We start from the raw sequence: 44022 nt of genomic DNA, 5'->3' as shown, positions 1-44022 counted from the left end.
CCCCAACTGGCGAATCGTGGCTCTGACACGCAAGCCAAGCTTGATGTAAAGCTCAACTGCACGAATCCTGTCTGCGTATGAGTACATGAACTACCTCCTGGTAGTCCAAGTTTTTGTCCGCACCCCCGGCGGGTCAGTTATGCGTGGAAATTAACAAGATGAAAAAGCGCCTGAGCTGCGTCAGTCGTCAAAAAGACCCATGTAGCTCAGTCCGTTGTAGAGCTTGTCTGGATCGGTGATCGTCTCGCAGGGGTCGGCATAGACAAACATGGCGTTGGCCGTGTGAATGTCTTGGGTCTCGCAGGCCTGCACGATGAGCGCGAGTGATGCGTCGGAGTCCAGTGTGCTTTGCCCCACTATGGTGGCGACAGGGACCGGCTCGGGCAGCCAGATCACCAGCAGCAGGTCTTCGTCGAACAGAAATTTTCTGCCCAGGTCCTGGTAGAAAGCGCAACCCGTGACATCTTCGCTGCTGCCCTCGATGTCTTCGACTTCCAGATCCCAGTAACTGTCTGCATGTTCAAAGTAGCGGGCAAATTCCGGCTCGCCCAGCGGCGTATTGCCTATCCAGAAATGCAGTGCAGAAAAAGGCGCAGGCGGCGGTGTCGGGCCCAGCTCATCGACCCAGTCGAACAGGGTGCCGGGCTTGAGGTGGTGGCGCTTTTCCAGCTCCGGAAACCCGCCGCCTGGTGTGCGATTCAGCGCTTCGTCCACCAGGGCTTTGCGAAATGCCAGCGAATAGGTCTTGCTGGATTTGTTTTCAGACTTCATTGGACGGGTCCGTAGTGCATGACCACCAGCTTGTTCAAAGGCTCCGGGTAGTCCCAGAAGGCTTCTTCCAGTTCCTGCAACTGCTCATGCTCGGCGTCCGTCAGCAGTGCAGGCAGATCGGAGAAGTCCACATTTTCTGACGTCTCCTCGAAGCGCTTGAGTACCGCAAACATGTCTTGCAGACATTGATGCGTGAGGGGAGCGCCTATGGCCTGCAGAGCCTGCAGGGGGAGCTGATGGTTCTCCACTCCCCAGTTGCCCAGAAACTGAAGAAAGCCGCCGTTGTTGATATCGGCTTCCATGCGCCACAGAGCCACCAGTTCACGCTGGACCGGAGATATCCGGGTGATGTCCCATTGGGCGGCGAGCAGCGCGCCCATAGCCTGGTTGTAGAGACTGTCCTGATCCAGGTCCCAGACGCTGACCATGCCTTCGGGAGATGGCTGCCACAGCGCCGGCCAGTTCAGACCGTGATCCTCGTCGCTCAGCACCCATGCCAGGCGTTGCTCGGGTGTGGCTTTTTCGAGGCGGATATGTCGTTTGATGGGCTCGGCCAGTTCACGTCCATCTGCTAGTGCCAGCCAGATGGTCTGCTCGTCGATGCGAACGCCTGTGATGCGGTTGCTCTGTGGGTCCATGGTTCAGCTTTGTGCGGCGGTCTGATCCATCACCGTCTCGGCGGCCCGGTGCATCTTGGCTAGCTCGCGCGCGGGAATGGGGTGCTCGCCGTTGGCCATGCGTGTCAGCAGCGAGTGCAGCATCTCGGTGGACAGGCCGTGCAGCACCAGGCGGTAGGCCGCATACAGGGTGGACAGCGGCACCATGGGATGCTTGTTGTTGAGCAGCACCAGATGCTCTGGCGAGGCCAGGATCTTGGCGCAGTAAATGGCAACGGTTTCGTCGAGCTGCAGCGAGTTGCTGGCGCGCCAGAAGTCGTTGTCGGTCAGCAGCAGCTGGTAGATGGGCGTGTACAGCTCGATGGCGCTTTGCAGGTCGATGACGTTGAAGCGCCCGCGCGGCATGTCTTCGAGCCTGAGATCGGGCTCGCGGATCATGGAAAAATCGGGCTCGGCCACGGGTACCAGTTCCTGCCCGTTCTCACGCAGTGCCTTGTTCAGGCGAATCACGAAGTTGAAGAGGTTGAGGTCGTGCTTGAGAAACAGCTCGTCCTTCACATCGTCGATTTCCATGGGCATCAAGGGCGCGGTGCTGACCTTGGTCGGGGCATTGGCGGCGACGAAGGCCAGTACCTGGGAGCCCAGATGAAAGTGGCGCATGATGAGCCAGTTGGCCTCTGGCGAGAGAAACTTCTTCATGCCGAAGGCCAGCAGGCGGTGCAGCAGCATGGAGTGCGACCAGCGCTTGGGCAGAAAGATCTTCAGCGCCTGAATGACGATCATGGACAGCCGCGCCAGCGGCCGCATGGCCGGCAGAAAGAACTGGCGCGAGCTGCTGCTGCAGTCGCGCAGCCAGGCAGCTTTGACGTCATCGGGCAAAGGTGTGCTCTGGTCGAGGTAGAGCGCCAGCCAGGGGCTGGGGTCGCGCTCGTCCCAGACATGGTCGTTGAACTCGTTCTTCATGAATCCTCCCGGTGCTTTTTGCTGCTTCTAGTTATCGCTCGGCCAGCACATGTTGGAACTGCATCAGGTACATGGCGGCCGTGTTGCGTGCGGTCTGCAGTATGGCCTGCTGGGCCGTGCCTTCACTGTCCAGCTCCAGCGCCATCTGCACGGCCAGCAGCCAGCGCTCCAGGTGGTTCTCGTCGTTGGCACCGTGGTATTCGAGAAAGCGGAAGGCATCGGGCGGCAGCGGCAGGCTCTGGCGTAGCAGGGGCAGCAGGCTGGGAACGATGCGCTGGCCCGTGCCTTCGATGATGTAGATGGCGCCCAGCAGGCCGATCGGGTTGGGCGTGGCAGCCAGGCTGTGCAGATAGGCATTGAGCGCTTCGCCGCCGGGGTTGCGGCGCAGGCGGTTGATGTCGGTCTCGGTGCCGCCGGCCTTCAGATAGTCGCTGTGCAGAATCTTGAAGTCGTTCTGCTCCTCACCTGCATGCAGGTCGATCAGCGAGGCCAGCGTGGCGTAGTCACCGGTCAGCGAGGCCGCGCCTTCGCGCATCCACAGACTGCCTTCGCGCACCTGGGGAATCCAGTGGCTCATCCAGCGCAGATAGTCGGTGATCTGCAACTGGCGTGTGCGCATGCGATGGAGCAGGGGCGTGCGCCAGACATTGCTGCGGTAGTCCTGCCAGATGCTGGCGAGCTCGGTTAGCAGTGGCGCCAGCTGCGATGGCGCAGCGGCCGGGTCATGGGGGGCGGCGATGGTGGATACATCGGGAAGAGCATCATCCGGCAGCGCCGCTGACTGTGCAGATTTCCACGGGAAACTGGCCTCTGGAGCTTGCTCGGTAATCGCATCCAGCTCTACTTCCCATAGCATGTAGCCTGCGGTGAAGCGGCCCGACTCGGGGATGAAGCAGAGTACGGTGTCGCCTGCTTTCAGACTCTGGCCCTGCTTTTGCAGAAACTCCGACAGCATGATGAAGATGGAGGCTGCACCCGTGTTGCCGCGCCAGGCCAGATTGCTCCACCAGCGCTCGCGTGGAATGCTGAGCTGGGCCTTGCCCAGCAGCTCGTCGACCACGGGAATGAAGCGCTCCGACGAATAGTGGCAGAGAAAGTGGTCTATGCCGCGCTCGGGCACCCAGCCCTGGTGGGCCAGGGCTGCATATTCGTGAATGCAGACATCGAACAGATGTGGCAGCAGGCGAATGTCCTGGCGCAGTGCCAGAGCGCCTGCGGCCTCGGCATCGCTCCAGGCAGGGAAGTCCAGATGGCTTTTGCCGCGATCGGCCGTCATGCCAAGCTGCATGCACACGGGGTAGTCGCCGGCAAAGCTGCGCTGGTGCGTCCACTTGAGCTTGAGGCGCAGTCCGTTGGCCTGGGGCAGGGCCTTGGGGCCGCCCAGCAACACGGCGCCCGCGCCGTCGGACAGCATCCAGCGCAGAAAGTGGGCGTCGAAATCGGTGTCATAGCCCTGGGCTGCAAAGCGCGAGCGCTTGAAAAGGCGCGAGGGCATTTCGCTGGCCACCGACAGGGCCAGTGCATGGGCGCCGCTCTCCACAGCCATGGCTGCGGCTTGCATGGCCCCCACACTGGCGGCGCAGACCCCATGCACAGAAAGCGTTTCCATGGGCGGGGCGGCCATTTCGCCCTGAATCATGCTGGCAAAGCCGGGCATCAGCGCATCGCCCCCCGAGGAGCCACTGGACAGAAAGCCGACATCGCCGAGCTTTTTGCCGGCCAGGGCCAGGGTCTCCTCGATGGCGCCGGCAGCCATGCGGGCGTTGCTGAACACCGTCTGGCCTTCGCCATCAATGGCGTAGTGGCGGGTCTGGATGCCGTTTTCGGCCAGGATGCGGCGCTTGATGCGCTCGGAGATGCGGTTCAGCGGTGCTACAAACGCATCCATGCCAGCGTTGTCCACCGGGGCACCAGGCAGAAACATGCCGGCAGATTGCAGATAGACCTTGGAATAGGCAACAGGCATAGATCCTCAACAGGTTTTTACTTCACAGCGTCGGGCGGCATCTGCGGCTGGGTTCTTGCCGCGGGCCAGACCAGACCCAATACAAACACGCGTCCCATATAAGGCAGCAGGCCACCTTCGTTCAATGCAGGTGTGACCCGTTGGCGGTAAATGTGCTCATGCAGCCCGCTCAGTTCGGACCAGTGGGCATGCGGGCATTCATGGTGCGCGGTGTGCAGGCCAATATTAAAAAGCAGGGGGTTGACCAGGCCTTCAAAGTTGCGCGCGTAGTTCAGCTCGATACCTGGAGTATTGCGCTGCGCTCTGGTCATCGGCCTTCCATCGGCGTGGGCATGCTGCAGATAGTTGGTAGCCAGCAGCCAGTGCAGGCCGTGCAACTGGGGAAGAATGATGAAGATCAACGCCTTTTGCCAGTCCAGCCAGAGAAAGAAGCTCCAGCTTCCCAGCCACAGCGTGTATTGCCCCATGCAGTAGCGAAAGGCGCCAGGCCAGTGACGGTGCAGATTGTTCAGCCAGCGAAAGAACAGCGGATACAGCACGAAAGCCGCCTGCACCGGGTGCATCAGATAGCCCCACAGATGATTGGTATCGCCGCCCCATTCTGGCCGGTAGGTGCGTGCCAGATCGCGCGGTCCATGGCGAAATCGATGGTGATTGGCCACATGGGCGGGCCAGAACACAAAGGTGGGGTGGCCTTGAAGCAGGGTCAGCCAGTAATCGGTGAAGCGGTTGGTCCAGCGCCCCCACCACATGCGCACATGGGTGTGGTTGTGATGAATCACGCCTACTCCCAATGTCAGAAACAGCTCGATGCTGTAGAGAATGAAGCTGAAGCCATGCCTCCACTGCCACCACACGAGCAGCGGCAGCAGAATCATGTAGAAGACGGATTGCCAGTCCCGCCAGTGGCGCAGGACTGGATACCGGCGCTGGCCTGGGTGCCTGCTCATTCAGTGACTGGAGCTTTTGGGGGTGTTGTCTGCGACCCGCGTGCGCATGATCTGGTCCATGAAGGCCAGCGCAAAGCCATAGTTGCCTGCCGGGCGCGCGTGGTGCAGATGGTGACGGCGGCTGGCGGCCAGTGGATGGGTATCTGAGACTGAGGGGAAAAAATCGTAGTTGGAGTGGCCGATCAGATTCAGGATCAGACTCAGCACCGGCACCGAGGCCAGCGACCAGAAGTAGAAGTCATGCACCAGCATGGGCAGCAAGATGATGTTGCCCAGCATCAGCGCCTCGATGGGGTGAAAGCTGTAGGTGGACCAGGGCGTGGTCACCACGGAGCGATGATGGTCGCCGTGATAGCGCACTAGGCGGCGCGTGTGCAGCAGGCGGTGGTTGATCCAGAAGTGCACATCGTTCCAGATCAGCAGCGCAAAGATCTCCACAACGATGCGTCCAGCACTGGCTGTGGGCGAGAGCTGGGCCCAGCCCAGTTGCAGAAAGCCCCAGGGGACGATCATGCCTATGCCGAAGATCAGTATGGAATGAAAGGACTGGCGCCATTCACGTTGCAACTGGTCGGGCTTGAGCGGACGTATATCCAGTGGCCTACCAATACCGGCACGGGCAAGAGATGCCGTCAGAGCGCCCATGAGCAGGCCGCCCAGAAGATAAATAAGCCCGAAAAAAACCAGGCCCAATGCCATGACTTGCCAGGCATTGAGCTGCGTGAACCAGGTACCAGCGTCCATGAAGGCTCCAAAAGCGGTGGCGCTGCCCCAGATACAACAATGCGCCCGACGGCATAGCGTAAACCCATGCCTGTCGGGCGCATGATAAAGGACGCCGCAGTAGCTCTCGTTGATACCCGGAGTGGCTTCAGCGTGTGGGATGGAGGAAAACTGGCGCACGTCATCTGCGTGACAGCGAGCAAGCGCCGCCGCGCAGCGAGGCTGTCGTCCCCCCTCGGGGGAAGCCGCAAAGCGGCTCAGGGGGCGTGTTTACTGCGCCGTGATGCCCTGCTCGCGAATGATGGTGCCCAGCGCCTTCACATCCTGCTGGATGCGGTTGCTCAGGCCTTCGGGCGAGCTGCCCACGGCTTGCCAGCCTTGCATGGACAGCTTCTGGCGCATCTCGGGCGTACGCACGATCTCGCTGACGGCAGCCGCCAGTTTGTCCACATGGGCCTTGGGCATGGACCTGGGCGCAGCCACGGCGTTCCAGATTTCCAGATCAAAGTTGTTGACGCCGAGCTCTTTGAGGCTGGGAAGGCCGGGAGCCAGCGGGCTGCGTGCTGCAGAGGTTACGCCAATGCCGTGCAGCTTGCCGGCCTGAATCTGTGCCATGGCCAGTGCCGGAGGGAGCATGGACAGCTTCAAATCGCCGCCCTGAATGCCGTTGAACACTTGAGGATAGCCGGTATAGGGCACGTGCACGGCCTTGATGGCCGAGCGGCTCTTGAGCAGTTCCATGCCCAGATGGCCCACGGTACCGACACCGGGCGAGCCATAGCTCCATTTGTCGCCAGCCTTGGCGGCCGCTTCCATAAAGGCCTTGCCTTGTGGGGCCGACGCAGGGGCCACCAGTACCAGCGGAGCCACGCCGATCAGGCTCACGGGCTGCAGGTCCTTGATGGGGTCATAGCGCACGGCAGGGTTGAGCATCTTGGCAATGGTCATATTGCCGTTGATCATCACGCTGAAGGTGTAGCCATCAGCCTTGGCGACATATTCGCCGGCGATATTGCCGCCGGCTCCCACGCGGTTTTCCACGATGATGGTCTGACCCAGCTTCTTCTCCAATGGCTCGGCCAATGCACGGGCTGTCAGGTCGGGCGAGGAGCCTGCGGGGAAGCCCACGATCAGATGAAGGGGCTTGTCGGGCCAGTTGTCGGCTGCCAGGACGGCCGGAGCCATTGCTGTCGCCACCATGGCGACTCCTGCCGCAACCAGGCTGCGGCGGGACAGGTTCTTCAAGATGTGCGAAGTGCGAATAGGCATGGCAGGTCTCTTTTGAATTCTTGATAGGCGATCGGTGTGCATGAGAACATGCATCAATGCCGAAAAATAAAAAACCCGGAAATTATCCGGGTTTGAGGTTCAGCATTTCAGCCTTTTAAAGGCTTGGAGCGCAAGTTGGCGTTTACGCAAACTCGGCCAGCGCTTTTTTCATCTTTTTCATGGCAGCTACCTCAATTTGGCGAATGCGCTCGGCGCTCACACCGTATTCGGCAGCCAGCTCATGCAGCGTCATGCCGCCAGAGCCGTCGTCATTGACCTTGAGCCAGCGCTCTTCAACGATGCGGCGGCTGCGGTCATCCAGTCCCTCCAGGGCCATGACCAGACCATCGGTCGCCAGATGATCGCGCTGACGTGATTCAAGCATGGCGGTAGGCTCGTGGCTGGCATCAGCCAGGTAGGCGATGGGGCCGAAGGCCTGCTCTCCGTCGTCGCTGGGAGAAGGATCCAGCAGCACATCGCCACCGGCCAGACGGGTTTCCATCTCGATGACTTCCTCGCGCTTGACGTTGAGCTTGGCAGCAACCGCGTCAATTTCGTTCGAGGTCAGCGTCTCGCGCAGGGCCAGCTCTTCGTCCGCCATGGCGGCATCGGACTTCAGGTCATGCTTCATCGAGCGCAGATTGAAGAACAGCTTGCGTTGGGCCTTGGTCGTGGCGACCTTGACCATGCGCCAGTTCTTCAGAATGTACTCGTGGATTTCCGCCTTGATCCAGTGCATGGCGTAGCTGACCAGACGCACGCCCTGATCGGGGTCGAATCGTTTGACAGCCTTCATCAGGCCCACATTGCCTTCCTGAATCAGGTCGCCGTGAGGCAGACCATAGCCCAGGTACTGGCGCGAGATGGAGACGACCAGACGCAGGTGGGACATCACCAGACGCCCGGCGGCGTCCAGATCATTGTGTTCTTTGAGCTTGCGAGCGTAGTCCTGCTCTTCCTCAAGGGTGAGCATTGGCATACGATTGACCGCCGAGATATAGGCATCCAGGTTGCCCAGCGGAGGTACCAGCGCCCAGGGGTTCGCGGGCGCCAAGGCAGTAGCAATGGAGCCGGAGGCAGTTTTCATTGCAGGTTTCCTTTCTTCCATGATCTTCATATTAGCACTCCGTTAGAGAGAGTGCTAAAGACAAAGTTCCCACAGCTTTTGTTGGTTTTTGACGGTTCAGGCGGCTCGTGTCGATTCGTGGAGAATTTTTTACATTCCCTTCGACCTCTCTCTTTTGCGGAATCTGCAGCAGTGCTCTAGCTTGAATGAAAGGCCAGGTTGTGCAGGCTCGCTCTGATTAACGCCTCCAATGCCTTGGCCGCCGAGCTTCGAGGTGCGTGGCGGCGCATCACCATGCCCAAGGGGCGTTGAATTCCAGGGGGCGACAAAGGAATCTGCACAAGGCGGCCAGCTTGCAACAGCGATACGGCTGTTTCAGGCAGTGCGCTGATGCCCAGACCAGCACTGACCAGGGCTCCGATGGTTGCAATATGGTCAACTTCAAAGACAGGAGCGAAATAAAGCCCTTTTGAGTGCAGATCCGCATCAATGTACTGCCGGACGCTGGCAGAACTGGGCATGGAGACATGCGGGTAGTCCAAGGTGTTCTCGATCGCGACGGGACCTGCCTGCTTGGATAGAGGGTGGTCATCGGGACAGATGAGAAAGAACTGGTCCTCCATCAATTGCTCATAGGCGAGGTCTTCTTGCTTGGGATCTGCTGCAGTGAGTGCAAAGTCGACCTTGCCATCACGAACGAGATCAAACGCAGGGCCAGATAAGGTATCAAGCAAGGACAAGCGTACCCCGGGATGAATCCGCGTGAATTCGGCAAAGACCTTTGGCAGCAGCGAGGCGGCCAAAGAGGGGAGTGCGGCAACCGTCACCGATCCCGTTCTGAGCTGGACGGTGTCCGTCACGGCCTGTAGAGCTCGCTGCGTATCTCGCAAGATCTCCTGGGCATGGGCAATAAAAACATGCCCCGCATCGGTCAGCTCGACAGCGCGAGTGGTGCGCTCAAACAGTCTTGCTCCGATCTGGGCTTCTACACGCGCAATCAGGGCCGACAGCGCAGATTGGGAGAGGTGAACCAGGAGGGCGGCTTGACCAAAGCTCTTGGTCTGGCTCAGGGCTACTACCGCTCTCAGGTCTTTGGTTGATAGGTTGGCTTCCACCACCAGAGTATAGGTAGCGGAGCTGCAGCGTCCTGGAGCTCCGTTATCTTCGCTTATTCAGCCTTGATGTCGCTGTCTTTGATCAATCGGGCCCACTTGGCGTATTCAGCGTTGATGATCTTGGCCGACTCGTCCGGCGTGCTGTAGGTAGCAATAGTGCCCTGGGCGAGCATGGAGTCCTTGACATCCTGCTTGGACAGAATCACTTTCAGCGCTGAATTGATCTTCTGAATGACTGCACCTGGAGTTCCTGCAGGAGCCGAAAGTGCAAACATGGAGCTGACCTGCATGTCTGGAAATCCAGCTTCCACGACAGTAGCGATGTCTGGAATCGAGGCAACGCGTTCTTTGGTCGTGGTGGCCAGGGCCCGGAGCTTGCCTGCCTTGATCTGGCTTTGTGCGGCAGGAACGGTGTCAATCATGGCATTGACCTGACCGCCGAGCAGATCGGAAAGAGCGGGTCCGCTGCCTTTGTAGGGCACATGAACGACTTCAACCTGTGTCTGACGCTTGAACATCTCGATCGAGAGATGCTGAGGCGAGCCATTGCCTGCGGATGCAAACGTGACGCTGCCGGGGCTGGCCTTGGCAAGCGCTACCAGTTCCTTGACGGACTTCGCCTGAACATTGGGGTTGACCACAAATACCAGTGGAACGGTACCTACGACCGAGATGTGAGAGAAGCTCTTATGGATGTCAAAAGGAGCCGCAGCAGGCGTCAGCGCTGCATTGATGGTGTGGCTTGTGAATGCACCCATCAGCAAGGTGTAGCCATCGGCAGGTGATTTGGCGACTTGACCTGCACCAAGGCTACCGCCAGCTCCGGCGCGATTGTCGACGACGAACTGCTGCCCGAGTGCGTCTGAAAGCTGCTTGGCAAGAACGCGGCCAATGACATCGGTCGCTCCACCCGGCGCATAGGGAACTACCAGCCTCACGGGTTTGGTGGGGTAGTCAGTTTGCGCACAGGCTGCTCCCGATGCACCAGATGCGACGAGGGCGGTTGCAACCAGGTTAATGAGCTTGCGGCGGCGCATGCCCGGATTAACGAGTTCTGTGGGTTTCATGAAGTCTCCTTTAGGGTTTTCAGGTATGCGCTTTCTTGTTTGAGCGCTCGATTTTTCTTTTAATCAATAATATTATTAATAATCAGTGCATCAACAATGGTTAACCCTCCCATGACGAACAAGCCAGGCCAGCAAGCCACGATTCATCCGGAAGCCGCTTCGAGCGGCATTTCCAAAGGACTCACCAACTACGGTGATCGCGGTTTCTCTCTCTTTTTGCGCAAGGCCTTTATCAAGGGAGCGGGCTATACCGACATGGCGCTGGACAGGCCTGTGATCGGTATCTCGAACACAGGCAGCTCCTACAACCCTTGCCACGGAAACATGCCGCAATTGATTGAGGCAGTGAAGCGCGGCATCCTGATGGCCGGTGGTCTGCCCATGGACTTCCCGACCATCTCGCTGCACGAGAGCTTTTCCCAGCCGACCAGCATGTATCTGCGCAACCTCATGTCCATGGACACGGAGGAGATGCTGCGAGCGCAACCCATGGATGCGGTCGTGTTGATCGGGGGGTGTGACAAGACGGTGCCGGCTCAGCTGATGGGAGCTGCTTCGGTCGGACTGCCGGCAGTGCAACTGGTTACTGGCTCCATGCTCACGGGATCGCATCGAAGCGAAAGAGTGGGTGCGTGCACCGATTGCCGGCGCTACTGGGGAAAATTTCGTGCCGAAGAAATTGATGCTGAGGAAATTTCCGACGTCAACAATCAGCTCGTCGCCAGCGTGGGTACCTGCTCGGTGGCGGGCACTGCCAGCACGATGGCCTGCATTGCAGAGGCTCTGGGGATTGGCATTCCTGGCAGTGCAACTCCTCCAGCGGTTACTGCCGACCGCATTCGAATTGCGGAGCGATCCGGTGAGGTGGCCGTGTACATGGCGCGTGCTGGACTGAGCATTGACAAGATTCTCACGCCTGCTGCCTTCGAAAATGCCATGCGGGTGTTGTTGGCCATGGGCGGCTCGACCAATGCCATCGTGCATCTGGCCGCGATTGCGGGTCGCCTGGGCTACGAGCTGGATCTCAAGGCTTTGGACGCCATGAGCCGCAATACTCCCGTGTTGCTCGATCTCAAGCCTTCCGGCGACCACTACATGGAGGACTTTCATGCAGCCGGCGGCATGCATACCCTGCTTCGAGAGCTCAAGCCCCTGCTGCACCTGGATGCTCTGACCGTGACGGGGCGCACCCTGGGCGAGGAGCTGGAGGCGGCCGGCCCAGGCTTCAAGCAGCATGTGGTCAAGACTTTGGATGCCCCCTTGTATCCACAGGGAGGCATTGCTGTGCTGCACGGCAATCTTGCCCCGGCAGGCGCCATCATCAAGCAGTCCGCAGCGAACCCCGAGCTGATGGAGCATGAGGGCCGTGCCGTTGTTTTCGAGAATGCAGAGGATCTGGCCGCTCGTATCGACTCGCCCGAGCTTGATGTTCAGGCCGAGGATGTGCTGGTGCTCAAGAATATCGGTCCCAAAGCAGCGGCGATGCCGGAAGCGGGTTACCTGCCCATTCCCAAGAAACTCGCCGCCCAAGGCGTGAAAGACATGGTGCGTGTTTCCGATGGCCGTATGAGCGGTACCGCTTTCGGCACCATCGTCCTGCATGTGACGCCAGAGGCGGCGATTGGCGGACCATTGGCCTGGGTGCAAACCGGGGACAGAATTCGCCTGTCGGTGCGCGAGCGCTGTATTGAATGGCTGGTCAGCGATGAAGAGCTGACTATGCGTCAGAATGCCAAGCCTGTTCAAGTTCCTGTGGCAGAGCGTGGTTACGCGCATCTGTTCAAGAAAACTGTTTTGCAGGCCGATCGTGGCGCAGACTTTGATTTCTTGACCGCGACGCAGCGCAAGGGTTCGATTCCAAGGAGTTAAGTTCATATGCCGACGGGCGCTTTTGCCAAGGAGCGCCGTCCATCCGAGGACGGTGCATCCGTGATTGCCGCGACATTGGAGGAAGACATTGTTCTGGGCCTCTTGGCTCCCAGAGTGCGTCTTGTCGAAGATGATCTGATGGAAAGGTTCGCAGCCAAACGCCATGTGGTGCGAGACGCATTGGCTCAGCTGGAAAGTGCTGGCCTGCTTGAGCGCAGGCGCAACATTGGCTCCATGGTGAAGGCTTTCAGCAGGGAGGAAGTCATTCATCTCTATGAAATGAGAGAGCTGCTTGAGCTGGAGGCGATGCGCAGAATTGCGCTGCCTCTGGACCATGATGCCCTGGAGCAGCTCAGGCGCATTCAGGCCGGGCACGACGCAGCTATCCAGCAACAGGACCCGCGCGGCATTTTTCGAACCAACCAGGAGTTTCATCGGCTTTTGTTTGCTCAATGCGGTAATGTTTTTCTGTCGCAGTCCATCGAAGACTTCGCGCGTCAAACGCATGCGATTCGATTTGGAACGCTGATGTCCAGAGAGCGTCAGCTGCAATCCCAAAAGGAGCATCACGAGCTGCTGGCGGTGCTGGCGCAGGGGGAGGGGTCGAGGGAGCGCCTGATCCGCCTGACGGCAGTGCATCTTGTGCCTCCAAGAGATCACTACTTGAAGACACAAGAGGCGCTACTGCCTTGAAGTGCTGATCAGTTCAGGAACATGCCTCGAATATCGTGAGCCGTGGCCAGAGGACGGCCCAGCGCTGCGGCCCCCTCGCAAACCTGGGCGACCAAGGCTGCATTGCTTGCTGCCGGCTCGCCGCTCTTCAGGAACAGGTTGTTCTCGAAGCCGACGCGCGCATGGCCTCCGAGACTTGCAGCAGCCATCGCGCATGCATTTTCCTGAGGGCCGAAGGCACACATCGCCCATGGATGGGCATCGTCGTGGGCATTCAGGAACGGCAGCAGATCGATGGGCGAAGAGGTCTGACCGGCGGAGTAGCGGCCCAGTACAAAAAGCAGAAACCATTTGTTTGCCGGGATGACGCCGCTTGCAAGCAGGCGCTGCCAGGCCTGCACGTCCTCCACGTCATACAGGATGACCTGGGTCATCACATTGCTCTGCTTGAGCCATGTGAAGAAGGACCGGATATCCGCTTCGGGAACTTCAGGTTTGAGTATTTCGCGCAAGCCGACAGAGATCGCTTCCGGAGCCGTTTCGCGGGCGACCCGCATCTGCTCGTATGGCTGGTAGACCTGTGCCGCTTCAGTGGTGACCTGAACCACCAGTTCCCGGCCCACTGCTTTGCGCACTGCAGCAGTGGCTTCAATGTAGGCGCGGGCATCGAGTAAATGCTTGCCGTCAGGCTTGCGTACATGCATATGAATCATGGACGCCCCGGAGTCCAGGCATTCCTTGGCGGTCTGTGCCAGATCGGCGGCAGTCAGAGGAACCTCGGGGTGTTGCTCCCTGGTCTTGTAGGCTCCGTTGGGGGCAACGGTGATGATCAGAGGTGTATTCATCATGCGTTCCTCTTATTGCTCGGCAGCGTCTCCCACGGAAGGCAATTCGCTCTTGAGAATTTCGAGACCTGCCAGCAGCGTCTTCTGGTAGCGCTGTTTCTCTTGCGCGATGCTCTCCGGGGTCCACTTGAAAAATCCTTCACCGGACTTCATGCCGAACTTGCCTTCAGCCACTCTTCGCGAAAGGCATGGGCTTGGCTCCTTGTTGTCCGCCAGCGATGGATACATAGTCGCTCCAGCGGCGCAGTGGACTTCCAGACCTGCATGGTCGCGCTGAAGCACGGGGCCCGCTGCAAGAAAGCGAAAGCCGAAGCCAAAGCGCACGGCTGCATCCACATCCTCGGCCGATGCAATGCCCGCTTCAATCAGTGCAAAAGCCTCGCGAGCCAGCGCGTGCTGAAGGCGGTTCGCCAAAAATCCTGGCAAATCTTTCTTGACCAGCACCGGCACCATGCCGCACTGGCGCATGAAGGCATGAAGGTTCTCTGCGCATTCCATGCGGGATGCCTCGCCGCACACCACTTCGACAAGAGGCGTCAGGTGCGCAGGCATGAAGAAATGCAGACCCAGCATGCGTTCCTGCGTTGCCAGGCCTTGTGCAATGGCTGTAATGGGGAAGCTAGAGCTATTGCTGGCCAGCAATGCATTCTTGCGGGCGCGCTGCTCTAGTTGCTTGAAAAGCGCTTGCTTGATGTCCAGGCGCTCCGGGATGCATTCGATCACAAGATCCACAGAGCTCCAGTCGAGGTCGTCCAATGACGAGACGACGGACAGGTGGGCAAGCTGCTGCGCCGCATCCAGTTGGGTCAAGCCGTGATGGACCAGCCCAGGGACTTTGGCAGCCCGGTCGGGATTGGACTCGACAACAGTCGTTTTGCAAGCTCCTCGGCAAAGGACGACCGCGACATCGGCTCCCATAGTCCCGCCGCCAATCACAACAGCATGTGAACGCGAGGGGCGGAAAAAGTGCCCAGGCGCACTGAAAATTTTTTGCTCCAACAGATGTCTCCAAGTTCTATGAGTCTTGGAGGAAGTCTGGATGGTTTCGATAAATTTGTTAAACAAATTTATTGGGATAAATATCCTGATTTTTAAATATATTGCGATGTGCCTCTTCTATCCGTGAGGAACCGTCGACACGATTCAGCAAATCGCAGGCGGTGCAAAAGTACGGCAGTCTTTGATCGACTTGGAGCGTGCTATGAATTTGCCACGGCAACGCATTGGGCCGCTATTCCGCTCACTGGCACCAGCGTGGACGCTACCTGGAGTGCTGCACTGACATTCACCAAAATTAGAAACAAGGTGCATGGTAGAGAGATGCACCAGAGCTGGAGAGGCAGCCGGTGGTACTTCGGCATGGATGCTGATTCTGGCCTGGTGCACACAGCAGGTGGCACGGTTGCCAATGTCTGTGAGGTTGTCGAGGCCTGCCGCTTGCTGCCCAGGCAGGAAATCGATGTCCATGACAATGCAGGCAACCAAGTTGCAGATCAGCGAGCAGATTCTTGCCCATCGGCTTGGACCGCCATACAAGTCACCGTGCTGCCCTGCGACCCGAAAAGATCACAAAGCTGCCCAGTGCCAGCAGCCACACGGCGATGGCCGCATAGAGCATTACGCCGCCAAAGCTGTGCACCAATGCCTCGCGGGCAATGTCTGTCAGTGCCTGTGGCGAAGTGACGGCGCCAGCGCCTGCCTGTTGGGCGTACAGGGCTTGCAGGTTGCCAGAGGCAATGCCGTTGGCCATCTCGCGCAGCGCTGCAGCATCGACAGGGTCGCGCAATGCGGTTTGCAGGTGCTGCTGTACGCCATGCACCAGCAGGAAACCCATCAGCGCGATATTGATCGACAGCGTAATCATGCGGGCACTCATGTCGATGCCGGACGCCATGCCGGCGCGTGTGCTGGAGAACGCTGCCGTGGTGGTATTTGTCACCGGGGTGTTGGTGATACCCAGCCCTGCACCGGCAATCATGCAGCCCGGCAGCACGTAAAGCCAGTGGCTGTGGGCGAGCTGGCTGCCAGCGAGCATCAGCATGAATCCAAGGCCGATGGCGAATAACCCCAGCGGAATGGCGATACGCGGGCCATAGCGCATGGCGATGCGTTCTCCAACCACCGGGAACACCAGCGTGGGAAGGGTGTAGGCTAGCAGCGAGACGCCGGCGGCCGTGACATCCTGACCTAACGCACTTTGAAAATAGATGGGCAGGTAGATGATGAACGCCCAGAAGCTGAAGTTCATGCCCATGGAGCCCATCAGTGCACCGGAGAAATTGCGCACCCGAAAGACGGAGAAGTCGAACATGGGATGCTGGGCACGCAGTTCCACCCACACAAAGGTTGCAAAACTCAGCAGACCCACAGCCATGGCGGCCAGCGCAGACATGCTGCCAAAACCGGTATCGGAGCCCTGCGTCACAAAGAAGGCCAGGCCGAACACCGCGAGGGACAGCGTGACGATGCCCGCAAGATCCAGCGCGCCGGCCTTTGGGTCATGCGATTCCTGCACGGCGATGGCGGCCAGAAAGAAGGTCAGCGTGGCAATCAGCACGTGTACCCAGAATACCCAGCGCCAGTCCGATAGGGCGACGATCATGCCGCCAATCAGCGGGCCAAAGCCCAAGCCTATGCCGAGCATGACTCCCCAGGTGCTGAAGGCGCGGCTGCGCTCGGCGCCTTGCGGAAATTGATGCGAGAGGACGGCTACCAGGCAGATCAGCATGGCGCCGCCGCTGGCCCCCTGGAACACGCGGCTGGCAATCAGCATCGGTGTGTTCCATGCCAGGCCGCACAGCAGCGATGAAAACGCAAAGAGGGCTATGGAGATCAGAAAGATCCGCTTGCGGCCAAACCGGTCCGCCAGTGTCCCGGTGGCCATGAGCACCGAGACGCAGGCGATGGTGTAGGCATTCATGATCCACTGAATGTCTTTGAAGTCACTGTGCAGAACGGACTCCAGCGTGGGCAAGATGACAGGCACGCTGGATATTTCAAGGCTGAACATCAGTGCGGCCAGACAGACCGATAGCAGCGCAATGCGATTGCGCCGGGTCGGTGCCGGCTCCAGGCTGCTGGTGTTCAAGAGATCAACATCATTCGAGGACATGGTTGCGCACTCCAGAAAAGGGAAACAGCGTTCTGGCGCAGAACGTTCAACGCGAGTCTATGGGAATAAAATTCTTAAATTTACGCACTTATTTCCCATAATTGGGGATCTGAAGGATCCAATTGACATGACTGTGCAAGACCCTCTGGAAGGAGTCTCCACCTTTGTGCTGGTGGTGGACGCGGGCGGCTTCACTGCTGCTGCCAAGCGGCTTGGCGTGACGCGCTCTGCCGTGGGCAAGGCCGTTGCCAGGCTGGAGGCACGTCTGGGCTCGCGGCTACTGCAGCGCAATACGCGTACCCAGACCCTGACTGCGGAAGGACAGATCTACTACGAGCGCTGCACCCGTGCACTCAAGGAGCTGGATGCAGCCGAGGCGGATCTGGACAGTGGCCGCATGGAGCCCATCGGGCGCCTGCGGGTCAGCGTGCCAGAAGGCTTTGGGCAGCTGTGCGTTGCGCCAATACTGCTGAATCTGACGCGTCTGTATCCGCAGCTGAGCATCGATCTGTCGTTTGGCGACCGTACAGTCGATCTGATCGAGGAGGGGTTTGACCTGGCCATACGCATAGGCCCGCTGCAAGACAGCGGCACTTTGTCTGCGCGCCTGCTGGGCACACAGCACATCAGCATCGGAGCTTCCCCGGCCTATCTGGCACGCCACGGCACGCCCAGCAAACTGGAAGAGCTCGATGGTCATGCGGTCATCAGTTACTCGCACTCGGGTGTTGTCGCTCCGTGGAATGTTTCGCCAGTTGCTGGGCGAGACGGCAGCTCAGACTACCGCCTGCAGGTGCGCACCCAGATCAGCATGGACGATATCCAGGCCATTGCCGCTGCTGCTGTGGCGGGCTATGGCATTGCCTGGGTCCCCTGCTGGCTGCTGAGCAGCTATGCCAAGCGTGGAGAGCTGGTGCATATCCTGCCCGACTATCGGGCACGCTCCTATGAGATCCATGCACTCTGGCCACAGGCACGGCAATTGCGTTGCAAATTGCGGGTGGCCATTGACGCGCTGGTGGCCGAGATTCCGGCTTTGCTGAATCCTGAGGATGCGGTGGCAAAAAATGACAATTCAATCCGCTCTCGGTAAGGGCTGCATTTTCCCACTAGCGGAGCATGACCCGGGCGGATATGTTTGAGTCGCAGAAGGATCACAGTGAGTGAAATGCTTCGAAGTGGTCCTCGCGACGAGACGCGGAATTTCGCTTGATTGATGCCAATATCCGTTTGACAACCAGGCTGTCGCATCCAGCTGCGCTCAATCGGCGGCGGAGTCTGCTGGAGGCAGGGATGGTTGGGCCGCTGCCTGCTCTGCATCCCAAAAAAGCCATTGAGCATGTTGTCCATGCATGGCATTCATCTCAATGGCTTGCTTCCACTTCTTGCTGGCTCACTGGCCGGTCAGCGAGCGAGAAAGTCTTGAACCATATTGTTGAAGACCTCGGCGTGCTCCCACTGTGCCCAATGGCCGCACTGACTGAACACGTGGAATTCCGAGTTGGGAATGCCCCATAGCAGGCGCAGGCCGATGTCCAATGGCACAAAGCGGTCGTCACGGCCCCAGATGATCAAGGTCCTGGCCTTGATTTCATGCAGGCGTGCGCCGTAGTCGCTGAACTGCTTCGGGTTGATCTGGGCGCTCTTGACGAAGTTTTCGAGGTGATCGCGGCGGGCCAGGATATTGGCCAGACGCTGCTGATACAGCTCTTCGGTCAGGCTGCTGCTGTCGTACACAAACACATTCATCATGCGCTTGAGGTTTTCCACGGTGGGGTCACGGTACAGCGCACCGATGAGCTTGATGCCTTCGGCGGGCATGGGCACGAGGGCGCTGGGTCCGCCGGTGCCGCCGCCCATGAGGATGAGCTTGCCCACCATCTCGGGATTGGCCAGCGCAAAGCCCACGGCGCTATGACCGCCCATGGAGTTGCCGATGATGTGAACCTTGGCGATGTTCAGCGCGTCCAGCACGCCTTTGAGGCAGCGTGCGTTCAGATCCGAACGCGAGCCTGTGCTGACAATGGTGTCACTTTTGCTCCAACCGGGGCAGTCCAGCAAAATGACACGGTATCCCGCATCCACCAGCGGTTCGATATTGCGGTGGAAGTTGGCCCAGCCGCTGGCGCCTGGGCCGGAGCCGTGCAGCATGACCACGACTTCGCTGCCGGAGCCGACATCGTTGTAGTGCAGCCTCAGGGGCTGTCCCGCTTCGGTGATCGTGACAAAGCGACTGCTGGAGGCTTCCGTGTGGGGTGCGTTCATAAATGACTCCGTGAAGGCGGCAGCCACGGCTGGCTGACCGCGAGGATGGTGAAAAGATCAGAGGGAGGCGGCTTCGCGTTGCCTCAGCAGGTCCAGCGCTACGTCGACAATCATGTCTTCCTGACCCCCGACCATGCGGCGCTTGCCCAGCTCCACCAGAATGTCCACGGCCTTGAGTCCATACTTGGCCGCCGCAGCTTCGGAGTGACGCAGGAACGAGCTGTAAACGCCTGCGTAACCCAGTGCCAGTGTTTCGCGGTCCACGCGCACCGGACGGTCCTGCAGCGGGCGCACGATGTCGTCGGCGGCATCCATGAGCTTGTAGAGATCGGTGCCGTGGTTCCAGCCCAGACGCTCTGCGGCTGCGATGAACACCTCCAGCGGAGCATTGCCGGCACCCGCGCCCATGCCGGCCAGGCTGGCATCCACGCGGTCGCAGCCTTCTTCCACCGCCACGATGGAGTTGGCCACGCCCAGGCTCAGGTTGTGGTGGGCATGCATGCCGGTCTGGGTTTCCGGCTTGAGGATGTCCTTGAAGGCCTTGAAGCGATCGCGCACATCGTTCATGCCCAGAGCGCCGCCGGAGTCCACGACATAGCAGCAGGTAGCGCCGTAGCTCTCCATCAGCTTGGCCTGTTGAGCCAAACCTTGAGGGGTCTGCATATGGCTCATCATCAAGAAGCCCACGGCTTCCATGCCCAGCTGGCGCGCGTACTCGATATGCTGGCGGGACACGTCGGCCTCGGTGCAGTGGGTCGCCACCCGCACCACGCGCACACCGGCGTCGTAGGCGGCCTTGAGGTCGTGGACGGTGCCAATGCCCGGCAGCAGCAAGGTGGTGATCTTGGCGTGCTTGACCACGCTGGCCACGGCCTCAATCCATTCCAGATCGGTATGTGCGCCAAAGCCGTAGTTGAAGCTGGAGCCTTGCAGGCCATCGCCGTGAGCGACCTCGATCGAGTCGACCCGGGCCTCATCCAGGGCCCGGGCAATCTGCCTGGCCTGCTGCACGCTGTACTGGTGACGAATGGCGTGGCTGCCGTCGCGCAGGGTCACGTCGGAGATGTAGATTTTTTTGTTCGGATTCATGGTGTGTCGTCTCCTCAGGCAGCAACGGCGTGATTCGCCAGCATGCGTTCGGCCATGTGTTCCGCAGTGCGCAGACCGGCGCTGGTCATGATGTCCAGGTTGCCTGCATAGGCGGGAAGGTAGTGGGCCGCCCCCTCAACCTCTAGAAAGATCGAGGTCTTCAGGCCCGTGAGGGCATTGCCCACGCCGGGGATGCGGATCGGTGCATCGATACGGTCGAACTGCACCTTCTGCTTCAAACGGTAGCCCGGGACGTAGGACTGAACAGCGGCAGCCATGCGCTCCACCGACTCGGCAATCGCTGCCTCGTCGGCCAACTCGCTCAGGGTGTAGACCGTGTCGCGCATGATCAGAGGCGGCTCGGCCGGGTTCATGATGATGATGGCCTTGCCCTTGGTGGCGCCGCCTACGACCTCGATCGCTTTGGAGGTGGTCTCGGTGAACTCGTCGATGTTGGCACGGGTGCCGGGGCCGGCACTCTTGCTGGCAATCGAGGCAATGATTTCGCCGTAGTGCACCTTGGCCACACGAGAGACTGCGGCCACCATGGGGATGGTGGCCTGACCGCCGCAGGTGACCATGTTCACATTCGGCGCGTCCAGATGCATGTCGCCGTTGACCACGGGAATGCAGTACGGGCCGATGGCCGCCGGCGTCAGGTCGATCACGCGGATGCCGGGCTTGAGGCTGCGCAGGAAGGCATCGTTCTTCACATGTGCGCCGGCGCTGGTGGCATCGAACACAAAGTCGATCTCTGCAAACCCGGGCATGCGCGTGAGGCCTTCCACGCCTTCGTGGGTGGTGGCCACGCCCATGCGGGCGGCGCGGGCCAGACCGTCGGAGTTAGGGTCAATGCCGACCATGGCGCCCATCTCGATGTTCTTGCCATGGCGCAGGATCTTGATCATCAGATCCGTGCCGATATTGCCGCTGCCGATGATGGCGGCCTTGAGTTTGCGCGTCATAGCGTTTACCTTCAGAGAAAAATCAGTCGATACCAGCTCCGCTGGACTGGATCAGCGGTGCCCAGCGTGCGATCTCGCTGTGGATGAATTGCTTGAATTGCTCCGGGGTTTGCGGATAGGCCTGCATGCCCTGGCTTTCGAAGCGTTTCTGTATGCCCGGGTCCTGCAAGGCTGCGACCAGGGCACGGTTCAATGTCTGGACCACTGTGGCAGGAGTTCCACTTCGCACGGTTGCACCGAACCACACGCCTGCATCGATTCCGGACACTCCCAGCTCCGCCATGGTGGGAACATCGGGCAGTTGGGGACTGCGTCTTGCAGAGGCAATCGCCAGCGCGCGCAGCTTTCTGCCCCGGATCAGCGCTTCGGTTGAACTCGTGGGATCGAACATGAAGTCGACCCGGTTTGTCATCACGTCCTGCAGTGCCGGCACCGAGCCTTTGTAGGCCACATGAGACATGCTTCCACCGGTTTTGCTGCGAAACAGCTCTCCCAGCAGGTGGCCGATGGAGCCCAGGCCTTGTGATGCAAATGTCAGGCCTTGCTTGCTGCTGCGGGAAAGCGCCACCAGCTCGCTCAGCGTCCTGACGGGACTGTCGGCCGCAACCACGAGCACCAGAGGAGAGGTGACCAGAGACGTTACCGGCTCGAAATCCTTGACGGGGTCGTAGGCAAATTTGCGAAACAGCGTCTGGTTGATGGCAAACATGGCGGTGCCAGCCACATACACGGTGTGACCATCGGCTGCCTGTTGAAGTACGGCGCTGGCCGCAATCTGCCCTCCTGCACCAGGCTTGTTGTCAACAATCACGGGCTTGCCCAGCTGATGGGCCATGTGCTGACCGAGGGCTCGGGCCATGACATCGCTGATGCCGCCGGCGGAAAACGGCAGCACGAGTGTGACGGGCTTGCTGGGAAAGGCCTGTGCCGCGCTGAGGCCGCCGATCGTCAGGCTGCCCAAGCCCAGGGCCGACTGCAAAAGAGTTCTACGATGCAAGATTGGCTCCCTGCTCACTCGATCGAAGCGCCGCTGGCCTTGACCAGAGGACCCCATTTGGTCAGTTCCGACTGCATGAAGCTGCCAAACTGGGCCGGGGTTGAGGGGAAAGCCTGCATGCCTTGATCGGCAAAACGCTTGACCACTTCGGGGTCCTTCATGGCCTGGTGGATGGCATCGTTCAGACGTTCAACCACAACTGCGGTCGTGCCTGTCTTGACCACAGCCCCGAACCACACACCGGCATTCACGCCGGATACGCCGAGCTCGGCCAGGGTCGGCACCTCAGGCATTTGTGGCGAGCGCTTGTCGGCCGCAATCGCCAGGGGCTTGAGCTTCTTGCCGGCCACCAGAGGGGCGGTGGTGATAACCGGGTCGAACATGAAGTCCACCTGTCCCCCCATCACATCCTGCAGCGCGGGTGCCGAGCCTTTGTAGGCCACATGATTGAACTTTCCACCCACCTTGCCCCGAAAGGTCTCTCCGAGAAGATGTCCGATGGAGCCCATGCCCTGCGAGGCGAAGTTCAGTCCGTCCTTGCGGCTCTTGGCCTGGGCTATGAGTTCCTTGACGCTGGTCAGTGAACTATTGGCAGGAACGACAAGCACCAAGGGCGAAGCAATCAGCGACGTGACGGGGGTGAAATCCTTCAGCGGGTCATAGGAGAAATTGCGAAACAACGAGGGGTTGATGGCAAACATCTCGGTGGCACCGACATACAGGGTATGGCCGTCGGCCGCTTGCTGGCGCACATAGGCGGCAGCAATCTGGCCGCCACCGCCGGGCCGGTTGTCAACGATGACAGGCTTGCCAAGCTGCTCCCCCATCTTGCTGGCCAGCGCACGAGCCACCGCATCGGTGATGCCTCCGGCCGGGAAGGGGACGACCATGGTCACGGCACGGTTGGGGAAATTCTGCGCGATGGCGGGTGTACCCACGCAGGCAGCGAGCGAGGCAGCACCGGCTGCGAACAATTGACGTCGGTTCCACATGATTTGTCTCCTGAATAATCGTTATGAGCAATGGAAAACGGGGGCGGGGAATGCTTTCGAGAAGATCTAGCCTTCGAACTGCGCGCACACCGAGCCGATGCCGCTGATGCGGGCTTCGAAACGATCGCCGGCATTCACGGCGACCATGGGACCCAGGGCGCCGGTCAGCACGAGGTCACCGGCTCGCAGCGCCTGGCCGAGACTGGCGAGTCGGCGGGCCAGCCAAACGGCGGCATTCAGGGGATGGCCCAGGCAGGCTCCACCGGATCCGGTGGAGACGACATCGCCATTGCGCGTCATCTGCATCTCGCACAGCTTGAGATCCAGTGCGTTGAGCGCAGTCGGTACGGCGCCCAGCACGACCAGACCGCTGGACGCGTTGTCGGCCACGGTGTCAATGAAGCGGATGTTCCAGTCGGCAATGCGGCTGCCCACGATCTCGATGGCCGGAAGCACATAGGCGGTGGCGCTGATGACATCCACCAGCGTGGTGTCGGGCCGCTCCAGATCCTTGGCCAGTACCAGCGCCACCTCGGCCTCGACCTTGGGCTGAAGCGTCCGCGACAGGGGCACGACCTCATCGTCGCCATAGAGCATGTCGGCGAACAGCGTGCCGAAGTCGGGTTGGTCTACGCCCAGCTGCTTTTGCACGGCAAGGGATGTCAGCCCGATCTTGCGACCCACGATCCGGCGGCCCTGACTCAGTGCATATTGCACATTGGCCAGTTGCACGGCATAGGCGCTGTCGTTGTCGGTGATTTCCTCGCGCAGGGGAGCAATGGGGGTGGCGGTGGCTTCCGCGTGGCGCAGGCGTTCGGCCCAGGCCTGTATTTGCGTAGTGGTCGGCATGGCAGTCATGAAAGAATGAGGATCAGTGGTGCATGAACATCACGCCATAGCCCGCAATGAGCGATGGAATGGCGCGGTAGGTCCGTACCGGACAAGGCAGACGGGTGTTGGCAGGCAGGGCGGACCGCGCCACCAGCCAGGTCTTGGACTCATGGGCAGAGTTGCCGGCCGTGGCGCCGATCGAGGCTTCGCTCATCTCACATAGGCCGTCCAGCTGGCCGCTGGCCATGGCGTCCATCCATTGCAGATCCCACTCGGGGTTGAGCGGCTTCATCCAGCTGTCGCCATTGGCCAGAGCCAGACCGGCGGCCTTGACGCGCTCGGTCTTGAGCTCGCGCTCCTGCTCTGTGGGGGTGGAGCGGACAGTAATGCGCTCGCGTACGGCAGGGTCAGGATGGGCCAGTGTCGGGACGGGAGGCTCGTGCGACAGCCCGCCCGAACCAATCAGCAGTGCGCGCAGCGGCAACCGGTCGAGAAAGCTGCCAATGCCTTCTCCCAGTGCCTTGCATCGGGCCATGCGTGCAATACCGGGTTGGGCCACTGCATTCATGAAGATGGGAATGACAGGCGGTGTGTCCATCTCGTCCCCCCACAGAAACTGCAGGGCCTGCGAAAAGCCGTGATCGACCCACATGCGCCGCGACACCGCGATATCGAAATGTTTGTCCATCAGGTGGTCGGCCAGCGCTATGGCCAGTTCTCCTGCCACATTGAGGGGGCCGGCTGGGGACAGATAGTCGCCCACGGCCGTTGCCTGGCTGCCGATGCAGAACGGCGGCATCAGCTCATTGAAGAAGCCGTTGTAGTGATCCGGCCCCAGCAGCACGATGAGTTCTGGCGCGAACTCATGAACGGCCGCGCGCGCCGCAGCAATCGCCTTGTCGATAGCGATCTGATCGTCTGCAGCGACAGGATTGAGACCGAGCAAAGGCGAGTGCGACATGCCAAGAAATGCCCGGCGCGCAGTGGCGATGGCGCTACCACTCATCTTCATGCCTCCAGTGGAGAATGCAGTACCCGGGCCATCTGACGGGTGACAGTGCTGACCTCCTGCGGAGATGCCAGCGCCGCGACAAAGCGGTCCGGGCGCACGAACACCACCGACTTGCCCTGGGCGCTGAACCAGTCCTTGAGGCGGCCTTGTTCGTCGCCGACGGTCAGCACGCCATCGCGGGTTGGCGTTGGATGAAGCAGCTGGCCAGAGGGCATGGCACGAATGAAGCAGGCGCCAAGGCGCTGCCAGAAATTCAGAGCCTCTTCGTCCATGCCATAGCTGGGGTCCGTACCCCAGGCCAGAATGCAGAAATTCAGTCCAACAAAGTCATCCAGCAGGCCAGAGTGGCCATTTGCAGTGGCAACACGAGGCTGAATGAACATCCGGCCTACGGGACTGGACGCTGCCGTCTCCAGACCATGCACCAGACGCCCCACCAGAGACTCCTTCTTTTCCGCCATCAGGCCCAGAAGGCGGCTCAAGGGCGTGTTGCCCGAGCGGTCCAGCAGGCCTGCGAACGGTGTCCTGGCTCCTTGATTGCCGGTGCCCGTGTGGTGCAGCACCACGCCCTGCTCGTAGCGCGGCATGGGTTTGAAGCGCATCTCGGCGAAGTACTGCTTGACTGGCGGCACAGCGTTCAGGGCAAGCATCACCGTGTCGCGTACTTTGGCGGCGGTATGGCTTTCAGGGGCAAAGATGTCACCTGCCACTTCAGACAAATGGATCATGCTGCGGGCATGGTCGCGGCGTTCCTGTTCGTAGCTATCCAGCAGGCTGCTGCTGGCCTCTCCCTTGATGACCATGGCCAGCTTCCAGGCGAGATTGCTTGCATCCCGCATGCCGCTGTTGTAGCCCTGGCCCTGCCAGACCGGCATGATGTGCGCGGCATCGCCTGCCAGCAAGATTCGCCCGACCCGAAACTGCGCCGCCAGCCGTGCGTTGTGCGTATACACGCGCTTGCGGATGTAGTCGACCTTGTCTGGATCAGCGACGACCTTGCGCATCAGCTGGGCAAGATTCTCCGGTTTTGAGAGCTGCTCTTCGGTCTCCCCGGGCATGACCATGAATTCAAAGCGGCGGATGCCATGCGGCAGGGCTGCAGAGACGTAGGGGCGCTCCGGGTCGCAATGCATGTCGATATGAGGGGTTCCCAGGGGGTCATTGCGTACATCAACAACAATCCATTGATTGGGTTTGGTGCGGCCCTCAAAGGGCACGTTCAGCGTGCGACGCACCAGACTGTTGCCTCCATCGCTGGCGACCAGGTACTTGGCGCGCAGTGTGCGCTCTACGCCCTCGGAACTCCTGAGAGTGGCGGTGACGCCAGCATCGTCCTGGGTAAAGCTGTGCAGCTCCTGACCCAGCAGTACCTGGACCTGTTCAAAGCGCTGCAGACCCCGGTACAGGATGTCGTCCACCTGAGGCTGGATGAAGGCATTGCGGCGGGACCATCCGTACTCGTCGGTGCGAGGTTCGATCGAGGCAAAGCACTGGCCGCTGGCGGTGTAGAAGCGCATCCAGTGATGAGGGGTGATGTGTGCCTGTACCTGATCGGACAGACCCGCCGCCTGCAGCGTGCGCAGCGATTCGTCGTCAATGCCGATGGCTCGGGGGTAGTCAATAATCTGCGGCAGCTTCTCTGCCACGATGACGCGTACGCCAGCCATCCCCAGAGTGTTTGCCAGTGTCAGCCCTACCGGGCCAGCGCCAATGATCAGGACATCGGCATCGTCTTGACTCGCTTGGTTTTCTTGGGGGGCGTTCATTTTCAGTCTCCGTATTGGGTGAGCGCATCGAGTGCTGTTTTGATAATTGTCAAAACACTCGAGGAGTCTGAAAACAGTGTGCACCTGGTGCACATATTGCTAGGTGCATACCCTTGCTGTCACCGCTTGCGCCGGCTACCAATCAGTTGAAGTGAGACTCGCAAGGTGGGCGTCGGGGTGATGAATGGCAAAGCTGCGCGCGGTTGAGCATCGAGTCGGGAATATTCATTGAGCGCAGCAGCAGAGCACCCGGCGATTGCGCCGTATGGTTTGCGGTATTCATACTTGGGAACTCCCAAGAAATCTTCACTTTTGAGCACAGTCCCATGAATGACTACAAGGATGTACGCAGCTTGTCGCGAGGCCTGGCTCTGCTGCAGGCAATGAATAGAGCCCCTGGCGGCATCGCTTCAACCACGGCACTGGCACAGGCATGCGATATTCATCGCACCACCGTCAAGCGATTGATGGAGACCTTGCGGGCGGAGGGTTTCGTGCGCAGGGGTGAGAAAGACGGGCAGTACTACCTGACTTTTGCAGTGCGCAGCCTTAGCGAAGGGCTTGTCGATGATGCCTGGGTTGAGCAGGTCGCACTACCGCTGATGCGTGCTGCCGTGCCCGAGCTGCTTTGGCCTTGCGATCTGGGGACCGTGGAAGGCGGCTTTATGGTTGTGCGTGAAAGCACGCACCGTTTCAGCCGGTTGTCTCAGCATCGCGGCATGATCGGAGAAAAATTGCCGCTGTTCTTCACGGCTATGGGACGAGCCTATCTGGCGTCTTGCACCAAAGATGAGAAGGAAGGCTTGCTTTCGTTGCTCGCTCAGCGTGACGATGCGACTGGTGCCATGGCAAGGGATAGAGCATCGGTAGAGCGTTTGATTGAAGAGACGCGCCAGCGAGGATATGGCATCAGCGATGGTGATTGGCATCAGCAAGCGCCGTTTGGAGCGGTCGCGGTGCCATTGAAGTGTGGACGTCGTTTGATCGGAGGTCTGAATCTGGTCTTTCCGAAGTCTGCTGTCGCCAGGGAAGAGTTGCTTGCCCGCTATCTTCCCCGACTGAAGAAGCTGGCTGTGCGCATGGGCAAGGATGTGGCGCCTTGGCTGGACTAGATGTTCAACCGGGAGGGTCTGGTTTTCGTGGGACTTCATATCTTTTCAAGCCGCTCTCGAGTCTTCGTGCGAAGCAACTGTCTGCTTCAGGTATCCCTATAGTTGTCGTACCTTCATTCAGAACCAGTCATCCCGCAGATATTCACAGCTGACCGCTTCAGGCAGGTTGAAGCGTCAAAGCGAATGGCAGCCGATGTTGACATCAGACATTGAGCGCAGCAAAGACAGATTCGACAGTCGATAGATGACAAGCGATCTACAAAAGCGGCTCGGTTTCAAGTGCGTCGAAGTCCCGAGTAGAAGCAGGTCTACCGAGGTGCTGTCTCTTTGGAGGCGCGAGAGAAAAAATTCCGAGGGACTGTCGCCATCTAGAACATCAGCTTCGGGGAGCAGTCTGTGCTGCTCGGCAAGGTGTAGGCTTCATTGCTTCATGAATGAGATTCATTCTCAATCATGGATACAATCCACGTCTTCATCATGTCCAGCGATCCTCAAAGTATCTTCATTGCCCACCGCCGGGAATTGCTGGCCTGGCTCACCTACCGCGTGCACGATATGCATGTGGCTCAGGACATGCTGCAGGAGATTTTCCTGCGCTTCATCGAGGTCACGGCGGTTGCGCCTGTGCAGGATGCCCGGGCGTATCTGTTCCAGATGGCGCGCAATATGCTCGTCGACATGGCTCGCCAGCAGGAGGCGCGCAAGACCGCAGCGGTTGCGCCAGAGGAGCTGGTGCACATAGCGGACACCGCGCCTGGCCCGGATCAGTCGGTGGCTGGCCGCCAGCGTCTGCTACAACTGGCTGAGGCTCTGCAGGAGCTGTCGCCGCTTACTCAGGACATCTTCATGCGCGTGCGGGTGCAGGAGCAAAGTTATCAGCAGGTGGCGGATGCGCTGAAGATCTCCACCAGCTCGGTGCAGAAGCATCTGGCGCGGGCCTTGGCCCACGCCATGGCGCGCTTGCCGCTTCACTGAAGCTTTGCAGTGTGTCAGAGCTCCAGATGCTTGTCTTGGATGAGAATTACTGGTTTGCCAATGCTTGAACGTCTTCCCATCATGCACTCCAATCGTTTGCATTCAGACAGCAGTTTTTTGTGAATCCTTCATCTCAATCCACATCCCTGCACGATGCAGCTGAAGACATCCGCCTGCAGGCTGCCGCCTGGCTGGTACGTCGTGCGGACGAGGGCTGGCTGCCTGAGGATGAACAGGCCTTGCAGCTTTGGCTGAATGCGGATGCTTCAAATCGCCAGGCTTATGCCCATGCCCAGCGCATCTGGGCCGAACTGGGGGCGCTGGGACAGTCGGGGCTGCTGCCAGAGCAGGGCGCAGAAATGGTTTCGGAGACAAAACCTTTGCTGCAAGGAACCGTGCAGCGACGCATGCTGTGGAAAGGTGCCGGGGCAGCAGTATTTGCTGCAGGCGCCTTGTGGGTGGGGGCCGGCAGCCAGATCATGCTGGCTTTTGAGGCTGACTACCGCACCGGGGTGGGAGAGCGGCGCGAGGTGGCGCTGCCCGATGGCAGCCGCGTGCATCTGGGCGGCGACAGCGCCGTGGCCGTGCGATACGACACGCGACAGCGACATGTGGCCTTGCTTCGCGGCGAAGCCTTGTTCGATGCGAAGCCCGTGGAGGTGTCCGGTGGGCGCGATGCGGAGAAGCGGCCTTTTGTGGTTGCCGCGGCCGACGGGCGTACCCGTGCTCTGGGTACCCGCTTCATCGTCGAGCGACTGGACGAAAGAACTCAAGTGACCGGTGTGTTCCACCAGGTGGCGGTGTCGCTGGACCATGCGCCACAGGATGCCGTGGTGCTATCGCCAGGCCAACGCGTCAGTTATGACAGGCGGGGCATGACGCCTGTGCAGGATTTGAGCGAGGATGCCGGCCAGTCCTGGGAGCGTGGGCTGCTGGTCTTCGAGCGCATGAGGCTGGCCGATGTGGTGGATCGTCTCAATCGCTATCACTCGAGCCGCATTGTGGTGCGTGACCAGGTGCTGGCGCAGCGGCGCGTCAGCGGCGTCTTTCTGCAATCCGATGCGCCAGGGGCCGTGCAGGCCATCGCTCAGGAACTGGGGGCACAGCTGTTGCAACTGCCAGGAGTGGTAGTGCTCTTTTGATTTATTGAAAATAATTTTGATTCGTATTTACTGAATATTGCGCGTCAACCGTCTTCTCTGAAGAGAGGCATCGCAGGCTGCATCCAGAAATTGGGTGCTGCGTCTGCCATGCGGCCACAGAACTTCAGAGGACGCCATGAACCGATGGGCAACAGGGGCCGAAAGTGCTCTGCCGAAGACATACAGTCGCCAATTCAATGAATGCGCCAAGGGACGCCGTACGTCCATAGCCATAGCCATAAGCATGGCCTTGATGGGGCAGGCCTGGGCTGACGAAAATCCGGCCCTGCCTGCCGCGTCAGCACAGGACAATGCCGCTCAGGCGCGCGTGGATTTCGATCTTCCCAGAGGAGACCTTGGCCAGGCGCTGGTGGCTCTCGGGGCTGCGGCCGGACTGCGTCTGGTCTTCGATCCGCAAAAGTTGCAAGGTCTGTCCGCTCCGGCCGTACGGGGTGTGATGACGCCGGGCCAGGCACTGACCAGACTATTGCGCGACAGCGGTTTTGCGCCGGTGTTTGCGGGCAATGGGGTGGTAAGGCTGAAGCCTGTGTCTGGCACCAAGGCAGACGCAGCTGCTGCACTGGATGCAGAGGAGGTGGAACCACCAGGCCGCGTCATGCCAACTGTGCTGGTTCTGGCCGATGCCGAACGGGATGAGAAGGACCGGCAGTACCGCACGGCAGGATCCAGCAATGTGCTCAAGCGCGAAGACATCGAACGCTTTCGCGGAACCTCTGTGGGTGATATCTTCCAGGGCACTCCCGGTGTGCTGATTGGCGAGAACCGCAACAGCGGCGGCCTGGATGTGAACATCCGCGGCATGCAGGGGCAGGGACGTGTGCCTGTGCTCGTCGATGGTGCACGTCAGGAAACGACGGTCTACCGTGGCTATGCGGGCGTCGCTTCGCGCTCCTATATCGACCCTGATCTGATCGGCGGAATACAGATTGAAAAAGGGCCTGTCATGGGCGCGCAGGGCACAGGTGCAGTGGGAGGGCTGGTCAGCGCTCGTACCCTGAATGCCGATGACATCGTGCGCCCCGGCCAGACCTTTGGTATCCGTCTGCGCGGCAGCCTGATCGGAAACAACAGTGGCTCGGCACCTGCACCGGGTACCAAGGCGGGGTTCAATACCGGGGGCAGTTCCAGCAACGGCACGGGAGGCGTCTATCGGACCAACTGCGTGATTGCCAGCCTGTGTGACGGCCCCTTCAACATTGCCAATGTGGTGCCACCCACCGAGAGCATGAACCGGCCCGGCCTGATGCAGGCCAAGAGCTGGGCTGGCAGCATCGCGCTTGCCAAGCGCTTCGAGAAAGCCGATATCGTCGCGGCCTACGCACGCCGCAGCCAGGGCAACTATTACGCGGGTACCAAGGGGCCGGTGCCCTCGCTGGATCTTTCGGAAACCTATAACCGCGGCTTCTATACCGAGGTGGTGCCCAAGGTGGTGGGGGCCACGCGTTTTCGTGGTGGCGAGCGCATTGTCAACACCAATCACGAGAACGAGTCGGTGCTGCTCAAGACGCGCTTGTACCTGCCCAACGATCAGGAGCTGGAAGTCGGCTATATGCGCTACACCAGCACCTATGGCGAGCTGATGCCGTCCCAGCTGCTGTGGCTGGGTCAGGTGGCCCAGACTTCCAACAGCAAGGTGACCGCAGACACCTATACCCTGCGTCACCGCTGGAACCCCGAGAACAATGACTGGCTGAACCTGAGCAGCAATCTCTGGCACACCAACACGGACAGCCTGAATCAGAACTACTCGGAAGAGACCGTCAACGAGATGTTCGGCGCCGGCTCCGAAAACTACAAGCGCTGGGGCTTCGACGTCAGCAACAGCATGCGCTTTGGCAACTCTGGCGGCATCAAGCTGGACTACGGACTTGCCGCGCAGCTGGAAAAGGTCAACGGCGTTGCCACCGGCAACATGCTCAGCTCAGGCGGGCGCATGGGACGGCGCACGGAGTGGAGCCTGTTCACCGATCTTCAGTGGAAGCCGCTGCCCAGCGTGACCCTGGGAGCAGGGCTGCGCCATACCCGCTTCGAGTCGCGCGATGACAAGCCCATGCTGGTCAGCCCCGACAGCGCTTACTGCGTGGACAGCAAGGGCACAGGAAGCTGTGATCCGCTGATGATGAACAGCCGCAATAACGGTACATCGCCCATGTTCAGCGCCCTATGGGATGTCACGCCCAGCGTGCAGCTGTATGCACGCCATGCACGTGCCATGCGCATGCCCAGCCTGTTCGAGACCACGGCGGGCTACTCCGTCTCTCCCTCGCAGGACATCCACCTCAAGCCGGAGCGCACGCTCAATCGCGAGATCGGCATCAACTTCCTCAAGGATGGGGTCTGGCGCAGCAGCGACAAGCTGCGCGCCAAGCTGGCCTACTTCAGCAACACCACCAAGGACTATCTCACCCGCACCTTCCCCAACACCTGGGAAGAAGGCTCCGGCCGCCAGTTCTTCACCCTGCGCAATATCGAAAGCGTGAGCTTCGACGGTTTCGAGGTCTCGGGCTCCTACGACATGGGGGCGATCTTCATGGAGGCCAGCGGCACGCGCTATACCTTCATCGAGACCTGCCACTTTGGCAGTTTCCGGCGCTACACCTGCACCGACTACGGCATCGCCAACAGCTATGTCAACAACATGATTCCGCCCAAATGGCACGCCAGTGCCCTGCTGGGTGCGCGTCTGCTCGAGCGCAAGCTCACCGTCGGAGTGCGCGGCACCTTCATGGGCAAGCGCAATCCGACACCGGAGTTCAACAACGAAACCGCCCAGGGCTTCAACCAGGTCGTGCCGTGGCACTCGTATGTGCTCTGGGATGTCTTTGCCAGCTACAAGCTCAGCGACCGCGTGAATGTGGACTTCAACGTGGACAACGTGACGGATCGCTATTACCTGGATGCCCTGAGCCTGGGCATGGTTCCGGCGCCCGGGCGCACGGCACGCCTGAGCGTGACCCTGCAGTTCTGAGCGCGCATGGCACGCCTGTCTGCGTGCCTGCCTTCGATTCTTTCGCAGCATCAGCCTGCTTTATTGCAAAGGAAATTTCAGCCATGAAATTCTTGTCTCGCCATGTCCTTTGGGGTCTTGGCCTTTCCATGTTCCTGGCCGCCTGTGGCGGCGGAGGAGGTGGAGGTGGAGGTGATGATGGTGGCGGCACGGGCAGCCTCAACCGCCCCACGGCCCGTATCACGGCCTCCGCTGCCACGGCAAGCGCAGGCGACACAGTCACTTTCGACGGCTCTGCGAGCACGCCAGCCAATGGCAGCACACTGACCTATCAATGGAAAGTTACGGAGCGCCCTGCTGGCAGCACGGCCGCGCTGGCGACACCGACCGCCGCTGGCACCAGCTTCACGCCCGATCTGCCCGGCAACTACAGCATCAGTCTCGGTGTGAGCGATGCGGTGACCTCGAGCAACGAGGTCAGCGTCAAGCTGGAAGTGCGCAACCCCAACCCGGTGGCCGTGGTGCTGCCCGAGCTGGCGCAACTGGTCAACACCACGGTGCAGCTTGACGGCACGGCCAGCCAGCCGCCCGCAGGAGGTAGCGCCGCTGACCTTCGCTTCAACTGGACGCTGGTGGAAAAGCCGGATGGCAGCAAGGCCGTGCTGGACAATCCTCATCTGTCCCAGCCTCGCTTTTTGCCCGATGTGGTGGGCCTTTATCGCGCCACGCTGGTGGTCACGCATGGCAGCAAGAGCAGCCAGCCGGTGACGGTCAGGATCAACGCCAACCAGATGCACACGGCTCCGGTGGCCAAGGCCGGCTCCAATATCGACAATGCGGTGCGCGGTCAGCGCGTGCAGCTCGACGGCTCGGCCAGCACCCATGCGGAGGGCAGCAGCCTGCAATACCGCTGGTTCTTCGCTCCTGCGGGCCGGCCCTGGGGCTCGCAGGCCGTGATCGAGGGCAGCAATACGGCCAGGCCGACGCTGACGCCTGATTTCGCCGGCACCTACCGCTTGACGTTGGTGGTGTATGACGGCACGACCACGGCTTTCAGCGGGGTTCAGGTCAAGGTCAAGAAGCCGGACGGCGCGCCCAACACCAAGCCCGTGGCCGTCATTTCCCGTCCCTTCGCCAAGTCTTTCGAAACTGAGCTGGGCACCTCCGTCGCCCCCACCGGCGTCTATTCGCAGGACAAGGACGAGGACACGCTGACGCGCGAGTGGACGCTGCTGTCCGCGCCTGCGGGCTTTGATGCTGCCACCAAATTCAACCCCACCTGGGGCAATTTCACCGGCACGCATTACGGCAACTACGTGGTGCAGCTGCGCGTGAACGACGGCAAGGAGTGGAGCGAGCCGGTGACGCAGGTATTTACCGTGCTCAATGGTGCTAATCGTCCGCCAGTGGCCAAGGCCGCAGTCATGGGGGGCGCGAGTGCCATTGGCGTGGGCACCACGGTCACGTTGACGGGCGAGGCCAGCATCGACCCCGACAACAACCGCATGAGCTATGCCTGGACCATGCTGGACAAGCCCGATGGCAGCACCGCCAAGCTCAGCAATGCAGCAGCCATGAACCCCAGTTTTGTGGCCGACAAACCGGGTCCGTACTCCTTCTCGCTGGTCGTGACCGATGAGCATGGGACGCCCAGCTCTGATGGCGTCTCCACCCTGGACACGCAGCTCAGCGTGATCGTCAAGACTAGGAACAATGCGCCCATCGCGCGTCTGGCGGCAGATGCTCTCTACACCCAGGAGCAGCCTCTGGTCATCGGGCAGACCGGCAGGCAGCTGCGCTTTGGCGATTCGCCAGACGCTGCCGATATCTGGAACAGCTTCCTGTTCAACGGCAACGGCTACGACCCGGATGGCGACACACTGACCTATCTGTGGACTCTGTCGCGTGAACCTGCCGGCAGCAAGCTGCGGGCGCCTGAAGGCATCTATGTGTGCGGAAACACTGGCAGCAACCAGTGGCCTGGCGCGACGGTCTCCACGTTTGCCAGCTGGATCGAGAAGGGACTGGCCCTGCGTCAATGGACCTGCCCTGACCGTATCGGCATTGCACCCACAGTGGCTGGTGCCTATGAGCTGCAGCTGGCGATCAGTGACGGCATGGCCTTTGCCGGTCCTTTTGCCATGACGCTGCACGCCGCGGAGCGTCAGAACTATCCCAGCCTGCTGCTTGAATACCTGGGTTCGCCCACAAATTCGGGCACGCTGGGCGAGCAATCGCATCCCAACCGTCTGCCACAGCAATTGTTCCCCTATGCGTCCGTACAGAACGCCTCATTCCCCATCTGGCAGCATGAGCTGAAAGGCGGTGTGCCGATGGCGGTGCAGCGCTATCGCCTGACGGCCTTCGGCGGCGACTACACCATCGCCGATCTGGCTGCGACTTCGGTGCAGAGCGGCTATGCACTGAGCTTCCAGGGTTTGAGCAACGCTCAGGTGATTCGCAAGGGCCAGACGGTGGAGTTCAGCCTGGTGATGCAGGTGCCGTCTCCCGTGCCTGTTGCGGCCGATCTGAACAAGGCCAGCGAAGGCATGCAATGGTCCTTCCGCATTGCCGAGAAGAGCGGCTGGACCTTCAGCCACAAACCCTTCATTTACCCCTATTGATGAAAGCGCAGGCGGGCACCGGATCTGGAGCAGGCGGTGCCCGCCTTTATGACGGAAAGCGAAATGTCCCATGGATACATCGACGATAGAAACCGAGGGGCTGAGTGCTCTGCTGCGGTCTGCCTCACACGCCAGTCACGGCACGCTGGATAGGCGCATCATGGCTGCCAAGCCTTTTTCCAGCCGTGAGCGCTATGCGCAATTTCTGCAGGTGCAATATCGCTTTCACCGCGATGTGGCGGCACTGTTTGACCACGCGGAGCTCAATCGCCTGCTGCCGGGTTTGGTCGGGCGCCAGCGTCTGAATGCGGTCATCCAGGACCTGAGCGATCTGGGTCAGGCCCTGCCGCAGAATCTGGACGCACCGGTGTTCGCGCCGGGTGCTGCCGTGGACCTTGCCATGGCCCTGGGCTGGCTGTATGTGGAGGAAGGCTCCAACCTGGGGGCCGCCTTTCTGCTCAAGGCGGCTGCAGCGCTGGAGCTGAATGCCGAATTCGGCGCGCGTCATCTGGCACCGCATGCCCAGGGACGAGCCCCGAGCTGGAAGGCCTTCAGCGCCCAGCTCGATGCCGTGCCGCTGGACCCTGCGGCCAGGGGGCGTGCGGCAGCAGCCGCGCGAGCTGCGTTTGTAACGGTGCATGGCTATGTGCAAACGCATTGCGAGATTCATGTCTAGGCCGACCCGGCTGCCGTCCTGGACCGTGCTGGTGTCTCTGGTGCCGCTGGCGCTGCTGATCAGCGTGGCGGCAAGCCCGCCATTGCTTGCTCAGACTGCGCAGTGGCAGGGCCTGTACGACAAGGCCTTGCGCCAGCAGAACGAGCAGGCGTATGAACCCGCCGAGCAAACCGCGCGTCAGGCACTGGAGCTGGCAGAGCAGCAACGCCAGGGGCAGCGGCCCTATATGGCCAGCAGTCTGAATCTGCTCGGACTGATCCAGCAGGCCCGCGGCCACAAGGCCGAAGCCGAGCAGTCTCTGCTCAAGGCGCTGGAGCTGAATCAGATCAGCCTGGGCACGCATGCCAATACCGCATCCGTGGCCTGGAATCTGGGCAATGTGCAAAAGGCCATGCAGCAACCGCGCAAGGCAGTGCAGAGCTATCGGCGGGCTCTCGAAGTGGCACAGGCCCTGCCGGCAGATGCCGTCTCGCTGGCGCTGCGCGAAAAAGCGCTGCAGGCCCTGGGTGATCTGCTCGCGAGTCTGGACGAACATGACCAGGCGCAAGCCTATCTGCAGCAACTGTCGGCCCTGCCGGTCGATGCTGCGGCCCAGGCCGATGTGGCGACCCGCGTGCAAGCCCTGTTGGCCCTGGCGCACAGCCAGGAGCAGCAAGGCCGCTTGCAGCCAGCGCAGCAGGCCCTGGACCAGGCAATGGCGCTGCTGCAGCGGGCAGGTGACGGCAGCAGGAGTCTGGTGCCGGTTTTGCTGGCCCGGGCCAGGCTGCACCACCGAGAGGGTGACGATGCGCAGGCTGCCGCGCAGTACGAGCGCGCCAGGGAGGTGCTGATGCAGCAGGATCCGCAAGCCCTGGTTCTGGCCCAGGTGCTTAACGAGCTGGGTCTGTGGCGGGCGCAGAACAAGGACTATGCGCAAGCCCATGCATTGTTCGAGCAGGCGCAGGCCATTGCCGACCGGCATGCACCCGATGTGCTGTGGCAGGCGCATCTTCTGGCCAGCCGTGCGCGCATGGCCGAAGCCCTTCGCCACGAGGAGCAGGCGCAGACGCTATATGCCCAATCGCTGGCGCTGTACCGACAGCAGGAAAATCCCGAGGCTCGGGTGGGCGAGGCAGGCGTGCTCAACGGCCTTGCCGGCCTGGCATACCGCAAGCGTCGTTTTCAGGAAGCGCAGCCCATGTTCATCGAGGCCTTGGGTCTGATGGAGCAGGCGCTGGGTGGCAGCGATGCACGCCTGCTGCCGCTGCTGGATAATCTTGCCGCCTTGCACCGCAGTCTGGGCCGGCCCGGCGAGTCGGAGCATGCGCGCCGGGCTGCGGCATTGCGTCGGGAGCTGGGCCAGGGCGGCTAGTGCTCTTCGGGCCTGAATGCGCAGCCCCGAGGCGAGGGGCTGGGCATTGCGCTTGAGGGCCAGGACACGGGGCGCCGGATCGGACCGGCCCTTGCGCAGAATCGACTTTTCTGGAGGCCAGGCCTTTGTTCAGGCCGCTGCGTCGTGACGGTGCAGCAGATCCAGGAACATCTGTGCCGATCGGCTGATAGGTCTATCCTTGCGTATCAGGCTGCCGTAGGCCTCCAGGCTGCGCCTTGTCTGATACGGCAGGATATGCAGCATGCCGTGGGCGGCATGAAGGTCCGCCACCGTACGCGGAATCACGCCCACCATGTTCGAGCTTCGCACCAGGTTGATGGTGGTGAGTATGGAGCCGGTTTCGATCAGGCCGCGTGGCAGCGGCAAACTGTGCTCGCGGAATTCCTGCTCTATCAAACTGCGCATGGGGCTGCCAGGCGGCTGCATCACCCAGCCATACCCTTGTAAAGCCTGCAGGGCGGGGCGCTGCAGCGACAGCAGCGGATGTCCCTCGCACACGATGAAGGCCAGTTGCTCGTCATCGATGGCGCGAAAGCTGCAATCGCTGCCGGCTTCATTGGTCATGCGCCCGACGACCACCTCCAGCACCCCTTCACGCAACTGGGCCAGCAAGCGATCACTGGTATCCACGGCCACTTCCAGCTCCAGCAGGGGCAGCTGCTTTTTCAGCTCCAGCAAGGCCTGGGTGAGCCGCCCGGGCGATGCGGCCATGATGCTGCCCACGGCCAGCCGTCCCGAGCTTCCCTGGCGCAGCTCGCCCAGTTCACGATTCAGGGCCTCGATATTGCCGCGCAGCGAACGGAAATATTCCAGCACCCGCTCTCCGGCCGCATTGTGCTGCAGCCGCCGGCCCACGCGCTCGAACAGGGGCTGACCCAGGGCGTCTTCGAGCTCCTGCAGCATCTTGGTGGCGGCAGGCTGGGTCAGGCCGAGCTCAGCCGCTGCCGCGCGCAAGGTCTGGCGCTCGTCGATGGCCAGTATCAAGGCCACCTGGCGCATGCGCAGCCGGTTCAGCAACTGTGGCGTGTTGTCGCGCTTGTCTATCGATCCCATGGCATGGCTTCTTATTGCTTCAGGTTATCGATTAATCAATAACTTTCAATTTACGCATATCAGCGCCTTCCCTAGCATCGGGCTGCGATGAAATAAAAAAGCCAAGGAGACAAATGTGCAAAGACGTCATCTACTTTCCATAGCCGCTGTGTGCGGCGCCGCCGTGCTGCCCTGGCAGGCCCAGGCCCAGGACTCTGCGAACTGGCCCGTCAAGCCCGTGCGCATGCTGGTGGGGTCCGCGCCCGGAGGCGGCACCGATGCCATGGCCCGCGCCGTGGCCGACAGGCTGGGGCCGCTGCTCAAGCAGCCGGTGATCGTGGAGAACCGGCCCGGCGTCTCCAACACGCTGGCCGTGGACATGACGGCCAAGTCCACGGACGGCCACACCATGGTCATGGGCGTGGTCACAGCCCATGCCATCGCACCGCATCTGCTCAAACTCGGCTATGACAACAACCGGGACCTGGTTCCCGTGGCCTTTGTCGGCTCCGTGCCCAATGTGCTGGTGGTGGGCAACTCCGTTGCCGCCAACACGGTGGCGGAGCTGGTGGCCATGGCCAGGAAGAATCCCAATCAGATTAATTTCGCCAGCAGTGGAACGGGCAGCACCCAGCATATCGCTGCCGAGGTGTTCAAGGATGCCGCAGGCATTCAGATCACCCATGTACCCTACAAGGGCAGCGCCGCGGCCCTGGTCGATCTGGTCAGCGGCCAGGTGCAGATGAGCTTCGACACCATGCCCTCGGTCATAGGCCAGATCAAGGCCGGCAAGCTGCGTGCTCTGGCGGTCACTTCGCCCCAGCGCAACCCTCAGCTGCCCCAGGTGCCGACCATGGCCGAAGCGGGTCTGCGCGACGTGGAAATCAGCGCCTGGTACGGCATCTACATGCCCTCTTCCACGGCCAAGGCGGTTCAGCAGAAAGTGCATGACGAGGTCAACAAGGTCATCTCCATGCCCGAGACCAAGACCCGCCTCGAAGCCGTGGGTGCCGAGCTGCGGCCCATGCCCCAGGCCGACTTCGGCAGTTTTCACCTCGCCGAGTACAAGCGCTTCGGCGACATCATTCGCAAGAACAACATCAAGCTGGACTGAGCATGAGCAAGGCTTCTCTTCCCGTTGTCGCCCTGACCCTGGGCGATCCTTCCGGCATCGGCGCCGAACTGATTGCGCGTTTGCTGGCCAGGCCGCAGGCCACGCAGCAGGCGAACCTGGTGCTGATAGGCGATCCCTGGCTCTGGGAGCAGGGCCAGCGCATCGCCGGACTGCAGGTTGCAACGGTTCCGCTGGCCGGCCTGTCCGCTGCGCGCGAGCGTGCCGATACGCGGCTGCCGGCCTTTGTGGCCGTGGACACGGTCGCCCAGGTCGATGTGGTGCCGGGGCAGGTGGGGGCGGCGGGCGGCCGCTCGGTGCTGCAGGTGCTTGACCAATGCATGGATGCGGCCCTGGCCGGTGATATCGATGCCATCTGCTTTGCGCCCTTGAACAAGCAGGCCATGAAGCTGGGCGGTCTGCGCCACGAGGACGAGCTGCACCACTTTGCCGAGTACCTGGGCGTGACCGGCTACTTCTGCGAGTTCAACACGCTGGGTGATCTCTGGACCTCGCGTATTTCCTCGCATGTACCCCTCAAGGATGTGGCCGGCTATCTGAGCCAGGAGCGCATCAGCCAGGCGGCCGAGCTGATCTACAAGGCCTTGCGCGCCAGCGGCCTGGCTGCTCCCAAGGTGGCGATTGCCGGATTCAACCCGCACAACGGCGACGGCGGCACCTGCGGCCGCGAGGAAATCGACATCATCGGGCCCGCAGTCCAGGCCCTGCAGGCGCGCGACTGGCCCAGCGATGCGCCGTTCCACGGCCCGTTTCCGGCCGACACCATCTTCCTCAAGGCCCAGGCCGGCGAGTACCAGGCCATCGTGACCATGTACCACGACCAGGGCCAGATAGCGATCAAGCTGCTGGGCTTCTCGCGCGGGGTGACGGTGCAGGGCGGTCTGCCGATTCCCATCACCACGCCGGCCCATGGCACGGCCTACGACATCGCAGGCCAGGGCAAGGCCAATGTGGAAGCCACCTGGCAGGCGCTGCAGATCGCCGCACGCATGGGGGCCGCCCACCGCGATCGCCAGGCTGCCCCAGCCGTCTGAGCCCGTTTTCCCGGCGGCTTGGGCCGCCTGTCCTTCCGACTCTTTTCTTTCGAGGTCTGTATGAAGATCAAGTCCGTCCGCGCCCGTGTCTATGAATGGAAGGGCAAGACCGTTCCGCCCCAGGGCAACTTCTGCTCCAACGCCATGGATCTGGTGTACTCCAACACCGAGTCCATGAGTACCTTCCGCTTTCATTCGTGGACCGTGGTCGAGATCGAAACCGACGACGGCATCATCGGTCTGGGCAATGTGGCCCTGGCGCCAAGAATAGCCAAGGCCATCATCGACGAGTACCTGGCGCCCCTGGTCATCGGTCAGGACCCTTGGGACTACGAGTACCTGTGGCAGCGCATGTACCGTGCCACCCATGCCTGGGGCCGCAAGGGCGTGACCATGGCCGCCATCTCGGCCGTGGACCTGGCCATCTGGGACATCCTGGGCAAGAGCGTGAACAAGCCCGTGTTCAAGCTGCTGGGCGGGCGAACCAAGGAAAAGATTCCCTGCTATTACAGCAAGCTCTACCGCACCGACCTGAAAGAGATGCAGGCGGAAGCCCAGAAATTCCTGGATCAGGGCTTCAAGGCCTTCAAGATGCGCTTCGGCTACGGGCCCGCCCATCTGCAGGAGGGTGTGAAGGAGAACCTCAAGTCCGTCGAGGCCATCCGCGAAGTGATCGGCTACGACACCGACCTGATGCTGGAGTGCTATATGGGCTGGAACCTGGAGTACGCCAAGCGAATGCTGCCCAAGTTGGCCAGGTTCGAGCCGCGCTGGCTGGAAGAGCCCGTGATCGCCGACGACATCGACGGCTACGCCGAGCTCAACGCCATGAACATCATCCCCATCTCGGGCGGCGAGCACGAGTTTTCGCTCTACGGCTTCAAGCAGCTGCTGGACAGGAAGGCTGTCTCCGTCGTGCAGTACGACACCAACCGTGTGGGCGGCATCACGGCGGCGCACAAGATCAACGCCCTGTGTGAGGCGTATTCCGTGCCTGTGATCCCGCATGCGGGCCAGATGCACAACTACCACCTGACCATGAGCACGCTGGCCTCGCCCATGGCCGAGTACTTCCCCATCTTCGATGTGGAAGTCGGCAACGAGCTGTTCTGGTACATCTTCGACGGCGAGCCGATTGCCGACAACGGCTTTTTGCAGCTGCGCGACGACGTGCCGGGCCTGGGCCTCACGCTCAAGACCGAGTACCTCGACCAGTTCCACATCATCGATTGAGGAGACGCAGCATGCCCGGACTCTCCAATCCCCGTTACCGGGGCATCTTCCCCGTCGTGCCCACCACCTTCCACGAGGACGGCACGCTGGACCTCGCCAGCCAGAAGCGCTGCCTGGACTTCATGATCGACTCGGGCGTCGACGGCCTGTGCATCCTGGCCAACTTCTCCGAGCAGTTCCTGGTCTCGGACGAGGAGCGCGAAACCCTCACGCGCACGGCACTGGAGCATGTCGCCGGCCGCGTGCCCGTGATCGTGACCACCACGCACACCAGTACCAAGGTCTGCGCCGAACGCAGCCGCCGCGCACAGGACATGGGCGCGGCCATGGTGATGGTGATGCCGCCCTACCACGGCGCTACCTTCCGCTTTGGCGAAGCCCAGGTGCAGGCCTTCTACCAGGGCGTGTCCGATGCCATAGCCATCCCCATCATGGTCCAGGATGCGCCGGCCGCGGGCACGCCGCTGTCGCCCGCCTTTCTGGCCCGCATGGCGCGCGAGATAGCGCAGGTCAGCTACTTCAAGATGGAAACCGCCGGTGCGGCGGGCAAGCTGCGCGAGCTGATCGCACTGGGCGGCGAAGCCATCGAAGGCCCGTGGGACGGCGAGGAAGCCATCACGTTGCTGGCCGACCTGGAGGCCGGCGCGACAGGCGCTATGACCGGCGGCGGGTTCGCCGATGGCATCCGCCCCATCATCGAGGCGCACCGCGCTGGCGACAAGGACAAGGCCTTTGCCGAGTACCAGCGCTGGCTGCCGCTGATCAACCATGAGAACCGCCAGGCCGGTTTTCTGGCCGCCAAGGCGCTGATGAAGGAAGGCGGCGTGATCGCCTGCGATGCGCCGCGCTCGCCCTGGCCGCCCATGCACCCCGAGGTGCGCCGCCAGCTCATCCACATCGCACGCCGGCTGGATCCGCTGGTGCTGCGCTGGGCCCGTTGAATCGACTATGAATACAGGAGCTGGTTACGCTTTTTGATTCAGGAATTCAGATGCTTTTCATGCTGAGATCTATGAATAGCAGGCGCAGCAAGCTCCTCTATCAAGAGCATATCCATGACCCCACATCTCAACCTGATCAACGGCCAGTGGACGGCTGCTGACAGTTATTCCCCCAACACCAATCCCAGCGATCTGTCCGATCTGATCGGCGCGTACGCCCAGGGCGGAGCATCCGATGTGCAGGCCGCCGTGTCTGCTGCCGCTGCAGCGTTTCCGGCCTGGTCCACCTCGGGCATACAGGCGCGCTCCGACGCCCTGGACAAGATAGGCACGGAGATCCTGGCGCGCAAGGCGGAGCTGGGCGAGCTGCTGGCGCGCGAAGAAGGCAAGACCCTGCCCGAAGCCATTGGCGAAGTCGGCCGCGCGGGCCAGATCTTCAAGTTCTTTGCCGGTGAATGCCTGCGCCTGAGCGGCGAGACCCTGCCGTCGGTGCGCCCCGGCATCGGCGTGGAGATCACGCGCGAGCCGATCGGCGTGGTCGGCCTGATCACGCCCTGGAACTTCCCCATCGCCATCCCGGCCTGGAAGATCGCCCCGGCCCTGGCTTTCGGCAACTGCGTGGTCTTGAAGCCCGCCGATCTGGTGCCCGGCAGTGCCTGGGCCCTGGCCGACATCATCCACCGCTCGGGCATCCCCGCCGGTGTGTTCAACCTGGTCATGGGCCCGGGCCGTGTGATCGGCGAAGCCCTGGTGAACCATGCCGATGTGGCGGCCATCAGTTTCACGGGCTCGGTGGGCGTGGGCCGCGGCATTGCCGAAGCCTGCGTCAAAAGCGGCAAGAAGGTGCAGCTGGAAATGG

The 44022-nt window shown here is 61.1% G+C and carries 37 protein-coding genes; 15 read left to right on the top strand and 22 right to left on the bottom strand.

Going from position 1 to position 44022, the window contains the following annotated elements:
- Nucleotides 1-180: 180 nt before the first annotated feature.
- The 10 genes from FSY45_RS25795 to FSY45_RS25750 all read right to left on the bottom strand — a co-directional run bounded on the left by FSY45_RS25795 (nt 181) and on the right by FSY45_RS25750 (nt 10507).
- On the bottom strand, nt 181-771 hold the full coding sequence (locus FSY45_RS25795) for an immunity 22 family protein (protein WP_046461853.1): 591 nt from the start codon (nt 769-771) through the stop codon (nt 181-183).
- The gene (locus FSY45_RS25790; protein ID WP_046461852.1) at nt 768-1409 is read right to left on the bottom strand and encodes a DUF4375 domain-containing protein; all 642 of its coding nucleotides are present in this window, start codon (nt 1407-1409) and stop codon (nt 768-770) included. The genes FSY45_RS25795 and FSY45_RS25790 overlap by 4 nt, the downstream gene beginning before the upstream one ends.
- A gap of 3 nt (nt 1410-1412) precedes the next feature.
- Complete coding sequence (locus FSY45_RS25785; protein WP_003071299.1) at nt 1413-2351, bottom strand: hypothetical protein; 939 nt, start codon at nt 2349-2351, stop codon at nt 1413-1415.
- A gap of 31 nt (nt 2352-2382) precedes the next feature.
- The gene (locus tag FSY45_RS25780) at nt 2383-4317 is read right to left on the bottom strand and encodes a StlD/DarB family beta-ketosynthase (RefSeq protein WP_046461851.1); all 1935 of its coding nucleotides are present in this window, start codon (nt 4315-4317) and stop codon (nt 2383-2385) included.
- A gap of 17 nt (nt 4318-4334) precedes the next feature.
- Nucleotides 4335-5267, bottom strand: a complete 933-nt coding sequence (locus FSY45_RS25775; RefSeq protein WP_034363578.1) for a fatty acid desaturase — start codon at nt 5265-5267, stop codon at nt 4335-4337.
- Nucleotides 5268-6011 (bottom strand): sterol desaturase family protein, encoded by a 744-nt coding sequence (locus tag FSY45_RS25770; protein ID WP_003071302.1) that lies wholly within the window; start codon nt 6009-6011, stop codon nt 5268-5270.
- Nucleotides 6012-6260: 249 nt separating this feature from the next.
- Nucleotides 6261-7259, bottom strand: coding sequence for a tripartite tricarboxylate transporter substrate binding protein (locus FSY45_RS25765; RefSeq protein WP_012839677.1), 999 nt, complete (start codon nt 7257-7259; stop codon nt 6261-6263).
- A 142-nt stretch (nt 7260-7401) separates the two neighbouring features.
- Entirely contained in the window at nt 7402-8346 is a 945-nt protein-coding gene (gene rpoH, locus FSY45_RS25760) for an RNA polymerase sigma factor RpoH (protein ID WP_003071304.1), read from the bottom strand.
- A 176-nt stretch (nt 8347-8522) separates the two neighbouring features.
- Nucleotides 8523-9443, bottom strand: a complete 921-nt coding sequence (locus FSY45_RS25755; RefSeq protein ID WP_046461850.1) for a LysR family transcriptional regulator — start codon at nt 9441-9443, stop codon at nt 8523-8525.
- A gap of 50 nt (nt 9444-9493) precedes the next feature.
- Nucleotides 9494-10507, bottom strand: a complete 1014-nt coding sequence (locus FSY45_RS25750; protein ID WP_046461849.1) for a tripartite tricarboxylate transporter substrate binding protein — start codon at nt 10505-10507, stop codon at nt 9494-9496.
- A 111-nt stretch (nt 10508-10618) separates the two neighbouring features.
- Here FSY45_RS25750 and FSY45_RS25745 point away from each other — a divergent pair, with 111 nt between their 5' ends.
- Nucleotides 10619-12376, top strand: a complete 1758-nt coding sequence (locus FSY45_RS25745; RefSeq protein ID WP_046461848.1) for an IlvD/Edd family dehydratase — start codon at nt 10619-10621, stop codon at nt 12374-12376.
- Between the two features lie 6 nt (nt 12377-12382).
- Nucleotides 12383-13069: a GntR family transcriptional regulator gene (locus tag FSY45_RS25740; protein ID WP_046461847.1), complete on the top strand. Its 687-nt coding sequence runs from the start codon at nt 12383-12385 to the stop codon at nt 13067-13069.
- A gap of 8 nt (nt 13070-13077) precedes the next feature.
- On the opposite strand, the gene FSY45_RS25735 is transcribed toward FSY45_RS25740, so the two are convergent.
- The 3 genes from FSY45_RS25735 to FSY45_RS25725 form a co-directional block, all read right to left on the bottom strand.
- Nucleotides 13078-13893 (bottom strand): 3-keto-5-aminohexanoate cleavage protein, encoded by an 816-nt coding sequence (locus tag FSY45_RS25735; RefSeq protein ID WP_080944481.1) that lies wholly within the window; start codon nt 13891-13893, stop codon nt 13078-13080.
- Nucleotides 13894-13905: 12 nt separating this feature from the next.
- Nucleotides 13906-14811, bottom strand: coding sequence for a 3-hydroxyacyl-CoA dehydrogenase family protein (locus tag FSY45_RS25730; RefSeq protein WP_255443448.1), 906 nt, complete (start codon nt 14809-14811; stop codon nt 13906-13908).
- Between the two features lie 619 nt (nt 14812-15430).
- Complete coding sequence (locus FSY45_RS25725; RefSeq protein ID WP_046461845.1) at nt 15431-17005, bottom strand: MFS transporter; 1575 nt, start codon at nt 17003-17005, stop codon at nt 15431-15433.
- Between the two features lie 127 nt (nt 17006-17132).
- On the opposite strand from FSY45_RS25725, the gene FSY45_RS25720 reads away from it, so the two are divergent.
- Nucleotides 17133-18098 (top strand): LysR family transcriptional regulator, encoded by a 966-nt coding sequence (locus FSY45_RS25720; protein ID WP_080944476.1) that lies wholly within the window; start codon nt 17133-17135, stop codon nt 18096-18098.
- A gap of 311 nt (nt 18099-18409) precedes the next feature.
- Here the strand turns inward: FSY45_RS25720 and FSY45_RS25715 are convergent, their stop codons facing one another.
- The 8 genes from FSY45_RS25715 to FSY45_RS25680 form a co-directional block, all read right to left on the bottom strand.
- Nucleotides 18410-19270 (bottom strand): alpha/beta fold hydrolase, encoded by an 861-nt coding sequence (locus FSY45_RS25715; RefSeq protein ID WP_046461844.1) that lies wholly within the window; start codon nt 19268-19270, stop codon nt 18410-18412.
- Between the two features lie 57 nt (nt 19271-19327).
- Entirely contained in the window at nt 19328-20359 is a 1032-nt protein-coding gene (dmpG, locus tag FSY45_RS25710) for a 4-hydroxy-2-oxovalerate aldolase (protein ID WP_046461843.1), read from the bottom strand.
- Between the two features lie 14 nt (nt 20360-20373).
- Nucleotides 20374-21324, bottom strand: a complete 951-nt coding sequence (locus FSY45_RS25705) for an acetaldehyde dehydrogenase (acetylating) (protein ID WP_046461842.1) — start codon at nt 21322-21324, stop codon at nt 20374-20376.
- 22 nt (nt 21325-21346) lie between these two features.
- Complete coding sequence (locus FSY45_RS25700; protein ID WP_223305701.1) at nt 21347-22321, bottom strand: tripartite tricarboxylate transporter substrate binding protein; 975 nt, start codon at nt 22319-22321, stop codon at nt 21347-21349.
- 14 nt (nt 22322-22335) lie between these two features.
- Nucleotides 22336-23313: a tripartite tricarboxylate transporter substrate binding protein gene (locus tag FSY45_RS25695; protein ID WP_046461840.1), complete on the bottom strand. Its 978-nt coding sequence runs from the start codon at nt 23311-23313 to the stop codon at nt 22336-22338.
- A gap of 66 nt (nt 23314-23379) precedes the next feature.
- Nucleotides 23380-24171: a 2-keto-4-pentenoate hydratase gene (gene mhpD, locus FSY45_RS25690; protein WP_003071375.1), complete on the bottom strand. Its 792-nt coding sequence runs from the start codon at nt 24169-24171 to the stop codon at nt 23380-23382.
- A 13-nt stretch (nt 24172-24184) separates the two neighbouring features.
- Nucleotides 24185-25150, bottom strand: coding sequence for a 3-carboxyethylcatechol 2,3-dioxygenase (locus FSY45_RS25685; RefSeq protein ID WP_223305700.1), 966 nt, complete (start codon nt 25148-25150; stop codon nt 24185-24187).
- A gap of 2 nt (nt 25151-25152) precedes the next feature.
- Nucleotides 25153-26922 (bottom strand): bifunctional 3-(3-hydroxy-phenyl)propionate/3-hydroxycinnamic acid hydroxylase, encoded by a 1770-nt coding sequence (locus FSY45_RS25680; RefSeq protein WP_003071381.1) that lies wholly within the window; start codon nt 26920-26922, stop codon nt 25153-25155.
- Nucleotides 26923-27125: 203 nt separating this feature from the next.
- Here FSY45_RS25680 and FSY45_RS25675 point away from each other — a divergent pair, with 203 nt between their 5' ends.
- The 7 genes from FSY45_RS25675 to FSY45_RS25645 all read left to right on the top strand — a co-directional run bounded on the left by FSY45_RS25675 (nt 27126) and on the right by FSY45_RS25645 (nt 37770).
- On the top strand, nt 27126-28034 hold the full coding sequence (locus FSY45_RS25675) for a DNA-binding transcriptional regulator (protein WP_237704533.1): 909 nt from the start codon (nt 27126-27128) through the stop codon (nt 28032-28034).
- 453 nt (nt 28035-28487) lie between these two features.
- Complete coding sequence (locus tag FSY45_RS25670) at nt 28488-29009, top strand: RNA polymerase sigma factor (RefSeq protein ID WP_003071386.1); 522 nt, start codon at nt 28488-28490, stop codon at nt 29007-29009.
- Nucleotides 29010-29128: 119 nt separating this feature from the next.
- Nucleotides 29129-30151: a FecR domain-containing protein gene (locus FSY45_RS25665; protein ID WP_052951087.1), complete on the top strand. Its 1023-nt coding sequence runs from the start codon at nt 29129-29131 to the stop codon at nt 30149-30151.
- Between the two features lie 244 nt (nt 30152-30395).
- On the top strand, nt 30396-33140 hold the full coding sequence (locus FSY45_RS25660; RefSeq protein ID WP_046461838.1) for a TonB-dependent receptor: 2745 nt from the start codon (nt 30396-30398) through the stop codon (nt 33138-33140).
- An 83-nt stretch (nt 33141-33223) separates the two neighbouring features.
- A complete protein-coding gene (locus tag FSY45_RS25655) occupies nt 33224-35743 on the top strand; it encodes a PKD domain-containing protein (RefSeq protein WP_131667125.1) in 2520 nt (839 codons plus the stop codon).
- Nucleotides 35744-35813: 70 nt separating this feature from the next.
- Nucleotides 35814-36419: a biliverdin-producing heme oxygenase gene (locus tag FSY45_RS25650; RefSeq protein ID WP_046461836.1), complete on the top strand. Its 606-nt coding sequence runs from the start codon at nt 35814-35816 to the stop codon at nt 36417-36419.
- A complete protein-coding gene (locus FSY45_RS25645; RefSeq protein ID WP_187427616.1) occupies nt 36412-37770 on the top strand; it encodes a tetratricopeptide repeat protein in 1359 nt (452 codons plus the stop codon). Before FSY45_RS25650 ends, FSY45_RS25645 begins: the two co-directional genes overlap by 8 nt.
- Before the next feature lie 129 nt (nt 37771-37899).
- Here the strand turns inward: FSY45_RS25645 and FSY45_RS25640 are convergent, their stop codons facing one another.
- On the bottom strand, nt 37900-38844 hold the full coding sequence (locus tag FSY45_RS25640; protein WP_046461834.1) for a LysR family transcriptional regulator: 945 nt from the start codon (nt 38842-38844) through the stop codon (nt 37900-37902).
- 115 nt (nt 38845-38959) lie between these two features.
- Here FSY45_RS25640 and FSY45_RS25635 point away from each other — a divergent pair, with 115 nt between their 5' ends.
- The 5 genes from FSY45_RS25635 to FSY45_RS25615 all read left to right on the top strand — a co-directional run.
- The gene (locus FSY45_RS25635; protein ID WP_034363697.1) at nt 38960-39937 is read left to right on the top strand and encodes a tripartite tricarboxylate transporter substrate binding protein; all 978 of its coding nucleotides are present in this window, start codon (nt 38960-38962) and stop codon (nt 39935-39937) included.
- Nucleotides 39938-39939: 2 nt separating this feature from the next.
- Nucleotides 39940-40989 (top strand): 4-hydroxythreonine-4-phosphate dehydrogenase PdxA, encoded by a 1050-nt coding sequence (locus FSY45_RS25630; protein ID WP_046461833.1) that lies wholly within the window; start codon nt 39940-39942, stop codon nt 40987-40989.
- Nucleotides 40990-41049: 60 nt separating this feature from the next.
- The gene (locus tag FSY45_RS25625; protein WP_003071411.1) at nt 41050-42222 is read left to right on the top strand and encodes an L-rhamnonate dehydratase; all 1173 of its coding nucleotides are present in this window, start codon (nt 41050-41052) and stop codon (nt 42220-42222) included.
- Nucleotides 42223-42233: 11 nt separating this feature from the next.
- Nucleotides 42234-43163 (top strand): dihydrodipicolinate synthase family protein, encoded by a 930-nt coding sequence (locus FSY45_RS25620; RefSeq protein ID WP_046461832.1) that lies wholly within the window; start codon nt 42234-42236, stop codon nt 43161-43163.
- 114 nt (nt 43164-43277) lie between these two features.
- A partial coding sequence (locus tag FSY45_RS25615; RefSeq protein ID WP_148748526.1) for an aldehyde dehydrogenase family protein occupies nt 43278-44022 on the top strand: 745 nt, incomplete at its 3' end.

The sequence above is a fragment of the Comamonas sp. Z1 genome (assembly GCF_008121555.1).
Taxonomy (GTDB): domain Bacteria; phylum Pseudomonadota; class Gammaproteobacteria; order Burkholderiales; family Burkholderiaceae_C; genus Comamonas; species Comamonas thiooxydans.
This window is presented reverse-complemented; position numbering and strand designations above follow the sequence as displayed.

Bases quoted from the DNA above. Each gene is read 5' to 3' on its own strand.
- FSY45_RS25795 (WP_046461853.1), bottom strand. From the start codon at position 771: ATGAAGTCTGAAAACAAATCCAGCAAGACCTATTCGCTGGCATTTCGC.
- FSY45_RS25790 (WP_046461852.1), bottom strand. From the start codon at position 1,409: ATGGACCCACAGAGCAACCGCATCACAGGCGTTCGCATCGACGAGCAG.
- FSY45_RS25785 (WP_003071299.1), bottom strand. From the start codon at position 2,351: ATGAAGAACGAGTTCAACGACCATGTCTGGGACGAGCGCGACCCCAGC.
- FSY45_RS25780 (WP_046461851.1), bottom strand. From the start codon at position 4,317: ATGCCTGTTGCCTATTCCAAGGTCTATCTGCAATCTGCCGGCATGTTT.
- FSY45_RS25775 (WP_034363578.1), bottom strand. From the start codon at position 5,267: ATGAGCAGGCACCCAGGCCAGCGCCGGTATCCAGTCCTGCGCCACTGG.
- FSY45_RS25770 (WP_003071302.1), bottom strand. From the start codon at position 6,011: ATGGACGCTGGTACCTGGTTCACGCAGCTCAATGCCTGGCAAGTCATG.
- FSY45_RS25765 (WP_012839677.1), bottom strand. From the start codon at position 7,259: ATGCCTATTCGCACTTCGCACATCTTGAAGAACCTGTCCCGCCGCAGC.
- rpoH (WP_003071304.1), bottom strand. From the start codon at position 8,346: ATGAAAACTGCCTCCGGCTCCATTGCTACTGCCTTGGCGCCCGCGAAC.
- FSY45_RS25750 (WP_046461849.1), bottom strand. From the start codon at position 10,507: ATGAAACCCACAGAACTCGTTAATCCGGGCATGCGCCGCCGCAAGCTC.
- FSY45_RS25745 (WP_046461848.1), top strand. From the start codon at position 10,619: ATGACGAACAAGCCAGGCCAGCAAGCCACGATTCATCCGGAAGCCGCT.
- FSY45_RS25740 (WP_046461847.1), top strand. From the start codon at position 12,383: ATGCCGACGGGCGCTTTTGCCAAGGAGCGCCGTCCATCCGAGGACGGT.
- FSY45_RS25735 (WP_080944481.1), bottom strand. From the start codon at position 13,893: ATGAATACACCTCTGATCATCACCGTTGCCCCCAACGGAGCCTACAAG.
- FSY45_RS25730 (WP_255443448.1), bottom strand. From the start codon at position 14,811: ATGGGAGCCGATGTCGCGGTCGTCCTTTGCCGAGGAGCTTGCAAAACG.
- FSY45_RS25725 (WP_046461845.1), bottom strand. From the start codon at position 17,005: ATGTCCTCGAATGATGTTGATCTCTTGAACACCAGCAGCCTGGAGCCG.
- FSY45_RS25720 (WP_080944476.1), top strand. From the start codon at position 17,133: ATGACTGTGCAAGACCCTCTGGAAGGAGTCTCCACCTTTGTGCTGGTG.
- FSY45_RS25715 (WP_046461844.1), bottom strand. From the start codon at position 19,270: ATGAACGCACCCCACACGGAAGCCTCCAGCAGTCGCTTTGTCACGATC.
- dmpG (WP_046461843.1), bottom strand. From the start codon at position 20,359: ATGAATCCGAACAAAAAAATCTACATCTCCGACGTGACCCTGCGCGAC.
- FSY45_RS25705 (WP_046461842.1), bottom strand. From the start codon at position 21,324: ATGACGCGCAAACTCAAGGCCGCCATCATCGGCAGCGGCAATATCGGC.
- FSY45_RS25695 (WP_046461840.1), bottom strand. From the start codon at position 23,313: ATGTGGAACCGACGTCAATTGTTCGCAGCCGGTGCTGCCTCGCTCGCT.
- mhpD (WP_003071375.1), bottom strand. From the start codon at position 24,171: ATGACTGCCATGCCGACCACTACGCAAATACAGGCCTGGGCCGAACGC.
- FSY45_RS25685 (WP_223305700.1), bottom strand. From the start codon at position 25,150: ATGAGTGGTAGCGCCATCGCCACTGCGCGCCGGGCATTTCTTGGCATG.
- FSY45_RS25680 (WP_003071381.1), bottom strand. From the start codon at position 26,922: ATGAACGCCCCCCAAGAAAACCAAGCGAGTCAAGACGATGCCGATGTC.
- FSY45_RS25670 (WP_003071386.1), top strand. From the start codon at position 28,488: ATGGATACAATCCACGTCTTCATCATGTCCAGCGATCCTCAAAGTATC.
- FSY45_RS25660 (WP_046461838.1), top strand. From the start codon at position 30,396: ATGGCCTTGATGGGGCAGGCCTGGGCTGACGAAAATCCGGCCCTGCCT.
- FSY45_RS25655 (WP_131667125.1), top strand. From the start codon at position 33,224: ATGAAATTCTTGTCTCGCCATGTCCTTTGGGGTCTTGGCCTTTCCATG.
- FSY45_RS25650 (WP_046461836.1), top strand. From the start codon at position 35,814: ATGGATACATCGACGATAGAAACCGAGGGGCTGAGTGCTCTGCTGCGG.
- FSY45_RS25645 (WP_187427616.1), top strand. From the start codon at position 36,412: ATGTCTAGGCCGACCCGGCTGCCGTCCTGGACCGTGCTGGTGTCTCTG.
- FSY45_RS25640 (WP_046461834.1), bottom strand. From the start codon at position 38,844: ATGGGATCGATAGACAAGCGCGACAACACGCCACAGTTGCTGAACCGG.
- FSY45_RS25630 (WP_046461833.1), top strand. From the start codon at position 39,940: ATGAGCAAGGCTTCTCTTCCCGTTGTCGCCCTGACCCTGGGCGATCCT.
- FSY45_RS25625 (WP_003071411.1), top strand. From the start codon at position 41,050: ATGAAGATCAAGTCCGTCCGCGCCCGTGTCTATGAATGGAAGGGCAAG.
- FSY45_RS25620 (WP_046461832.1), top strand. From the start codon at position 42,234: ATGCCCGGACTCTCCAATCCCCGTTACCGGGGCATCTTCCCCGTCGTG.